The 57,671-nt window shown below is 70.1% G+C and carries 41 protein-coding genes (2 of these 41 only partly in view); 15 read left to right on the forward strand and 26 right to left on the reverse strand.

Translation table 11 applies throughout. The features are described from left to right. The 4 genes from leuA to ACWEOI_RS04060 form a co-directional block, all read right to left on the reverse strand. Positions 1–539, reverse strand: partial view of a 2-isopropylmalate synthase gene (leuA, locus tag ACWEOI_RS04045; RefSeq protein ID WP_452358887.1) — the 5' end (the start) only. It extends 1,264 nt beyond the left edge of the window; the window shows 539 of its 1,803 coding nt (coding positions 1–539); the start codon lies at positions 537–539; its stop codon lies beyond the left edge, outside the window. Positions 540–738: 199 nt separating this feature from the next. Further along, on the reverse strand, positions 739–1,677 hold the full coding sequence (locus ACWEOI_RS04050) for a transglutaminase family protein (protein WP_433669924.1): 939 nt from the start codon (positions 1,675–1,677) through the stop codon (positions 739–741). Continuing rightward, positions 1,677–4,571: a circularly permuted type 2 ATP-grasp protein gene (locus tag ACWEOI_RS04055; RefSeq protein WP_452358888.1), complete on the reverse strand. Its 2,895-nt coding sequence runs from the start codon at positions 4,569–4,571 to the stop codon at positions 1,677–1,679. The genes ACWEOI_RS04050 and ACWEOI_RS04055 overlap by 1 nt, the downstream gene beginning before the upstream one ends. Before the next feature lie 23 nt (positions 4,572–4,594). Then, positions 4,595–7,978 carry a transglutaminase family protein gene (locus tag ACWEOI_RS04060; protein WP_452358889.1) on the reverse strand — a complete coding sequence of 1,128 codons (3,384 nt, stop codon included), beginning with the start codon at positions 7,976–7,978 and terminating at the stop codon, positions 4,595–4,597. Positions 7,979–8,107: 129 nt separating this feature from the next. Between ACWEOI_RS04060 and ACWEOI_RS04065 the strand changes: the two genes are divergently transcribed. The 3 genes from ACWEOI_RS04065 (at position 8,108) to ACWEOI_RS04075 (ending at position 9,303) form a co-directional block, all read left to right on the forward strand. After that, positions 8,108–8,314: a hypothetical protein gene (locus ACWEOI_RS04065; protein ID WP_357275413.1), complete on the forward strand. Its 207-nt coding sequence runs from the start codon at positions 8,108–8,110 to the stop codon at positions 8,312–8,314. 16 nt (positions 8,315–8,330) lie between these two features. Beyond that, positions 8,331–8,972, forward strand: a complete 642-nt coding sequence (locus ACWEOI_RS04070; protein ID WP_433669918.1) for a hypothetical protein — start codon at positions 8,331–8,333, stop codon at positions 8,970–8,972. Between the two features lie 139 nt (positions 8,973–9,111). Then, positions 9,112–9,303 (forward strand): hypothetical protein, encoded by a 192-nt coding sequence (locus ACWEOI_RS04075; RefSeq protein WP_433669916.1) that lies wholly within the window; start codon positions 9,112–9,114, stop codon positions 9,301–9,303. A 38-nt stretch (positions 9,304–9,341) separates the two neighbouring features. Here the strand turns inward: ACWEOI_RS04075 and recR are convergent, their stop codons facing one another. Continuing rightward, positions 9,342–9,950 carry a recombination mediator RecR gene (recR, locus tag ACWEOI_RS04080; RefSeq protein ID WP_357087859.1) on the reverse strand — a complete coding sequence of 203 codons (609 nt, stop codon included), beginning with the start codon at positions 9,948–9,950 and terminating at the stop codon, positions 9,342–9,344. A 14-nt stretch (positions 9,951–9,964) separates the two neighbouring features. Beyond that, positions 9,965–10,294: a YbaB/EbfC family nucleoid-associated protein gene (locus ACWEOI_RS04085; protein ID WP_379273467.1), complete on the reverse strand. Its 330-nt coding sequence runs from the start codon at positions 10,292–10,294 to the stop codon at positions 9,965–9,967. A gap of 101 nt (positions 10,295–10,395) precedes the next feature. On the opposite strand from ACWEOI_RS04085, the gene ACWEOI_RS04090 reads away from it, so the two are divergent. Together ACWEOI_RS04090 and ACWEOI_RS04095 are read left to right on the forward strand one after the other, a co-directional pair. Beyond that, positions 10,396–11,205 carry a MerR family transcriptional regulator gene (locus ACWEOI_RS04090; RefSeq protein ID WP_452358890.1) on the forward strand — a complete coding sequence of 270 codons (810 nt, stop codon included), beginning with the start codon at positions 10,396–10,398 and terminating at the stop codon, positions 11,203–11,205. A 14-nt stretch (positions 11,206–11,219) separates the two neighbouring features. Next, complete coding sequence (locus tag ACWEOI_RS04095) at positions 11,220–11,567, forward strand: VOC family protein (protein WP_452358891.1); 348 nt, start codon at positions 11,220–11,222, stop codon at positions 11,565–11,567. Positions 11,568–11,572: 5 nt separating this feature from the next. Here ACWEOI_RS04095 and ACWEOI_RS04100 read toward each other — a convergent pair whose 3' ends face one another. Beyond that, on the reverse strand, positions 11,573–12,007 hold the full coding sequence (locus ACWEOI_RS04100) for an SRPBCC family protein (RefSeq protein WP_357087866.1): 435 nt from the start codon (positions 12,005–12,007) through the stop codon (positions 11,573–11,575). A 109-nt stretch (positions 12,008–12,116) separates the two neighbouring features. On the opposite strand from ACWEOI_RS04100, the gene ACWEOI_RS04105 reads away from it, so the two are divergent. After that, positions 12,117–13,010, forward strand: a complete 894-nt coding sequence (locus tag ACWEOI_RS04105) for a hypothetical protein (protein WP_433669910.1) — start codon at positions 12,117–12,119, stop codon at positions 13,008–13,010. Here the strand turns inward: ACWEOI_RS04105 and ACWEOI_RS04110 are convergent. After that, positions 13,007–14,245, reverse strand: coding sequence for an SLC13 family permease (locus tag ACWEOI_RS04110; protein WP_452358892.1), 1,239 nt, complete (start codon positions 14,243–14,245; stop codon positions 13,007–13,009). The two genes, ACWEOI_RS04105 and ACWEOI_RS04110, sit on opposite strands and share 4 nt — an antisense overlap. 104 nt (positions 14,246–14,349) lie before the next feature. On the opposite strand from ACWEOI_RS04110, the gene ACWEOI_RS04115 reads away from it, so the two are divergent. The 3 genes from ACWEOI_RS04115 (at position 14,350) to ACWEOI_RS04125 (ending at position 23,114) form a co-directional block, all read left to right on the forward strand. Continuing rightward, entirely contained in the window at positions 14,350–20,181 is a 5,832-nt protein-coding gene (locus ACWEOI_RS04115; protein WP_452358893.1) for a WD40 domain-containing protein, read from the forward strand. 189 nt (positions 20,182–20,370) lie between these two features. Then, positions 20,371–21,801, forward strand: a complete 1,431-nt coding sequence (locus tag ACWEOI_RS04120; protein WP_452359192.1) for an FAD-binding oxidoreductase — start codon at positions 20,371–20,373, stop codon at positions 21,799–21,801. Then, positions 21,798–23,114: a class I SAM-dependent methyltransferase gene (locus tag ACWEOI_RS04125; RefSeq protein ID WP_433669905.1), complete on the forward strand. Its 1,317-nt coding sequence runs from the start codon at positions 21,798–21,800 to the stop codon at positions 23,112–23,114. The genes ACWEOI_RS04120 and ACWEOI_RS04125 overlap by 4 nt, the downstream gene beginning before the upstream one ends. 78 nt (positions 23,115–23,192) lie before the next feature. Here the strand turns inward: ACWEOI_RS04125 and ACWEOI_RS04130 are convergent, their stop codons facing one another. From ACWEOI_RS04130 to ACWEOI_RS04150, 5 genes are all read right to left on the reverse strand, one after another. Next, a complete protein-coding gene (locus ACWEOI_RS04130) occupies positions 23,193–24,698 on the reverse strand; it encodes an alpha/beta hydrolase (RefSeq protein ID WP_452358894.1) in 1,506 nt (501 codons plus the stop codon). Between the two features lie 36 nt (positions 24,699–24,734). Then, the gene (locus ACWEOI_RS04135) at positions 24,735–28,316 is read right to left on the reverse strand and encodes a protein kinase domain-containing protein (RefSeq protein WP_452358895.1); all 3,582 of its coding nucleotides are present in this window, start codon (positions 28,314–28,316) and stop codon (positions 24,735–24,737) included. Positions 28,317–28,524: 208 nt separating this feature from the next. Further along, a complete protein-coding gene (locus ACWEOI_RS04140) occupies positions 28,525–30,678 on the reverse strand; it encodes a 3-hydroxyacyl-CoA dehydrogenase NAD-binding domain-containing protein (RefSeq protein ID WP_433669901.1) in 2,154 nt (717 codons plus the stop codon). A gap of 37 nt (positions 30,679–30,715) precedes the next feature. Then, a complete protein-coding gene (locus ACWEOI_RS04145) occupies positions 30,716–31,927 on the reverse strand; it encodes an acetyl-CoA C-acetyltransferase (protein WP_433669900.1) in 1,212 nt (403 codons plus the stop codon). A gap of 257 nt (positions 31,928–32,184) precedes the next feature. Then, the gene (locus ACWEOI_RS04150) at positions 32,185–34,674 is read right to left on the reverse strand and encodes a DNA polymerase III subunit gamma and tau (RefSeq protein WP_452358896.1); all 2,490 of its coding nucleotides are present in this window, start codon (positions 34,672–34,674) and stop codon (positions 32,185–32,187) included. Positions 34,675–35,074: 400 nt separating this feature from the next. On the opposite strand from ACWEOI_RS04150, the gene ACWEOI_RS04155 reads away from it, so the two are divergent. Further along, positions 35,075–35,908 (forward strand): hypothetical protein, encoded by an 834-nt coding sequence (locus ACWEOI_RS04155; RefSeq protein WP_433669897.1) that lies wholly within the window; start codon positions 35,075–35,077, stop codon positions 35,906–35,908. Positions 35,909–36,013: 105 nt separating this feature from the next. Beyond that, positions 36,014–37,309 (forward strand): ammonium transporter, encoded by a 1,296-nt coding sequence (locus ACWEOI_RS04160; protein ID WP_433669895.1) that lies wholly within the window; start codon positions 36,014–36,016, stop codon positions 37,307–37,309. Positions 37,310–37,367: 58 nt separating this feature from the next. Here ACWEOI_RS04160 and ACWEOI_RS04165 read toward each other — a convergent pair whose 3' ends face one another. Further along, a complete protein-coding gene (locus tag ACWEOI_RS04165; protein WP_452358897.1) occupies positions 37,368–38,297 on the reverse strand; it encodes a neutral zinc metallopeptidase in 930 nt (309 codons plus the stop codon). A gap of 529 nt (positions 38,298–38,826) precedes the next feature. Here ACWEOI_RS04165 and ACWEOI_RS04170 point away from each other — a divergent pair. Together ACWEOI_RS04170 and ACWEOI_RS04175 are read left to right on the forward strand one after the other, a co-directional pair. Continuing rightward, positions 38,827–40,428, forward strand: coding sequence for a DUF2207 family protein (locus ACWEOI_RS04170; RefSeq protein ID WP_452358898.1), 1,602 nt, complete (start codon positions 38,827–38,829; stop codon positions 40,426–40,428). A gap of 117 nt (positions 40,429–40,545) precedes the next feature. Next, positions 40,546–41,439, forward strand: a complete 894-nt coding sequence (locus ACWEOI_RS04175; RefSeq protein ID WP_452358899.1) for an immunity 49 family protein — start codon at positions 40,546–40,548, stop codon at positions 41,437–41,439. 21 nt (positions 41,440–41,460) lie between these two features. Here ACWEOI_RS04175 and ACWEOI_RS04180 read toward each other — a convergent pair whose 3' ends face one another. From ACWEOI_RS04180 to ACWEOI_RS04205, 6 genes are read right to left on the reverse strand one after another with little or no spacing between them, the layout of a single operon-like run. Beyond that, on the reverse strand, positions 41,461–44,157 hold the full coding sequence (locus ACWEOI_RS04180) for a fumarate reductase/succinate dehydrogenase flavoprotein subunit (protein WP_452358900.1): 2,697 nt from the start codon (positions 44,155–44,157) through the stop codon (positions 41,461–41,463). Beyond that, the gene (locus ACWEOI_RS04185; RefSeq protein WP_452358901.1) at positions 44,157–44,918 is read right to left on the reverse strand and encodes an ABC transporter ATP-binding protein; all 762 of its coding nucleotides are present in this window, start codon (positions 44,916–44,918) and stop codon (positions 44,157–44,159) included. Before ACWEOI_RS04185 ends, ACWEOI_RS04180 begins: the two co-directional genes overlap by 1 nt. Further along, a complete protein-coding gene (locus ACWEOI_RS04190) occupies positions 44,915–45,781 on the reverse strand; it encodes an ABC transporter permease (RefSeq protein WP_452358902.1) in 867 nt (288 codons plus the stop codon). The genes ACWEOI_RS04185 and ACWEOI_RS04190 overlap by 4 nt, the downstream gene beginning before the upstream one ends. Further along, positions 45,778–47,166, reverse strand: coding sequence for an ABC transporter substrate-binding protein (locus tag ACWEOI_RS04195; RefSeq protein WP_452358903.1), 1,389 nt, complete (start codon positions 47,164–47,166; stop codon positions 45,778–45,780). The genes ACWEOI_RS04190 and ACWEOI_RS04195 overlap by 4 nt, the downstream gene beginning before the upstream one ends. Positions 47,167–47,188: 22 nt before the next feature. After that, the gene (locus tag ACWEOI_RS04200) at positions 47,189–47,416 is read right to left on the reverse strand and encodes a 4Fe-4S dicluster domain-containing protein (protein ID WP_357087910.1); all 228 of its coding nucleotides are present in this window, start codon (positions 47,414–47,416) and stop codon (positions 47,189–47,191) included. After that, a complete protein-coding gene (locus ACWEOI_RS04205) occupies positions 47,417–48,205 on the reverse strand; it encodes a GntR family transcriptional regulator (protein ID WP_452358904.1) in 789 nt (262 codons plus the stop codon). A 709-nt stretch (positions 48,206–48,914) separates the two neighbouring features. Between ACWEOI_RS04205 and ACWEOI_RS04210 the strand changes: the two genes are divergently transcribed. Continuing rightward, positions 48,915–50,189, forward strand: coding sequence for an ROK family protein (locus tag ACWEOI_RS04210; RefSeq protein WP_433669880.1), 1,275 nt, complete (start codon positions 48,915–48,917; stop codon positions 50,187–50,189). Between the two features lie 43 nt (positions 50,190–50,232). Here the strand turns inward: ACWEOI_RS04210 and ACWEOI_RS04215 are convergent, their stop codons facing one another. After that, positions 50,233–52,575, reverse strand: a complete 2,343-nt coding sequence (locus ACWEOI_RS04215; protein WP_452358905.1) for an ATP-binding protein — start codon at positions 52,573–52,575, stop codon at positions 50,233–50,235. 148 nt (positions 52,576–52,723) lie between these two features. On the opposite strand from ACWEOI_RS04215, the gene ACWEOI_RS04220 reads away from it, so the two are divergent. Beyond that, complete coding sequence (locus ACWEOI_RS04220; RefSeq protein ID WP_433669876.1) at positions 52,724–53,035, forward strand: hypothetical protein; 312 nt, start codon at positions 52,724–52,726, stop codon at positions 53,033–53,035. Between the two features lie 155 nt (positions 53,036–53,190). Here the strand turns inward: ACWEOI_RS04220 and ACWEOI_RS04225 are convergent, their stop codons facing one another. The 5 genes in view from ACWEOI_RS04225 to ACWEOI_RS04245 are tightly spaced (at most 12 nt apart) and all read right to left on the reverse strand, a layout consistent with a single transcriptional unit that may run on beyond the window. After that, positions 53,191–54,327 (reverse strand): LLM class flavin-dependent oxidoreductase, encoded by a 1,137-nt coding sequence (locus ACWEOI_RS04225; protein WP_433669874.1) that lies wholly within the window; start codon positions 54,325–54,327, stop codon positions 53,191–53,193. Further along, entirely contained in the window at positions 54,324–55,133 is an 810-nt protein-coding gene (locus ACWEOI_RS04230) for a DUF1684 domain-containing protein (RefSeq protein WP_452358906.1), read from the reverse strand. Before ACWEOI_RS04230 ends, ACWEOI_RS04225 begins: the two co-directional genes overlap by 4 nt. Further along, positions 55,130–56,494, reverse strand: a complete 1,365-nt coding sequence (locus tag ACWEOI_RS04235; RefSeq protein ID WP_452358907.1) for an NtaA/DmoA family FMN-dependent monooxygenase — start codon at positions 56,492–56,494, stop codon at positions 55,130–55,132. The genes ACWEOI_RS04230 and ACWEOI_RS04235 overlap by 4 nt, the downstream gene beginning before the upstream one ends. Before the next feature lie 12 nt (positions 56,495–56,506). After that, positions 56,507–57,583 (reverse strand): LLM class flavin-dependent oxidoreductase, encoded by a 1,077-nt coding sequence (locus ACWEOI_RS04240; RefSeq protein ID WP_452358908.1) that lies wholly within the window; start codon positions 57,581–57,583, stop codon positions 56,507–56,509. Continuing rightward, positions 57,583–57,671: the 3' portion of a dipeptide ABC transporter ATP-binding protein gene (locus ACWEOI_RS04245; RefSeq protein ID WP_452358909.1), read on the reverse strand. 1,534 nt of this gene lie beyond the right edge of the window; the window shows 89 of its 1,623 coding nt (coding positions 1,535–1,623); its start codon lies beyond the right edge, outside the window; its stop codon occupies positions 57,583–57,585. The genes ACWEOI_RS04240 and ACWEOI_RS04245 overlap by 1 nt, the downstream gene beginning before the upstream one ends.

Raw genomic sequence — 57,671 nt, forward strand, 5'->3', positions numbered from 1 at the left:
CGGTCCGCGCGGAAGACCACCCGGCGCTGCAGGATCGAGGTCGAGTTGTAGAAGTGGACGATCACGTTCGGGGCGCCGGCGCAGGCCTCGAAGGTGCGCTCGATCAGCTCCGGGCGGGACTGGGTCAGCACCTGGATGGTGACGTCGTCCGGTACCGCGCCGTCCTCGATGATCTCGCGGACGAAGTCGAAGTCGGTCTGCGAGGCGGACGGGAAGCCGACCTCGATCTCCTTGTAACCCATGCGCACCAGCAGGTCGAACATGCGACGCTTGCGGGCGGGGCTCATCGGGTCGATCAGGGCCTGGTTGCCGTCGCGCAGGTCGACGGCACACCAGCCCGGCGCGCGGTCGATGATCTTGTCCGGCCAGGTGCGGTCGGGCAGCTCGACGGGCTCGACCTCCTCGGCGAACGGCCGGTACCGGAATACCGGCATGGAGGAGTTCTTCTGCTTGTTCCAGGCCGGCTGGTCAGCGGGCGCGGGCTTGGACGGCGCGGTGATGATGCGCGTACCGGAAACGAAAGCATCAGCGGGTGACATGGCGATTTATCTCCGAGGTGTGGCTGGATCCCAGTTATTGGGTAGACCGGCACGGCAGATCCCCGCGGCGGGAGCCGGTCCGAATCAGACCCCGTCGCGGCGGCCGAGGAGAAGTGCCCGCTGCATGATGGTCACGAGTTTACAGGGGCGCGATAGACGCCTGGAAGTCGGGGAGGCGGGGGCCACATCGTCGAGTGTGTCACTCCGGGGCCGGGGCCGGGCCGACATCAGGAGAGATAGGGGCCGTGTCGGGCGCGATAGGGGCGGTATCGGGCGGGATGGGGGCGACGTCGACGGAGACGGTGATGGTCGATTCGCGGGCGTCGGTGTAGATGATGCCGCGCAGCGGGGGGACGTCGGCGTAGTCACGGCCCCAGGCGACGGTGACATAGCGGTCGTCGGCGAACTGGTCGTTGGTCGGGTCGAAGCCGATCCACCGGCCGGCACCGCCGGGCAGCCAGACGTCGGCCCAGGCGTGGGTGGCGTCCGCGCCGACCATCCGTTCCTTGCCCGGGGGCGGGTCGGTGGAGAGGTAGCCGGAGACGTAGCGGGCGGCCAGGCCCTGGGAGCGCAGGCAGGCGATGCCGAGGCGGGCGAAGTCCTGGCAGACGCCGTGACGTTCGGCGAAGACGTCGGCGACGCTGGTGCTGACCGTGGTGGAGCCGGATTCGTAGGCGAAGTCGGTGTGGATACGGGTGGTCAGTTCCCGGACCGCTTCCAGCAGGGGGCGGCCGGGCGGGAAGGATTCGGCGGCGTAGGCGGCGATCTCGGGGGTGATCTCGGGTGGGGTCAGGTCGAGGGTGAATTCGACCGCGAGCGGGCCGTTCCCGGCGCCGGGGCGGGCCTGCTCCCAGGGCGGTTGCGCGGCGGGGACGGCGGGCGGGGCGACCTCGACCAGGGATTCGCCGGTGACCTCGAGGCGGCGGTGGCCGGCGGTGACATGGAAATAGAGGGTGGTGTTGCCGTACACGTCCGCGCCGACCGACCGGTCCGACGGCACCGGGTCCACGCGCGTGTCATGGGCGAGCAGGCGCTGACCCGGGAACTCGCGCGGGGTGAGATACGCGCGGCCATAGGAACTGCTGACCACGTCGGAGTACTCGTAGACGGTGCGGTGCAGCACCCGGTAGCGGCGCATCAGCCCACCACCCGGGCGGTGCCCCAGAGCGGCTGGATCTCCGAGGGCACCGATAGCCGGGTCGCCTCGAAGGACTCGGAGAGCTTGCGCAGCCGCAGGTGGACGCCGTCGAGCAGGTCGGCCAGCTCGGCGCGGCGGCCCTCGGCGTCGACCGCCTCCAGGCCGGCCGGATCGACGCGGCGCAGCATGCGCTGAGCGTCGGCCAGCAGTCGTTGCGGGCGGGCGGATCCGGAGGCGCCGGGCAGCGCCTGGAAGTCGTCGTCCAGGCGTTGCAGCTGGTAGGCCAGCGACCGCGGATTGTGCTCGTCGAACAGCAGCAGGCCCGCCACGGCGGCGATGCGCACCGAATCGCGGTGGCGGCGGCGGTAACTCACCGCGGAGACGGTGGCCTGGAGGACGGCGTCGGTGATCACTCGCCCGGCCTCGGGCGGATGGTCGCCGGTGAGCGCGGAACTCATGAGCGCCGCCAGCGCGAGGGCGCGTTCCAGGCGGCGGCCGATGTCCATGACGTGCCAGCCGGTGTCGCGCACCGTGGACTCGGCGTCGATGCCGGTCAGCGACAGCAGCGCGGACAGGGCGCGCGAGTGCACGGCGGACAGGGCCGCGCCCCGATCGCCCAGTGCGTCACGGTATTCCGACAGGGCGCGGTCCAGGGAGCCGAGCACCATCCAGGTGTCGGGCGAGAGTTGATCACGGACGGCGCGGGCGGCCTTGGCGTAGCGCTCCACGGAGAAGGCGACCGAACCGGTGACATCGCGGTCGACGGTGAGCGAGACCAGGTAGTCGTGATCGCGGCGGGAGGCGCCGGGCAGAGCGATCGGGACGGTCGGTTCGTCGGAGTACTCGCGGCGACGGGAGATCTGCGCGGCACCCACGGGCTCGGGCAGGGACTGCGACTGTCCGGGATAAGCCGGTCCGGGCTGCGCGGCGGATCTCGATGACGTCCCCGGGCGCGCTCGCGACGGCGACACCCCGGGACGCCGCCTGCCGGAGCGGTCGGTCGAATCCTCGTGCACCGGTACCGGTTTGACGCCGACCCGGGTCGGCGCGGGCAGCGCGGTTCCGGTCATGCGGGCCAGCGCGTCCATCAGGATCGGCATGGCTTCCGCCCCCTCCATCCAGGGCCGATAGCGGTAGTCCTGGTGCCGGTCGTGGATGGCGGCGAGCAGGCGCACGGTGACCTCCGCGCGTTCGCCGTAGCGGCCCAGCCAGAACAGATCGTCGAGGACGCGCGGCGAGCTGACCACATCGACGGGGGCGACGGCCACCACCAGGCGTTCGCGCTCCTCCGGCACGTCGACCGCGGGCACGGCCGGAACCTCGGCCGGCGTGGCGCGCACCCAGACGTCCTTGGCGGCGGCCTCCCCCACCATGCCGTCGGGACCCCCGCGCTGATGCAGTTGCCCCAATCCGCCCTGCATGACGCGGTATCCGACCCGACCGGCCAGCGAGAACAGCCGGACCGCGACGGGTGCGGCGACCAGTCCGCCCGAGCCGTCCACCGCCGGCGCGACGGAGAAACGGGCGGGTTCCTGCCCCACCCATTTCCAGCCCTCGGCCTCCACCCGGGCCCGCCACCGCGCACGCTGGGCGGCGGTGAGGACCGGTCCGAAGACGGTGGAGCCGTCGACGGTGGAGCGCAGGACCAGCCGGTGCAGATTGGCGGTCAGGTGGGAGCGTTCGGAATCATCTCCGCCCCAATAGGATTCGACGCTGGGCAGGGTGAGTTCCTCGTCCAGCAGTCGCCGGGACAGCCGGGGCAGGAACGGGGCCAGCCCCGGATTCTCCAGCAGCCCGCTACCCAGGGTGTTGACGACCGTGACCGCGCCGCGACGCAGCACCTCCACCAGCCCGACCACGCCCAGCCGCGAATCCGCGCGCAGGTCCAGCGGATCGGAGAATTCGGCGTCCACCCGGCGCAGCACCACGTCGACCCGTTTCAGGGTGCCCAGCGATCGCATCCACAGGCGGCCCTCCCGGACCACCAGGTCGGCGCTCTCGACCAGCGGGAAGCCCAGCACCGACGCCAGATACGCCTGATCGAAGGCGGTTTCGGAGTGCACGCCGGGGCTCAGCACCACGACCACGGGGTCCTCGTCGGCGGCGCGGGGCGCGGCCTCGATGAGCATCAGCCGCATGGCCCGCACGAACGGGGTGAGCGGGCGCGGGCTGGCCAGTTCGAACGCCTCGGGGATGGCGGCGGACACGACGCGGCGGTCGGCCAGCGCGTAGCCCGCGCCGGACGGGGCCTGCGCCCAGTCGGCCAGCACCCGGAAGCCGCCGTCGCTCCAGCGGCTCACATCGCAGGCGTGCAGGAACAGCTGATGCCGTCCCGGCAGCGAGATGCCGTGCGCGGCACGGACATACCCCCGGTTGGCGAAGACCAGCTGCGGCGGCAGCAGGCCCTCGGTGAGGGTGCGGCGCGGGCCGTAGACGTCGGCGAGCACGGCGTCGAGCAGCCGGGAGCGTTGCACCACACCGGATTCCAGGGCCACCCATTCGGTGTCGGAGAGCAGCAGCGGGATCGGGTCCAGCCGCCACGGCGAGGGGGCGGCGGGTTCCGCGGACGGGGTCAGTTCGGTGTAGGTGATGCCGTCGTCCTCGACCAGCCGCCGGACCCGGGTGTCGATGCGCCGCAGCCCTTCCCGGCCCTGGTCCAGGACGTCGGCGGACAGGTCGGCCCACATGCCGCGCAGGCGGCCGTCCCGGTCGGCGAGTTCGTCGTAGTAGCCGCCGGTGGCGAGGCCGCAGGCGTCGCGCGCGCCGGTGTCGGCCGCGGCGGCGCGGTAGTTCGCGAATTCCTCGAGCACCTCCCGGCGCGCGGCCAGGGCGGTCCACCGGTCGGGTTCTCCCGGCGTGGCGTCTCCGGGCGGCACCGCGTCGAGCACTGTCACCGCAACCACTTCCCCGGGTATGCCTATCGATCGCCGACGTTCGGGTGGGCCCGCGGACCGCCGGCCGTGCCCCACACGGTCCGCGCCCGGCGCAGATCGAGTATTCCGGGCGCGCCCACGTCCGTCGCCTGTATGGCCATTTTGGCACGCACATCGGCGAGATCGACCGGACCCGGAGTGTGCCCGGTGGATTCGAAGCGCCGGTTGCGCCGCGATTGCGCCACCATCGCGTTCACCGGCGGCCCGGCGTAGAACATGCCGCCGGGATGACTCACGTGATAGGTGCAGCCGCCGCGCGACAGTCCGGTCTCCAGGTCGATCACGTCGAAGACCAGGGGCGCGTCCACGGTGATGGTGGGGTGCAGGGATTCCGGCGGCTGCCAGGCGCGATACCGCACACCCGCCACCTGTACGTCCGCGCGCCCGGCCGGGACCAGCGGCAGCGGGAAGCCGTTGCAGGTCACCACGTATCGGTCCCGGTCGGCGCCGGTGACCCGCACCTGCAGCCGCTCCACCGACGAGTCCACGTACCGGGCGGTCCCGGACGCGGTGGTCTGTTCGCCCAGGGTGTTCCACGGTTCGATCGCGCCGCGCAGTTCCACTTCCATATCCCCGAGTACCACCGTGCCGAAGCGGGGAAAACGAAACTCCGAGAACGGATCGAGCCAGCTGGTCTCGAATTCGATACCGTGCGCGCGCAGATCGGCCGCGACATCGGCGATATCGGCCTGCAGGAAACGCGGCAGCAGATAGCGGCCGTGCAGATTCGCGCCGTGCCGGATGAGCGGGGCCGTGTACGGATGCTCCCAGAACCGCAGCACCAGCGCCCGCACCAGCAGCGACTGCACCATGGCCATCCGGAAATGCGGCGGCATCTCGAAGCCGCGCAACTCCACCAGTCCCAGTCGGCCGCGCGCCGAATCCGGACTGTAGAGCTTGTCCACACAGAACTCGGCGCGATGGGTATTGCCGGTGAGATCGGTGAGCAGATGCCGCAGAGCCCGGTCCACCGCCCACGGCGGCGCGACGGACTCCTCGGAATCGTCGCCCGCCGCGGCCCGGCTCAACCGCGCGATCTCGGCGAACGCGATCTCCAACTCGTAGAGCGTGTCCTCGCGCCCCTCGTCCACCCGCGGCGCCTGCGACGTCGGCCCGATGAACCGGCCGGAGAACAGATACGACAGCGCCGGATGCCGCTGCCAATAGGTGAGCATCGACACCAGCAGATCCGGTCTGCGCAGCAAGGGCGACCGTGCGGGTGTCCGCCCACCCAGCGTGATGTGATTGCCGCCCCCGGTTCCCCGATCGGTGCCGTCCACATCGAACGCCTCGGTGCTCAACCGTGCCAGCCGCGCCTGCTCGTACAGGTTCTCCAGCAGCCGCGACTGCTCACCGAACCCGGTGGTGGGCTGCACATTCACCTCGAGCACGCCCGGATCCGGAGCCAGCGACAGCGTGTGCAGCCGGTCGTCCACCGGCGGCGGATACCCCTCGAGCACGATCGGCACGCCCACCGCCACCGCCGCGTCCTCGACCCGGCGGACGAGATCGCAGAACGCCCCGAATTCCGCGATCGGCGGCAGGAAGACGTACAACTGTCCGTCGCGGATCTCGGCGACCAGCGCGGAGATGGGCGCCCGCTCGGCGGACTCGACCACGGCCGCGGGCTCGCCGGGCGCGAAGGGCTTGCGGGGCGCGAACGGATCCGCCTCCGCGCGCGGCGGCGGCGCGTTCCAGGTGACCGATCCCAGGGGCAGCCGCAATCCGGCCGGAGAATCGCCCTCGGTCAACATGATCCGGCCGCGCCGCAGCCGCCAGTCCGCGCTCGCCCAGCCCGCCTCGTCGGCGCGGCGGTACAGCGACAGCACGCAGGCCACGGGCTCGCCGACCGCGGTGTCGAGGCGTTCCATCAGCTCGCGGCGGGCCCGCGCCGAATCCCGGCTCGGCACGAGATCCTCCTCCGCACCGACCGGATCCCCGGACGGCGCGGCGACTTTCGCCGCCATCCGGCGCAGCGGGTCCTCGAAAGCGGGGCGGACCTGACTGTCCGGCAGTCCCAGACCCCGGGCGATGTGGCTGATCAGCGCACGTGCGTCCCGGGCGTCGGTAGGGCCCGGCGCTTCGGCGTCCGCCGGGGAAGGGTGCGTCAGGAGGTCGAGGTGGCTCCAGAGGGGTTCATCGTCGTCACGCCAGGTGAGGGCGATTTCCCAGCGCGGCAAGGGTTCTCCGGGATACCACTTGCCCTGGCGGTACTGGATCAGGCCGGTGGGGGCGTAGATGCGGCGGAGGCGGTCGGCGAGATCGGTGGCGCGTTCGCGTTTGGCGGGGCCGTCGGCCTCGGTGGTCCATTCGGGGGCGGTCTGGTCGTCGACGGAGACGAAGGTGGGTTCGCCGCCGATGGTGAGATCGATTCCGGCGGCGGCGGTGCGGGCGTCGACCGCGGCGCCCGCGGCGCGGATGCGCTGCCATTGGGAATCGGTGTAGGGCAGGGTGACCCGTGGGTCCTCGTGGATGCGGCGGACCGTGTTGGAGAAGTCGAGGGTGGCGGTGACCGGGTCGGTGGCGCCGGTGATGGGGGCCGAGGACACCGGGTGCGGGGTGGCCGCCAAGGGGATGTGGCCCTCTCCGGCGAAGAGTCCGGAGGTGGGGTCCAGGCCGACCCAGCCCGCGCCGGGGATGTACACCTCGGTCCAGGCGTGCAGGTCGGTGAAGTCGGCGGGCGGGCCGGAGGGGCCGTCCAGAGATGGGACGTCCTGGGCCAATTGGATGAGGTAGCCGGAGACGAACCGGGCGGCCAGGCCGAATTCGCGCAGGATGGAGACCAGCAGCCAGGCCGAGTCGCGGCAGGAGCCCAGGCCGGCGCGCAGGGTGTGGCCGGGCGTCTGCACACCCGGCTCCATGCGGATCGTGTACGCGACGTCCTGGCGCAGCGCCTGATTCACGGCGATCAGGAATTCGATGGTGCGGGGCCGGTCGCGCGGGGCGTGGCGGCGCACCCAGTCGCGTACGAGACCGCCTGGCCCCGTGTCATTTTCACCATCGGCGACCGGCCGCAGGTATGCCTCCAGGTCGGCGGCCAGTTGCGGGGAGTACTCGAACGGGAAGTGCTCGGACCGGTCCTCGACGAAGAAGTCGAACGGATTGATGGCGTCCATGTCGGCGATCAGCCCGACCACGATGGACAGTTCCGGCGTCGGTTCGTGGAAGACCAAGCGCGCCAGGAAGTTCCCGAACGCGTCCTGTTGCCAGTTCACCCAGTGGTTTCCCGGCGTCACCCGCATCGAGTACGCCTCGATGGCGGTGCGGGTGTGCGGGGCGGGGCGTAGCCGGACCACGTGCGGGTGGACGCGCACGGGGCGGTCGAAGGAATAGGTGGTGCGGTGTTCGAGGGAAACCTTGATCCCCATCCGTCCAGTTCACCACGGCGGACCCCCGGCACGCGCAAGTTTTTCCGACAGTTCGGACGACACGCGGTGTCCTCCCGCGCTTGTCGGTGGCGAGTGTTATCACCATAGGAACGGCTGAAGGAGGTTGCGGTGCATCCTGCGGGTTGCTCACTTTGCGAATCGGCCCTCGATCACTGTCACGGGACGCTGATCGTGCACGCCGCGGGTCCGGTGGAATGCACCGAATCCGAATGCTTCGACACCGACCGGGCCCGGCACCTGTTCGTGGCCGACTGCGGCGACGCGGCGGGCGGCTGCGCCTGCGCGGAGACCGGGCGGCGGACCCGCGCGGGCTAGCCACTAGCCTGGCCGGGTGAGCTACGACCTCGTTCTGCTGCCCTCCGGCGTCGCGTCCTCCCCCGCCGAGGTGGACGACCACCTGACCGGGCAGGAGGGCCGCCCGGCCGGTGCGGCGATCACCGAGATCGCGGCCGAGCTGGACAAACGCAATGCGGAGCTGCCCGAGGTCGACAGCTTCCTGGGCACGCCCGCCGCCGACGGCGTGCTCGGTGACGCGCTGTTCGTGTCCACCCAGTACGACGCCATCGGGCACACCCGCTCACTGCTGTTCGAGCTGGGCACGCCGCGCGGGTACGCGGTGTGGGATCCGCAGCTGTCGTGGCTGGCGGATCCGGCCGGATCGGTGGCCGCCGCGGTCACCCACGGCGGGGCCGGCGAATTTCCTTACCTGACAAAACAACTGGTGGACCTGTGGATTCCGGAACTGGGTCAGCCCGGTCCGTATCTGATCGCGGAAACCGCCGATCAGATCTATATCCAGACCTATCGCCACCCGGACGGGCATTACGACGTCGAATACCGGGACGGGTCGCCGGACAAGCATTTCGCCGCCACCGCGAACGATCCGCGAATTGTCGCCGACCTCATCTGGGGCTGGGCGACCGGAGATCGTTCGGGATTCGATGCCCTGGACTGGCAGCGTCTAACGTTCTGACCGGAAATAACGGGAAGATTTCAATTTCCGGTTCCGACCCCCCACAATGTGCGGCGGGGGCGGGACGGAAAGCTAGCATTTCGCTAATTGCACGCGGTGTTCCAGGTCGACGCATTATCACCGAGGCGAGGAGCGAAAGATGAAGCTACGCCCGTCCCTGAAAACCGGGACCTTGCGTAAGGGCCTGGCAGTTGTGGCGGGTTTGGCAGCCACCTTCGCCATTGCCGTGGCTTTACACGCCAGTGGCGCCGGCGCCGATATCCCCCGCAACGTGCAGCACATTCCGTGCCCGCAGCCGGCGGCGCTGCCCGCACCGCCGACCTGGACCTGATCGGCTCTCGGGGGTTCCCCCCGAAACCCCCGGACCGGCTATAGCGCGCGACGGCCGGAAAGGGCGCGACCCAGGGTCAATTCATCGGCGAATTCGAGATCGCCGCCCATGGGCAGACCCGAGGCCAGACGCGTCACGCTCAGGCCCGGGAAGTCGCGCAGCATACGGACCAGATAGGTGGCCGTCGCCTCACCCTCGGTATTCGGGTCGGTGGCGATGATGACCTCCGACACGTCCACCCCGTCATCCTGATTTCCGATGCGGGTCAGCAATTCCCGGATACGCAACTGATCCGGGCCGACGCCCGAGAGCGGATCGAGTGCGCCGCCGAGCACGTGATAGCGGCCCCGGAATTCGCGGGTGCGCTCGATGGCCTGCACATCCTTGGGTTCCTCGACCACGCAGATCATGGTGCGATCGCGGCGCGGATCGGCGCAGATACGGCACAGTTCGCCATCGGAGACGGTGCCGCAGACATTGCAGAACCGCACCCCGTCGCGCACCTTCTGCAGGGCGGATTGCAGCCGGTCGATCTCCGGCGGCTCCACCGACAGCAGATGGAAGGCGATGCGCTGTGCGCTCTTCGGGCCGACACCGGGCAGTTTGCCCAGTTCGTCGATGAGATCCTGAACCGGACCCTCGTACACCTACCCAGCCCCGCTCAGAGTCCGGGCAGCGCGCCGCCGAGGCCGCCCGCGAGCGGACCCAGCCGCTCGGCGGCCAGGTTCTGCGCGGTGTCCATGGCGTTGTTGAGCGCGCCGATGATCAGGTCCTGGAGGGTCTCCACATCCGAGGGGTCGACCACCTGGGGATCGATGGTCAGCGACAGCACCTCGCCGGTGGCGCGGATCTTGGCGCGCACCAGGCCGCCGCCGGCCTCGCCCTCGACCTCGGACTCCGCGATCTCCTGCTGCGCGGCCATCACCGCCTGCTGCATCTGCTGGGCCTGTGCCATCAACTGCTGGAAATCGAAACCTTCACCGGGCTGCACGGCGCGTCCTTCCTGGGGGATGGTGATCGCATCCCAGCCTAGTCGCCGACACGCGACGGTTCGCTTGACTCTCCCCTCGCTGGAGGGTGTTCGCTGAAAGCATGACGGCAACGGTTCCGATCGGTGAGTTCTCCCGGCTCACCTACCTGACCATCAAGACGCTGCGGTACTACCACGAGATCGAGCTGCTGGAGCCGGTCGCGGTGGACCCCGGCTCGGGCTACCGCTTCTACTCGACCGCCCAGGTGGATCAGGCGCACCTGATCAAGCGGCTGCGCGAACTGAACATGCCGCTGCCGGAGATCAAGGCGGTGATGGCCGCCCCGGATCAGCCGGCGCGGGACGCGGCGATCCGCGCGCATCTCGAGCGGATGGAGGCCGAGCTGGTGCGCACCCGCGACGTGGTGGCCTCGCTCAAGGCGCTGCTGCTGCCGTCGGACCGGATCAGCGTCGAATACCGTTCCATCACAAGCCATCCCGTGATCGCCATGTCCGCCGAGGTGGCGCGCGAGGACTGCGACCAGTGGTGCGACCACAGTTTCGAGACGCTCTACGGCAGCCTGGGCGCAGCCGATCTCGCACCCGCCGGGCCGGGCGGCGCCACCTACGCGCCCGCCTTCTTCGAGCAGGACCGCGGCGAGGTGGTCACCTTCGTGCCGATCGACCCCCGGCACCGGGACCGCTTCGACCCCGGAACCGTCCTGGACCTGCCGGCCCGCCGCTTCGCCATCGCGGTGCACGCGGGCCCGTTCACCGAATTCGACCGCACCTACGGCGCGCTGGGCAGCCACGTGGCCGAACACGACACCGCGCTCGCCGAACCCGTGCGCGAGCTCTACCTGGTGGGTCCCGGCGACGCCGAACCCGCCGACTACCGCACCGAAGTCTGCTGGCCGATCGGCCGGCTCTGAAAAGGAGAGAACACATGGCACTGTCCCTCGGGAACATCACCTTCGACTGCGACAACGCCGCCGAGCTGGCGGGGTTCTACGCGCAGCTGTTCGAGCGTCCCGTCGACGACGGCGCGACCGAATTCTTCGCCACCATCGACAACGGGGCCGCCACGCCGACGCTCATGTTCATCAAGGTGCCCGACAAGAACCCGGGCAAGAACGTGGTGCACCTGGACCTGCACTCACCCGACCAGCAGGCCGAGATCGCGAAGGCGGTCGCGCTCGGGGCCAAGCATCTCGCCGACTTCGACGAATACGGCGTCAAGTGGGCGACGCTGTCCGACCCCGAGGGCAACCTCTTCGATATCGCGCAGGACTAGCGAACCTAGGCCAGTTCCCGCTTCAGGTTCTCGAGCACCTCGGCCTGGATCTTCTTCAGGCCGAGGGGCGCGAAGATACCCTCGAAGATGCCGCCGATGCCGCCCGCGCCCTTCCAGGTGGTGCGCACGGTGACCAGCGAGCCGGAGCCCGAGGGGGTGACGGTCCAGGCGGTGACCATGGACGAGTTCGAATCCCGTTCGGTCACCATGGAATCGGAGACCGAGATGGCCGCGCGCACATTGCGGGACCGCTTCTCGGTGGCCTGCAGCGTCCACTCCGCGACGGTGCCCGCGCCCTGGCCGCCCTCGACCACCTTGTAGTCGCGGTAGTGCGAGGAGAGGATCTTCGGCCGGACCGTTTCGTAGTCGGCGATCGCGTCGAGGGTGCGCTTCGGATCCGCCGCGACGACGATCGAACTGGAGGCGCTGACCTGTCCCACCATGTGCTCCTTAGTGATTGCGGGCTGACCGGCACTCTGCCCTGTTACCGCTCGGTCATGCTACGCGGCACCTATCCTGGGTGACATCTCTCGGGGGAGGACGCCGCCCATGACCCGCTTCGCTACCTGGCTCCGGCTCAATATCGACGCGGTGGTCGCCATCGTGATCGCGATCACCGCGGTGATCGTCGAGTTCATCGACAAGAACACCAAGCTCGATCCGGTGAGCAATGCCATCCTGCTGGTGCTGAGCCTGCTCGCGGTGACGCTGCTGCGGGACCGCAATCGGATCGCCCGGCTGGTCGGCGAGACCGCGGCGGTGCGCCTGCTCTACGGCGCGGAGGTGGATCAGGCGCACGCGCTGGCCCGCCGCGACACCGACAACTGGATCTACAAGGGCGGCACCGGAACCTATCTGCGGGCCACCACCCTGCCGTTCTTCCTGGGCCGGGTGCGCGCCGAACAGCACCTGCTGAATCTGCGGGTCGAGATCCTCGACCCCGGCGACGAGCAGCTGTGCGAGGTCGAGGCGCAGCACCGCAACTCGCTGCAGCCGGGCGGCGACGCGACCGGACGGCCGTGGACAACCGACCGGATTCGCAAGCAGTCCTTCGCCACCGTGGTGGCCTGCTCCTGGTACCGGGCCCAGTCCGAGCTGCTGACCATCGAGCTGGCGCTGTCCTCGGTGGTGTCGACCTACCGCTGGGACATGTCCGACAGCGTGGTCATCACCAATCAGCGCGGCTCGAACACCCCGGCGCTGCTCTTCGAACGCGGCAAGACCCAATACTCCGATCTCACCCGCGAATTGGCCTCGAGTTTCAAGCAGGCCCGCCACGTTCCGATGGGCCGCGACAGCGAGCTGCGACCGCCCGCCGAACCGAGCATCGCGCAGGTGCGGCGGCTGCTGGAGCGGCTGGCGTTGCCGCTGCCCGCCGTGTACACCGACGACGACGTCACCGAGATCGTGGAATACGCACTGCGACCGTCCAATACGTTCTAGCCGGTGAGCAGCAGGCCCGCGGTCGCGGCGGTGGTCGCGGCCACGGCCAGCACCAGGCCGGTCAGCACGAAGCGGCGCATGGGGACCCGCACCTCGTGGGTGCGGCAGAACTCCAGGCAGAGCAGGGTGGCCAGCGAGGCCCACGGCGTCACCACCGGACCCACATTGGTGCCGATCAGCAAGGCCAGCAACTGATCCCGGCCGCCGTGCACGACCGCCTCCCCCGCGGTGTAGGCGGGCAGATTGTTCACGATATTGGACAGCGCGGCCCCCGCCCCGGCGGCCCGGAACACCCCCGGCCCGCTGGTGTCCTCCCCGATCAGGTGCTCCATCAACGTCGAGAGCCCGTACCGCGACAGCGTCGGCACCACCAGGAACAGGCCGGCCACGAAAACCAGCAGCTGCCACGGCAACAGCGACGGCCGCAGCGCCGACCGGTCGTATATCGCGAAGGCCAGCACCGCGATGGCCGCCGCCACCGTGGCCGCGATCCCGATCCGGTCCCCCACGAAGGGAATCGCCAGCACGAACAGCGCGCACGCGCCCCCGGACGCGTACAGCAGCACCCGTTCCCGCAGATCCGCGGGCCGGATCGGATCCGGCACCACATAGCGGTCGGCCCCGCGCTGCGACCGCCGCCAGTACCACCACCACAGGCACACCATGGTCACCGCGATCGACAGCAGCTGCGGCAGCCACATGCGCGCCGCGAACCCGGTGGCGTCCAAGGCCACCCGATCCGCGGCCAGCAGATTGGTCAGATTCGACACCGGCAGCAGCAGACTCGCCGTGTTCGCCAGCCACAGGGTGGTCATGGCCAGCGGCAGCGGCGGAATCCGCGCGGGCACCGCCAGCGCGATCATCACCGGCGTCAGCAGCACCGCGGTCGTGTCCAGGTTCAGCACCGTCGTCGTCACCGCCGCGAACAGCACGCACAGCAGGAACAACCCGGCATAGTTCCCGCCCGCGATGATCGCCAGCCGGTGCGCGATCACATCGAACACCTTGGCCCGCCGCGCCAGATTCGCCAGCACGATCACGCTGCCCAGGAACAACAGCAGCGGCGCGATCCGCCGCATATTGTCCGCGGCCTCGGCCCGCGGCAGCAGCCCGGTCGCGACGCACAGCAGTCCGGCCAGCAGCAACCCGATCCGCACGGAATCCAGGACGCCGGGCCGCCGGCGCACGGCCGAGCCTGCCCGGGCGGGCGGTGAACCGGAGTCAACTTCGGCCATCGGTCAATTCTCGCAGGGCGACGCGGATCGCATGATCTGAGAATTGGGAAAGAGGTCAATTCGATTGGCGGCGGGTTGGTTTGGGGGGCGGGATACTGGGCGGTGTGACGGCGTGGGGTGGGCGGTTACTTTTCGCGAGTTATTCGGCGGCCGACGAGCGGTGGGCCATCTGGCTGGGATGGCTGCTCGAACATGCCGAGGGGCGGTATCGAACCCTGGTGTCGTCGTGGGACTTCGATCCGGCGGCGAACTACGGGGAGTTCGTGCAGCGGGGAGTGCGCGAGGCGGATCTGGTGATCGCGGTGCTGACCCGCGACTACGTGTCCTCCCGGCACGCGAACCGGGAGTGGCAGGCCGCGCTGGACGTGGACCCGGGGAAGCTGCTGGCCATCCGGGTCAGCGACTGCTCGCTGGAATGGCTGCCGACCGGGGTCGCCTGCCTGGACCTGTTCGGGGTGACCGACGAGGCCGAGATGCGGCGGGAAGTGCTGGACCGGGTCGAGCGGATGCTGTCGGAGCGGTGGACGCCGCGGCGGCGTGCGGACCCGCGTTCGGACGACTTGTGGTCCACGGCACCGGAACCCAGGCCGCCGGGCCGCCGCCCGCTGTCGCCGCCGGCGTTCCCGGGGGACATCGCCGCGGCCCGCACCCATGCGGGACTGTCCATCCTGCATATCGGCGGTCCGCGGTTCGGGCGGGCGTCGGCCGATCTCCCCACCGATCCGGAGGGTTTGCAGTCCCACATCTGGGGCGCGGTCACCGAACTGGTGGATCGGCAGGCCCCGCCGCCGGATCTCATCGTGGTCAGCGGTGATCTCACCGAATCCGCGCATCCGACCGAATTCCGCAAGGCCACCGCGTTTCTCACCGGCCTGCGGGTGCTGCTCAAACTGGAACCCGACCGGCTGATCGTGGTCCCCGGCAACCACGACATCTCGAAACTGGCCTGCCGCGCCCACTTCCTGGACTGCGAGGCCAACGACCGCCTGCCCCGCGCGCCCTACTTCGCGAAACTGCGCCTGTTCGAGCAGATGTTCAACACCCTCTACCGCGGGCTCGACCATCTGGTCTTCGATGTCGGCCAGCCCTGGACGCTGTTCCCGATCCCCGGATTGCGCCTGGTCGTGGCCGGTTTGAACTCGACCATGGCCGCCACCCACCGCCCCGAGGACGACTACGGCGCCATCGGTGACGAACAGAAGGACTGGTTCGCCGAGCAGCTGCGCGCCCAGGAGGCGCAGGGCTGGTTCCGGCTGGGCGTGCTGCGCCACGATCCGGCCCCCGGTCCGAACACCTCGCCCTACGACGCGGGCGTGCTGCGCGACGCCGAACGCGCCTTCCGCCGCCTGGGCCCGCGCCTGAACCTGTTGCTGCGCGGCCCCGGCCGGGCGGGACGCTCGCTCGCGCACCCGGGCGGCACGCTGCCCGTCCTGGCCGCGCCCGCACCGGGTCAGGCCGAACTGGTCCACATCACCGATGCCGGACTCACCCGCTACCGCTACGACGAACCGCTGGAGACTCCGGTCCCGCAGGCCCTCACCTGGACGAATGCCGTTGTGGCGCTGGAGCGCCGGGGCGCCCGCGAACTGCCCGCTCCCCCGACCGCGCCCCGCCGCCCGGAATTGCGGGCGAGCGAGACCGCCCGACCGCACGACATGCTGCTGGAGCAGGTCGCCGAGGTGTGCGAGGTGCGCTATCCGGGCGCGCGGATCCGCCGCATCACCGCCGACCCGCACTATCTGCTGGTCACCGTGAATTCCGAGCCGGTCATCGAGCAGCTCATCATCGGCGCGCACGTGGGCGAGGTGACCGGCCAGGTCCTCGACGCCTTCCTCGGGCCCGAACCGCGACCCGGCTCCCAGCTCATCTACCTGGGTCCCGCCCCGAGCCGCGAACTCTCCGACCGGGCGGCCGCCGAGGGCGTGCGGATCCGCAGCTTCACCGACTTCCAGGGCATGGTCGAACTCGGCGACTACCTGCGCAAACAGTCGGCCCGACTGCGCGACGACCCGGCCTATCCGCCGGAACTGTATGTGCCGCAGCGCTTCCGCATGCTCGCTCCGCGCGGCCGCGAGGTGCAGCACGATCTGGTCGCCGAACTCATGAACCTGGTGACCGCCGCGGACGGCCGATTCGTGCTGCTGCTCGGCGATTTCGGACTCGGCAAGACCTTCGCGCTGCGCGAGCTGACCCGCCGGATCGCCGAGACCACCACCGGGCTGGTGCCCATCCACATCGAGCTGCGCGAACTGGATCGCACCAGCTCCCTGGACACCCTGCTGGCCGCGCACCTGGCCAACAACGGCGAATCCCGCATCGACCTGCGCGCCCTGCGGTACATGCTGGAACAGGGCCGGGTGGTGCTGCTCTTCGACGGCTTCGACGAACTGCTCACCCGCCTCAACTACGACAGCGCCGCCGAGCACATGGCCACACTGTTGCAAGCCGCGGTGGGCCGGGCCAAGGTCGTGGTGGCCGGGCGCACACAGCATTTCAAGTCCTACGACCAGATCGCGGCGGCCCTCGACACCCGCGAGGACCCGCACCCGGACCGCTACATCCTGAGCGTGGAGAACTTCACCGACGAGCAGGTGCACGCCTTCCTGGTCAACCGCTACGGCCCGAGCGGGCCCTCGGCCGACGCCCGGATGCGGCTGCTGCGCGGGATTCCCGGCCTGCTGAAACTGGCCTGCAATCCGCGCATGCTGAGCTTCATCGCCGACCTCGACGAACAGCGGCTGCGCACCGCGGCCGGGGCCCGCCGCATCATCGGCCCCACCCGGCTCTACGAGGAGATCCTGACCAGCTGGCTCACCTACGAGATCGAGCGCTCCCCCGAACGCGCCAGCTCCCAGCCCACCCTGGGCCTCACCGAACTGTGGCTCGCCGTCACGTATTTCGCGCTGCGGGTGTGGGAGAACGGGCGGCCCTACCTGAATCTCACCGAGCTGACCGAGGTCGCGCAGGCCGCCGCACAGGAGATCGACGCGAGCCGGCTCAATGTGGCGCAGTTCGTGCACGCCCTCGGCTCCCGCAGCCTCATCGTGCGCACCGACGACAATCGCTTCGGCTTCATCCACTCCTCGGTGCGGGACTGGCTGGTGGCCAAGGCCATCGCCACCCAGCTGGGTGCGGGGGTCGCCGAACCCGCGCCGCCGGCGCAGGCGCAGCTGGAACCCCTCGCCGTCGAATTCCTCTGTGATCTGGCCGAAGTCGAGCTGCTGCAGGCCTGGGTCGAACGCATCCAGGACGATCCGGACGAGCACGAGATCACCCGCACCAATGCCGCCCGCGTCGCGGCCCGGCTGCGCATCGGCCCCGACAAGGACCTGCGCGGCCTCGACCTGTCGCGCGAGGACCTGTCCTTCCGCAATCTGCGGCAGCTCGATTTCACCGGCGCGAACATGACCGCCACCCGGCTCACCGGCGCGGTGCTGGACCAGGCGGTCCTGCGCGGCGTCCGACTGGTGGGCGCGCAACTCGACCAGGCCTCCCTGGTCGGCACCGACCTCCGCGGAGCGGATATGACCGAAGTCCAGCTGACCAGCGCCAATCTCCAGAACGCCGACCTGCGCGGGGCCCGCCTGCACCGGGCGCACCTGGATCAGGCCTCGCTGGTGCGCGCCGATCTGGGCCGCGCCGACCTGACCGGGGCCCGCCTGGCCCGCACCGACCTCACCGGCGTGCGCGGCGAGGGCAGCCGCTGGACCCGGGCCGCGCTGCTCGACGTGATCGGCCGTCCCGCCGGGACCGATCTGGCCGGGTCCGGCCGCGTCCCCGGCACCCCGCCGCTGACCGAATTCGCGCCCGCCGCCATCGGGGTCAAGCACGGCGTGGACGCGCAGAGCGGACGACTGCCGCGACCGCTGGCCTACAGTCCGGACGGCGGCACCATCGCGGTGGGCTGCGACTCCGGCAGCGTGGTCGTCTACGGCGCGGACACCGGGCGCACCCTGCGCACCCTGCACGGGCACCGCGACCGCACCTTCGCCCTCGCCTACACCGAACAGGTGCTGGTCACCGGCTCGGCCGACGGGACCGTGCGGATCTGGGACGCCGCCAGCGGCGCGATCAAGGCGGTCCTGACCGGACACCAGAACTGGCCCTGGCCACTGGAAACCGATACCGCCGGAACCCTGCTCGCCACCGGCGACGCGGCCGGGACGCTACGCGTCCGGCGACTCCCCGACGGTGAACTGCTGCACGAACTCCCACCGCCGGACGGCCGCCCGCAACGCATCTACAGCCTCGCCTTCCACCGGGACCGGCTCGCCGCCGCCTATCACGATGGGACCGTGCGGGTCTGGCACCTGGGCACCGGGGCCGAGCTGGGCGGCTTCCGGGCCGCGCCGGGACCGGTCCGCCGCGTCTGCTGGGATCCGCTGGGCACGCTGCTGGCCGCCGGGGGCGCGGACGGCGTACTCGGACTGTGGGATCCGGCCACCGGGACCCTGGTCCACGATCTGTCCGGGCACGAGCACATCGTCTACACGATCGCCTTCCATCCGACCGAACCCATCCTGGCCAGCGGCGATCTCGCGGGCGGAATCCGGCTGTGGGACACCGGCGCCGGCGCGCAGCGGCACCACCGCACCGAGCACGGCAACGCCCGCATCCACTGGCTCGGCTTCGATCCGGGCGGTGACATGCTGGCGTCCGGCGACACGGCGGGCGCGGTCTACGTGCGCGACGGCCGCACCGGCGCGCCGCTGCACAAGCTGACCGGGCACACCGGATCCATCTGGCCGTTCGCGTTCCGGCCCGACGGCACCCAGCTCGCCATCGCCGACGACCAGTTCGCGCTGCGGGTCTGGGATCCCGCTACCGGCGAACGCCTGCACACCCTCAACGGGCACGGGCGGCACGTGCGCGCGGTGTCCTTCAGCGCGGACGGCACGGTGCTCGCCGGTTTCGGCAACGACGGCAGCGTCCGGCTCTGGGACGCCGCCACCGGGCGGCTCACCCGCCGGCTGCAGGGCAGCGCGGACGGGCTGGTCACGGTGGAATCGGGGGTGTTCAGCCCGGCCCGGGCCACCCAGCTGGTGACGGTCGGCAATGCCGGGCGGCTGCGGGTGTCCGATATCGGCACCGGCGAGGCCGAACGGGAGATCACCGTCGACTCCGCGCCGGTGTGGGCCATCGCCTACGACCCGACCGCCCGCTTCATCGCCACCGCCAACGACGACGACACGGTGACGCTGTGGACCCGCGAGACCGGCGGTGAGCACGCGGTCTGCGCCGACCATCGCGGCCGGGTGCGCTCGATCGCCTTCGACGCCACCGGCGCGACCATGGCCACCGGCTGCGACGACGGGCAGATCCGGCTCTGGGCGGTGGAGTCCGGGGAACTGCTGGGCACGCTGTCGGATCCGATGCCGAGCGGCGCGGGCGGACATCGCGTCTACGGGGTGGTCCTGCACGACGACCTGGTCGCGGGCATCTCCTGGGACGGCACGGTCCGGATCTGGAGCCGGGCCGGAGGTCCCCCGCTGCACCGGCTGGACCTGCATCGGGGGCGGTTGTGGTGCGTGGCGGTGGACGCGCGGTCGGGCCTGCTGGCCACGGCGGGCGACGATCTGGTGATCCACCTGTGGGACATCGCCACGGGCGAGCACCGGCACACCCTGCACGGCCATCGGAACCGGGTGCGGTCCTTGGCCTTCGATCCGTCGGGGCGGCTGCTGGCCAGCGGCGGCAATGACGGCTCGATCATGGTGTGGGCGCTGGACGAGTCCGGCGCCCCGCCGGAACCGCGGGCCACCCTGCTGGGCCTGCCGGAGGGCTGGGTGGCGTTCACCCCGGACGGCCGCTACAAGACCGAAGGTCTGACGGCGGGCCAGTTCTGGCACGTGATCGGCATGTGCCGCTTCGAAGCGGGCGAATTGGACCCGTATCTGCCGCAGATCCGGCAGATGGAATTGGACGACCCGCTGTAAACCGCTCCGGCACACCGTAAGCCAAATGTTAGCCAAAGTAAGAATCATCACGGTGTGACGGGGAATACTCTGACTACAGGGCAGGTCACGCCTGTCCGCACACAGGGAAACTATGTGTGAAAACCCGCCCCGCCGGTGCTTTCTTGCTGGCCGTACCGGTCGGTGCACGCTAGGTTTTCGAGGGTGGCAGTGAGTCTGTTGGGTAAGGCCGGCCGCGCACCGGCCGCACAGGAATCAGGTTTCGCCGCGCATCGGGCTGGGGTCGATCGCCTCCTGGCCTCCTACCGCGCCATACCGCCGGATGCCAATGTCCGGCTGGCCAAGAAGACGTCCAATCTCTTCCGGGCCCGCGCCCGCAGCACCGCACCCGGACTGGACGTGTCCGGATTGACGCAGGTCATCGCGGTCGACCCGGAAGCCCGCACGGCCGACGTGGCCGGGATGACCACCTACGAGGACCTGGTCGCCACCACGCTGCGCTACGGACTGGCCCCGCTGGTGGTGCCGCAGCTCAAGACCATCACCCTCGGCGGCGCGGTCACCGGGCTCGGCATCGAATCCACTTCGTTCCGCAGCGGGCTACCGCACGAATCCGTGCTGGAGATGGACGTGCTCACCGGGACGGGCGAGATCATCACCGCGACCCGCGACGGGGAGCACGCGGAGTTGTACCGCGGCTTCCCCAATTCATATGGAACGCTGGGTTATTCGACGCGGTTGAAAATCGAATTGGAAACCGTCGAACCGTATGTCGAGCTACGGCACGTCCGTTTCCATCAGCTGCGCGAACTCGAGGCCGCCATGGCGCGGATCATCGCCGACCGCGCCTGGGACGGCGAACCGGTCGACTACCTCGACGGCGTGGTCTTCACCGCCGACGAGAGCTACCTGATCCTGGGCCGCCAGACCGACGAACCCGGCCCGGTCAGCGACTACACCGGCATGGACATCTACTACCGGTCCATCCAGCACGATTCCCCGCGGCCCAAACGCGACCGGCTCACCATCCACGACTACCTGTGGCGCTGGGACACCGACTGGTTCTGGTGCTCGCGGGCCTTCGGCGCGCAGAACCCGCGCATCCGGCGCTGCTGGCCGCAGCGGTACCGGCGCTCCAGCTTCTACTGGAAACTCATCGCCCTCGACCACAAGTACGCCATCGGCGACAAGATCGAGGCACGGCACGGGAATCCGCCCCGCGAGCGGGTGGTGCAGGACATCGAGGTGCCGCTCGAGCACACCGCGGACTTCGTGGAATGGTTCCTGCGCGAGATCCCGATCGAGCCGATCTGGCTGTGCCCGTTGCGATTGCGCGACACCGACGGCGAACGGCCCTGGCCCCTCTACCCGCTGGAACCCGAGCGCACCTATGTGAACGTCGGCTTCTGGTCGGCCGTGCCGACCGTGCCCGGACAGCCCGAGGGCGCGGCCAACCGCGCCATCGAACGCAAAGTGTCCGAACTGGACGGTCACAAATCGCTGTATTCGGACTCCTACTACGACCAGGATGAATTCGCCGGCCTCTATTACGGCGGCGGTGCCTACTCCTCCCTCAAGAAGCGCTACGACCCGGATTCTCGTCTACTGGATCTGTATTCGAAGGCGGTGCAACGCAAGTGACCACGTACAAGGACCGTTCCGACGTATTCGCCGAGCTCGGAACCAAACTGAGTATTGCCGAGATCTTCGCGACCCTGCTCGACGGCCCGGTGCCTATCCACCTGACCTGTTACGACGGCAGCACCGCCGGACCCGAGGACTCCGAATTCGGCCTCGAGATCCTCACGCCGCGCGGCGTCAACTACATCGCCACCGCGCCGGGCGATCTCGGCATGGCGCGCGCCTACATCGCCGGGGATCTGATCGCCCACGGCGTCGAACCCGGCGACCCGTACGAACTGCTGAAGGCCATGGCGGGCATGAAGTTCCGCCGCCCCACCGCGCTGCAACTGGTGGTCATCGCGCGCTCGCTGGGCTGGGAACTGCTCAAGCCGGTACCCCCGCCGCCGCAGGAGGCCATGCCGCGCTGGCGGCGCATCGCGCTGGAGGGACTGCGGCACAGCAAGACTCGCGACGCCGAGGCCATCCACCACCATTACGACGTCTCCAACACGTTCTACGAATACGTGCTGGGCCCGTCCATGACCTACACCTGCGCCACCTACGAGGACCCGGCCTGGACGCTGGAACAGGCGCAGGAGAACAAGTACCGCCTGGTCTTCGACAAGCTGAACCTGAAGCCCGGCGACCGGCTGCTCGACATCGGCTGCGGCTGGGGCGGCATGGTGCGCTACGCCGCCAAGCAGGGCGTCCACGTCATCGGCGCGACCCTGTCCGCCGAACAGGCCGAATGGGCGCGGGCGAAGATCGCCGAGGAAGGCCTGTCGGACCTCGCCGAGGTGCGGCACTCCGACTACCGCGACGTGCGCGAAGGCAATTTCGACGCGGTGTCCTCCATCGGCCTCACCGAACACATCGGCGTGCACAACTACCCGGCCTACTTCGACTACATCAAGTCCAAGCTGAAGGTCGGCGGCCTGTTCCTCAACCACTCCATCACCCGGCCCGACAACACCCGAATCACCAAGGCGGGCGACTTCATCGACCGCTACGTCTTCCCCGACGGCGAACTCGCGGGCTCCGGCCGCATCATCTCCGAGATCCAGAACTCGGGCCTCGAGGTGCTGCACGAGGAAAACCTGCGCAAGCACTACGCCCTCACCCTCGCCGAATGGTGCGACAACCTGGTGAAGAACTGGGACGACGCGGTCGCCGAGGTCGGCGAGGGCACCGCCAAGGTGTGGGGCCTGTACATGGCGGGCTGCCAGCTCGGGTTCGAACGCAATGTGGTGCAGCTGCACCAGATCCTGGGCGTCAAACTCGCCGCGGACCAGTCCTGGACGGTGCCCCTCCGCCCCTGGTGGAAGGCGTGACTCTCATGGGCTCTCAGGGGTAATCCCCGGAAACCCCGGAGAACGGGCGTGCGGCCAGGGCCGCACGCCCGTTCCCTTTCACGACGACAGGCCGGGTACCGGAATCCCCAAACGGGCTGTCAGCCAAGGGAATGACGAGGTGAAGGCCGAGGCGGCGAACTGCCAGGTGTGACCGCCGACGGTGGTGTGCACCGTGCAGTCGATGCCGACCTTGCGGCCCGCGTCGCACAGCTGCTCGGCCGCGCCCTCCTCGTTGGCGTCCTGGACGCCGTCGCGGCCGCCCTTGCCGATCTGCTCCTCGTTCACCTTGGGCATGCCGGGGAAGTTCCGAGGCTGGCCGTTGGGCGCACCGTTCGCGCCCGGGTTGTTGGTGCGCTTGGGCGCGGTCAGGTCGTCGAACAGGCCGACCACGCCCGAGTAGGGACCGTGCTGCTCCATGACCGTCAGTGGATCGAATTGCGCCCAGGCGTCGGCGTTCCCGCCGTAGAGGCGTTTGATGGTCTGCTCCTTGGAGCCCGCGGTCGGGCCCAGGTCACCGGCGATGTCGACGAAGGTGCCGAACAGGTCCGGATGCATGACGGCCAGGTCGACCGCGCAGGTGCCGCCCATGGACCAGCCCACCACCGCCCACTGCGCCGGATCCTTGGAGACGCCGAACTCCGACTCCACGTAGCCGGGCACGTCCTTGGTGAGGTGGTCGGCCGCGTTGCCGCGCGGGCCGTTCACGCATTCGGTGTCGTTGTTGAAGCTGCCGCCGGAATCGACGAACACCAGCACCGGCGTCTGCCCGTTGTTCTTGGCCGCGAAAGCGTCGACGGCGGGCATGATCTGGCCGCTGCGCACCCAGTCGGCCGGGGTGTTGAACTCGCCGCCGATCATCATCACGGCGGGCAGGGTGGGCGGTTTGTCACCGGCGAACCAGGCGGGCGGCAGATACACGTACTCGCGCCGATGCCGGAAGTCGCTGCCCGCCTCCGGAATATCCACCTCCACGATGCGCCCGGTCCCCACATCGGTATTGCGCAATGCGGCCAGCTCGTCCGGATCCACCTGGTGCGGCAGCGGATCCGCGTTGAGCGCGTCCCACGCCGCCTGCACCGTCGGGTAGTAGCCGACCCACTGGTTCAGCACCACGCCCGTGTACAGCAGCGCCGCCGGGACGGCCAGCACCGCCGCGATCCGCTGCCACCAGCCGCCGGTGCGCAGGCCGACGATCGCGGCCACCAGTCCGGCGGCGGTCAACCCCACCGACGCCCACAACAATGCCGGGGCCGGATCCGAGGCCAGGCCCTGATCGTCCACGAAATCCCAGGCCGCCCACGCCGCCGCGACGCCGCCCACCGCGCACACCGGCATCCACAACACCCACCAGCGCCGCGTCGCCCGCGCGAACGCGATCACCAGCAGCAGCACCGCCACGAACGCCACCACCTGCGGCACCCACCCGTGCAGTAGCGAAACCCCGTGGTGGAAGCCCCCGTAGCCGTTACGGGCGGCGGGCGGGTGCGGCGCGGGCGGCGGCCCGAGCGGCGGTGACTGCGACGGCGCATGCGGCGAGAACACGACGGCGATTGTGTCCGCCATTCCTCGAGAAACGCTGTGAATACCCTGCGACCCGACCTACAGCAGCGAATCCAGGAAGCGACGCGGCGCCTCCCGACCGTCGGTGTCCAGCGGCATCTCGTGCCGCATCGTCCGCAGGATGGTGAGCACGCCCGGCCCGGCATCCAGCAGCGGACGCGACCAGCCCAGGTCGGCGCACCGCAGCACCACCGGCGTGAGCGTCGCGATCGACTCCCCGAGCCAGCCCGCCGTGGACAGGCACTCGGCCAGCAGCAGCGCCGAATCGAGTTCGGCCCGGGGCCGGTGCTGCTCCTGGATCCGGGCGTGCAGAACGCGGGCCCGCTTCACCACGGTGTCATCGGTGCCGAGCGGGGCCAGGTCGTCGGTGGCGCGGTCGTCGCCGCGATAGTGGCGGGCCAGCAGCGCCCGGATGGTGGCGATCTCCTCGGCCTCGGCGGTCAGCACCGCCGCGCCGGTGGCATGCCGCGGCGTGCGCGCCATCGGATCGGTGACCAGGCCCGCGCTCAGCGAGTCGGCGGGCAGGCCCAGGCGCAGGCGCTCGGCCCGGACCTGTGCGGCCAGCCGGGTGAGCTTGCGGTCGGCGGCGATCCGCGCGCCCTCGTCCAGGCGGGCCGCTGCCGTCTTCAGGTCGCCGCGCACCGCCTTCACGCGCGCGCCGCTCACGAAGATGGTGACCAGGAAGTCGACCGGGCCGACACGGGTGGTCAATTCGTGGCTCTGATCCAGCAGCCGCTCGGCGCTGTCCAGGTCGCCGCGACGGTAGGCCACCTCGCCCAGCAGCGCCGCCGCCACCCGCACCGCGTCCGACCGGGACCCGGCGCGATCGCGGGCGGTCTGCCAGGCCTGTTCGAAACACCGTGTGGCGGTGGCGACATCGAGCTGCTCGTAGGCGGCGTCACCCCGCGCGCACAGGCCGAACACCTCACCCAGCGGATCGGCCGACCGCGCGTGGAACGGGGCGGCCCAGTCCTGCATGCTGCGCGCGCCCTCGAAGTCGAAACCGCACAGCCGCACGAACGAGGCCAGATTCGCGGCCGTGGACACCGTCCACGCCGGGAGATCGTCGGCCAGCTTCAGACATTCGGTGATCTTGTCGAGCACGCCTTCGGTACGGTCCCGCGCCACCTGGTCGGCCGCCGCCAGCACCGCCGCCTGACAGCGCTGGGTCACCGCCTCGGCATCGTCGGTGCCGCTGCGCGCCAGCATGTTCGACAACCGGCCCAGCGCGGTCCGCGCCGCCCCGGACTGCTGCAGATTCACATTCGCGCGGGCCAGCGCCATCAACAGCTTTGACCGCGAAGTCACCTGCTGGACCGGAAGTTTCGACACCGTGCCGAACAGGGTGGCCAGCCGGGAACTGTCGATCAGATCCATGCCGCCCTTCTCCACCAGGTCCAGCGCGTACTTCAGATCGGTGGCGGCCAGCGCGTGATCCACCGACTGCTTGATCAGATTGTGTTCGGCGAACCAGCGAGACGCCTTGCCGTGCAACTTCTTCAACTGTCCCGGCTGCGCCCGTTCCAACCGGGCCCGCAGATGCTCGGCCACCATCGGCTGCATCCGATACCAGCTCGGATCGTCGGGAATCCGGTGCACGAACAGCTCCCGCTGCTCGGCCTCGTCGAGCAGATCCGCGGCGTCCTTCGCACCCGACAGCGCCTCGGCCAGCGAGGCGTGCACCCGCTCGGGAATCGCTATGGCACTGAGGAATTCGAGCATGCGCGGCTCGATGGCGCCCAGCACGTTCTCGGCCAGATACTCCCGGATCGCCTTGTTGTCGCCCGACAGCCCGATGATCAGCCGGTCGACATCGTGATCCGCCGCGCGCAATGACAGCCCCGCCAGCTGGATCGCGGCCGGCCAGCCGTCGGTCGCGGTGTGGATCTGCTCGACCTGCCGGTCGCTCAACTCCAATCCCAGCCGGTCGACCAGGATTTCCCTGGTCTCCGACTCGGTCAGCCGCAACTGCGGGGATCCGAGCTCGATCAGCTCGTCGGCCACCTGCATACGGCTCAGCGGCAGTCCCGCCCGCTCCCGGCTGGTGATGACGAAACGCAGTTCGTGCGAACAATTGTCGAGCAGCGACGCCATCACCCGCTGCGCCCCGGCGTCGGTGATCCGATGCCAGTCGTCCACCACCACGACCACCGGGGTCCCGCCCGCCCGCACCTCGTCGATGAGCGCCGACACCGCGTACGGCACCGCCTCGGCGGGCCGCTCCTCCAGCAGCTGCTCCAGCCCGACGCCGATCTCCGGCCGAACCTTGCGAATGGCCGCGATGATGTGGGCCAGCAGCCACACCTCGTTGTCGTCGTCGCGGTCGATGCCGATCCAGGCCACCGGCACCCCGCGATCGGTGAGCTCGGCACACCACTGCGCGGCCAGCGTGCTCTTGCCGAATCCGGCCGGGCCGTGGATCACCGCCAGCCGGCGGCGGCCACCGGACCGCAGCGGCTCCAGCAGCCGGGGCCGGGCGATCGGTTCCCGCGCCGGGATCGGCGGCAGGAATTTCGTTGTGGCCGTGGGCGGCAGCGTATTGCCGGTGCTGAACACGGCGCTCGGATTGCCGGTCGGGCGCAGCGTCAGCGAGCGGTTGCGCGGTGCCGTCACCACCGTGTGCCGGCGCTGGGTCGAATGGGTCGGCGCCGACGGATCGTGGCCGTCCGCACCGAGTTCCGCGCCGTCGATCAACGCCATCTCGTCCGGCACCTGACCGTGGTCGCCCTGTACCCCGCGCAGCAGCTCACCGAACTCCACCGCGCTGACCGGCCGATCCCGCGGCTCCGGCGACATGGCCGCCTCGATGGCCGCGGCCACGTCCGGCGGGATCTCCAGTTCCCGCAGGTCCGGCACCGGCTGACTGGTGATGCGCAGGAACTGCGCCACCACCTTCTCCCCGGCCTGCCGCTCGAAGGCGGCGTGCCCGGTCAGCAGCGCGAACAGGGTGGAACCGAGCCCGTACACATCCGAGCGCACGGTCGGCTCGTCACCCTTGAGCACCTCGGGCGCGGTGAACGCGGGCGACCCGGTGATCAAACTCGTGGACGTGCGGAAACCGCCCGGGATGCGCGCGATTCCGAAGTCGGTGAGCTGCGGTTCCCCGTATCGGCTCAACAGCACGTTGGCGGGCTTCACGTCCCGGTGCAGCACCTCGGCGCGGTGCGCGGTCTCGATGGCCCCCGCCAGCTTCACCCCGACCCGCAGCGAATCCGCCCAGGACAGCGGCCCGTTGTTCTGCACCACCTGCTCGAGGGAACCGCGGGTCGCGTACGGCATCACGATGTAGGGCCGTCCGGTCGGCGTCACGTCCACCTGGAGGATGTCCACGATGTTCGGATGCCCCGACAACCGGCCCATGGCGTGTTCCTCGCGCAGGAACCGCTCGCGGCTCTCGTCGTCGATCTCCGCGGAGAGCACCTTCACCGCGACCACCCGGTCCAGGGCACGCTGGCTACAGCGGTACACCACCCCGAACCCGCCCCGGCCGATCTCCTCCGCGTCGAACAGGCCCATGGCCTCGAGTTCGTCGTCGATGTTCACGGGAACGTATGCCTGCGTGGAGTTTTCGGGAGACGTCTGCTCACGCCGCGAACCGTCCCGGCGCGCCTGTGAGTTCATCTCCACCACCTCGACCTGGAACGAGTAACCGTGTCCACCCGCGCATATTCAACGTAGCGCGGACCGCTCGGGCGTGTAGACCCTTTCGGTCTCGCGCCCACCGCTGTACTCATACCCGTACAACACTCGGCCCGGGCCGCGTATTCGCGACCCGGGCCGGGTATTTCACATGCTCGAGCGCCGGTGGTTCAGCGCTCGCGCACGGTTACTACTTGCGCAGCGAGGCCGGAACCTCGAAGCGGCTGCCGAACTTGGCGGCCAGCTCGTCGGCGCGGGCCACGAAGGCTTCCTGTCCACCCGGGTAGCCGACGATGAACTGGTGGGTACCACCGGTCCAGGCCGGGAAACCGATGCCGAAGATCGAGCCGATGTTGGCGTCGGCGGTCGAGGTCAGCACGTTCTCGTCGAAGCACTTCTGGGTCTCGATGGCCTCCGCGAACAGCATGCGGTCCTTGAGATCCTGCAGGGTGACGCCCTCGGGGAGGGTGGTCGAGGTGCCGAAGGTGGAACGCAGCTCCGACCAGATGCCGGTGGCCTTGCCATCGGTGTAGTCGTAGAAGCCCGCGCCGCCGGCCTTACCCTTGCGGTCGAACTCGTCCACCATCTTGTTCAGGATCTTCGCGGTCGCGCCCGAGGCGGCGTCGATCTCGCCACCGGCGGCCACGACGGCCTCGGCGGTCTCCTTGTAGATCTTCTGCATGGTGGTGAAGTTCAGCTCGTCCGACAGCTTCAGCGGCGCCGCCGGGTAGCCCGCCTGCAGACCGGCCTGCTCGATGCTCTGCGGGTCGACGCCCTCACCGAGCATCATGATGGCCTCGTTGATGAACTTGCCGATCACGCGCGAGGTGTAGAAGCCGCGCGAGTCGTTCACCACGATCGGGGTCTTGCGGATCGCGAGGGTGTAGTCGTACACCCGGGCCAGCGCCTCGTCGGAGGTCTTCTCACCCTTGATGATCTCGACCAGCGGCATCTTGTCGACCGGCGAGAAGAAGTGGATGCCGATGAAGTCCTCGGCCCGCTTCACGCCGTCGGCCAGCAGGGTGATCGGCAGGGTCGAGGTGTTGGAGCCGAGCAGCGCGTCGGCGTCCACGATGTCCTCGATCTCGCCGAAGACCTTCGCCTTGAGCTCCGGGTTCTCGAACACGGCCTCGATCACGAAGTCCACGCCCGCGAAGTCGGCCGGGTCGGCGGTCGGCTTGATGCGGTCGAGCAGGGTCTTGGACTTCTCCTCGGTGGTCTTGCCACGCGAGAGCGCCTTCTCCTCGAGCTTGACCGAGTAGTCCTTGCCCTTGTTCGCGGCCTCGATGGTGACGTCCTTGAGGACGACGTCGATGCCGGCCTTGGCGGTGACGTACGCGATGCCCGCGCCCATCATGCCCGCGCCGATGACGCCGACCTTCTTGATCTCACGCTTCGGCACGTCCTTGGGACGCGAACCGCCGTTGTTGATGTGCGACAGGTCGAAGAAGAACGCCTGGATCATGTTCTTGGCGACCGGGCCGGTCAGCAGGGACACGAAGTAGCGGGACTCGATGATCGACGCGGTGTCGAAATCGACCTGCGCGCCCTCGACCGCGGCGGCCATGATGGCCTGCGGGGCCGGCATGTTCTGGCCCTTGAGCTGCTTGCGCAGGTTGGCCGGGAACGCCGGGAGGTTGGCGGCCAGCGCCGGGGTGGACGGGGTGCCGCCCGGGATCTTGTGGCCCTTGACGTCCCAGGGCTGCACGCCCTTGTCCGGGTTGGCCTTGATCCACGCCTTGGCGGCCGGGACCAGCTCCTCGATCGAGCCGACGACCTCGTTGATCAGGCCGGTGGCCTTGGCCTTGGCCGGGGTGAACTTCTGGCCCTGCAGCAGCACGCCCATCAGGCCGTTGGCGATGCCCAGCATGCGGGTGATGCGGGTGACGCCGCCACCGGCGGGGAGCAGGCCGAGGGAGACCTCGGGCAGACCCAGCTGCACGCCCTTCACGTCGGCCGCGATGCGGTAGTGGGTGGCCAGGGTGATCTCCAGGCCGCCGCCCAGGGCAGCGCCGTTGATCGCGGAGACGACCGGCTTGCCCAGCTTCTCCAGGCGACGCAGGTCGCCCTTGATGGTGGTGAGCTCTTCCATGATGGAGGCCGCGTCCTCGGGCGTGGTCTTCATCATGTTCTTCAGGTCGCCGCCGGCGAAGAAGGTCTTCTTCGCGGAGGTGATGACGACACCGGTGATGTCGTCCTTCTCGGCCTCGAGGCGATCGACGGTCGCCTTCATGGAGTCCTTGTACAGCTGGTTCATGGTGTTGGCGCCCTGGTTGGGGTCGTCCATGGTCAGCACGACGATGCCGTCGGCGTCCTTTTCCCAGCCGATCATGTTCTCGGTCATAGTGTTTCGTGTCTCCCTAGAGAAAAGTCGGTGGGCGTCAGACGCGCTCGATGATGGTGGCGACACCCATGCCGCCGCCGATGCACAGGGTGATCAGGCCGTAGCGGGCGTTGCGACGGTGCAGCTCGTCGACCACGGTGCCCGTGATCATCGCGCCGGTCGCGCCCAGCGGGTGGCCCATGGCGATCGCGCCGCCGTTGACGTTCAGCTTCTCGTCCGGGATCTGCAGGTCCTTCTGGAACTTCAGGACGACGGAGGCGAAGGCCTCGTTGATCTCGTAGAGGTCGATGTCCTCACGCTTCAGACCGGCCTTGGCCAGCGCCTTCTCGGCGGCCGGGGTCGGACCGGTGAGCATGATGGTGGCATCGGCGCCGGAGGTGCCGGTGGCCACGATGCGGGCGCGCGGGGTCAGGCCCGACGCGGCGCCGGCCTCTTCGGAACCGACCAGCACCAGGGCGGCGCCGTCGACGATGCCCGAGGAGTTACCACCGTGGTGCACGTGGTTGATGGACTCGACGAAGTGGTAGCGCTGCATGGCCACCGCGTCGAAGCCGCCCATCTCGCCGATGCCGGCGAAGGCCGGGTTCAGCTTGCCGAGGTCGGCGGCGGTGGTGCCGGGACGCATGTGCTCGTCGTTGTCCAGCACGGTCAGGCCGTTGATGTCCTTGACCGGGACGACGGAGTTGGTGAAGTAGCCGTTCTTCCAGGCGTTGACGGCCAGCTCCTGCGAGCGCACGGCGTAGGCGTCCACGTCGTCGCGGGTGAAGCCCTCGATGGTGGCGATCAGGTCGGCCGAAATGCCCTGCGGGACAATGTAGCTGTCGTAGCTGGTCTTCGGGTCCATGAACATGGCGCCGCCGTCGGAGCCCATCGGCACGCGGGACATGGACTCGACGCCACCGGCGATGACCAGGTCGTCGAAGCCCGAGCGCACCTTCTGGGCGGCCAGGTTGACGGCCTCGAGGCCCGAGGCGCAGAAGCGGTTGATCTGGAAGCCGCCGACGGTGTCGGGCAGGCCGGCGGTCAGCACGGTGGTGCGGGCGATGTCCGCGCCCTGGTCACCGACCGGCGAGACGACACCCAGGATGATGTCCGAGATCCGAGCCTCGTCCAGGTTCGGGAAGCGCTTCCGCAGCTCCTGGACCAGACCGGTGGTCAGGTCGATCGGCTTGACCGAGTGCAGCGACCCCCCACGGTTCTTGCCGCGCGGGGTGCGGATGGCCTCGTAAATGTAGGCCTCTGTGGTCATATCGGAGTTTTCCTCTCTTGGGTGCGCCGTCACCGCGTTGTGCGGGCCGTGCCGTAGCCATACCTCGCCGACCGGCCCCACGACCGATCGCCTTTGACGCTGTACAAACAACGTCCCGAGCCGGTTTGTTGACGCTCCGGTAACCCGTACGCCTGGGCATACCTTAGAACCTCGCGAAACCGATACTCACGGCCACCCGATCATAGTACCGAACTATGCGAACTCCGGTTAACTTAAGTTGGCACCCGAGGGAACTGTCAACCCTCCAGAGGTGTGGCGCCCAACTCCTGCACCAACAACGCTAGGGCCACCTCATCCGGGTCGCGGCGCTCTTCCGGAGGCACCGGCTTGGCCGACTCCTCCAGCATCTCGCGCTCCTCCTCCGGCGTAGTAGCAGGTGGGACGCCGTCATAACCTACCGGTGAGTAGTCCCCCGGCCCCGGATCGTCCGGAAGGTCCGGCCCGTCGGGCAGCGGAATATCGTCCTCCGGCGGTGCGAAACGGGCGCTCTCCCGCTCGAAGGAATCCCCGCCCGCAGGCCCCGGATCCGCGGGCGCGGGAGCCGCCGGAGCGGACGCGGGGGCGCTCCCCCACCCGGTCGCCGGAGCCGGTTCGGCGACCGGCGCCGCGGCCGCCTTGGCCTGACTCGGCCGCGAGAACTTCTGCGCCGCCTTCTTCGGCTCCGCGGGCGCGCTGGCGGGCGCTCGTCCCGCCGGGGCCTTGGTGGCCGCGCCGCCCGACCCGGCTCCGCCGACTTCCCACTTCACCCCGTGGTCCCGCCCCAGCACCGCCTTGACCGCCGACTGCACGGCCTCCAGGTACTGCGGCTGCGACAACCGCTGCGCCAGCGGTGCGTGCTGATGCGCCAGCACGATCGTCTCGCCCTCGACCCGGGCCACGCTCGCCCCGGACAACAGCGCGTGCACCGCGGCTCCGAACTCGCGCACCTTGGCCCGGATATCCGCCCAGGCCTCCTCGACCTGCTGCAGTACGTCGTCACCGGCGGGCCCGGCAGCCGCCGGAGCCGCAACCGGGGCCACTTCGGGGGCGGGCGCCGGCTCGGCCACGACGACAGGTTCCGGCGCGGGAACGGGCTCCGGCTCGACGACCGGCGCGGGAACCGGCACCGGCGCAGCCGCTGCCACCGGTTCGGCCTCCGCGGCAGGCTCAGGAGCCGCCGGCGCGGCAGGCTCGGCGACCGGCGCCACGGGTTCGACCGCCGCCGGATCAGGCTGCGGCTCAGGGGGCGTCGCCTCCGCGGCGGCCTGAACAGGCTGCGCCGCAGGACTTTCCGCTACCGGAGTCGCCGGAGCCTGGGGTACCGCATTGACCGGACCGAGCTCGGGCGGACGCACCGCGGTGGCGCCGGACGGGACGGGCACCGCCTGATTCGGCGCGACCTCGGCCACCGGAGCAGGTGTGGGCGGAGTGGGGACGGAAGGCTCTGGGGTGCCGGACTTCTCGGCACGCATGGCGGCCAGGGCGGCGGCTCCGCGGCGGCCGGCGGGAGCGGCGGGCGGAGCCGCGGCCGGGGCCGACGCGGCTGCGGGCGCGGCGCCCTGGGGCTGCTGCGACGCGGCGGGGATTGCGCCGCTTGCCATTCGGCGCTCGAGGAGTTCGAGGCGCTGGAGGGTGGCGGTCTCGGCATCGGAGGCCCCGGGCAGGAGCATGCGGGCCGCGATGACCTCGAGCAGGAGGCGGGGGTTGGTGGCGCCGCGCATGTCGCCGAGGCCCTCGTGCAGGAGTTCGGCGTGGCGGGCCAGGGTGGCCGCGCCGAGGCGGTCGGCCTGGGCGCGCATCCGGTCGATGACGTCGCCGGGGCCGGTGACCAGGTTGCGGTCGGTGGCGTCGGGGACGGCGCGCAGCAGGATCAGGTCGCGCAGGCGCTCGAGCAGGTCGGTGGCGAAGCGGCGGGGGTCGTGGCCCGCCTCCACCACCCGGTCGATGGTGCCGAAGAGGGCCGCGCCGTCCGAATCGGCGAGGGCGTCGACGGCGTCGTCGATCAGGGCGACGTCGGTGACGCCGAGCAGGGACACCGCGCGGGGGTAGGTGACGCCTTCGGTGCCCGCGCCCGCCAGCAGCTGGTCCAGCACGCTGAGGCTGTCACGCGGGGAGCCGCCGCCCGCGCGAATGACCAAGGGGTACACCGACTCCTCGACCTGCACGCCTTCCTGGTCGCAGATCTTGCCGAGCAGTCCGCGCATGGTGGCGGGCGGGAGCAGCCGGAACGGGTAGTGGTGGGTGCGCGAGCGGATGGTGGGCAGCACCTTGTCCGGCTCGGTGGTGGCGAAGACGAAGATCAGGTGGGCGGGCGGCTCCTCCACGATCTTCAGCAGCGCGTTGAAGCCGGCCGTGGTGACCATGTGCGCCTCGTCCACGATGAAGACGCGGTACCGGGATTCGGCGGGGGCGTAGAAGGCGCGGTCGCGCAGTTCGCGGGTGTCGTCCACACCGCCGTGGCTGGCGGCGTCGAGCTCGATGACGTCGAGGTTGCCCGCGCCGCCCGGACCCAGCGCCACGCACGACGAGCACACGCCGCAGGGGGTGGAGGTCGGTCCCTGCTCGCAGTTCAGCGAGCGGGCGAGGATGCGCGCCGAGGAGGTCTTGCCGCACCCGCGCGGTCCCGAGAACAGATATGCATGACTGATCCGTCCGGTGTCGAGCGCCGTACTCAGCGGATCGGTGACGTGCTCCTGACCCACCACTTCAGCGAACGTTGCCGGTCGGTACTTCCGGTACAGAGCCACGGGGAGAGGTTACCGGTGCGCCCCGACAGGTGGTGACATGCGGCCGAACCACCAGCCGTCCCATGATGTGATGCAGATCACATTCCATTCGGAGCTCCGGTCAAAACCGACCGACCCGAACTGATACCCCGTCAAATCGGATAGCAAATTCTCCGCGTTGTTTTGAAACGGTAATTGTCGAACCCGCATTTCTTGCAACGACGCCAGATACAGACCTGCGTCCTGTTTCAACTCCACAGAGCGGACATAACGATCCTGTGAAACGGTGGGGCAAGATCGCAATCCCTTGGCTACCGTGGACATCGGCAACTTCGGTAGCCAAACCTTCATCAGGTTGGTTGCCCCGGCCGGTCCCTCATCCCGACCGGGGCACAACCAAATCCTCCGGAGGACATGCCCCGTGCCTTCGCACGACGACATCGCCACCGCCTGGCTCTCCAGCACCGAATTCGCGGACGACAGCGCCGCCGTCGGACTGCTCAGCCGGGCCATCAGCCCGCACGATTTCGACATCAAGCGCGATTCGCTACCGGTGTCGGCGGCTGCCGATCCGGCCACCGCGGGCGCGATCCTCGAACTGCTGCAGCGCCGCCAGGTGCCGACCCTGGCCGCCATCCGCACCCACATGGTGCAGAACGACATGCGGACCGAGGCCGAGCGCATCGAGCGGCTGGGCCGCCGGGCGCAGCGCAGCATCGACGACTTCGGGCGGGTCCTGGCCAAGTTGACCGACGAATACTGGACCGCGCACGGCACCGGTCCGACCCGGCGCGACATCCTGCTCACCGAACCGGTGATCGCGCTGATCCGGGACCGGGTCGGTGACATCCCGCCGACCGCCATCAAGCACCTGTGGCTCATCGAGCGCGCGCAGCGGTCGGGCTGGATCGCCTACAGCGCCGAGCCCCGATCCCTGTGCGCCGGAAGGCGTTTCTTCGGCGCCCGCTACGGCAACCGGGTCTCGCTGCGGCCGGTGAACATGATCGGCACCCTGGTGGCGGCCTATCTGCGCGACCAGGTGGCCGAGAACGGGCGCCCGCCGCGCTGGTCGGTCATGGCCTATGAGCTGCGCGACGACCGCGGCCGGCGGGTGTTCAACGACACAGCCGACGCCCGCGCCCAGCAGCAGTGGCTCGTCACCGCGGAATGGATGGCGCTGGAGGACGGAAATCCGGTGCCCGGCCCGCGCGGATTGCGCGCTCTCGCCAAAAAAGCGAGGGAACAGCGCAGCTGACGCTGTTACGGGGAGGTATCGGACTCCTCATTTTTGTAACAGCGCCTTAACGTGAGTTTTCGGTAACTTCCACGCAACGCGATCACGCGCAGAAGGAGTTACCGCATGACACCCCACATCGACGCGGCGTCGACCGCCTGGCTGCTGGCGGCCACGGCGCTCGTGCTGTTGATGACACCCGGCCTCGCGATCTTCTACGGCGGCATGGTGCGGTCCAGCGGCGTGCTCAACATGCTGATGATGAGCTTCATCTCGATCCCGCTGGTGACGGTGGCCTGGCTGCTCGGCGGGTACAGCCTGGCCTTCGGCGATGACGCGGGCGGCGGAATCATCGGCGACCTGGAGCATTTCGGGCTCGCCGGCATCAACCCGGACACCGTGCACGTGGTGGACAAGACCACCGGCGCGGGTGTTCCCGAACTGTTGTTCGTCACCTTCCAGCTGACCTTCGCGATTCTGACCGTGGCCCTGATCAGCGGCGCGATCGCCGACCGGACCAAGTTCTCGGCGTGGATGATCTTCGTGCCGGTGTGGGCGCTGATCGTGTACGCGCCGATCGCGCACTGGGTGTGGACCTCGGACGGCTGGCTGAGCAAGATGGGCGCGCTGGATTACGCGGGCGGCATGGTGGTCGAGATCGCCTCGGGCGCTTCGGCTCTGGCGATGGTGCTGGTGCTGGGCCCGCGGCAGGGCTTCAAGGTGGACGCGATGCGCCCGCACAATCTGCCGTTCGTGGTGCTGGGCGCGGGCCTGCTGTGGTTCGGCTGGTTCGGCTTCAACGCGGGTTCGGCGCTGACCGCCGACGGCACCGCCGCGGCGGTGTTCCTGAACACGCTGGTGGCGGGCTGTCTCGGCATGCTGGGCTGGCTGGTGGTCGAGGCGCGCCGCGACGGCAAGCCGACCACGTTCGGCGCGGCGTCGGGTGCGGTGGCCGGTCTGGTGGCCATCACCCCGTCCTGCGGTGAGGTGAACACCATCGGCGCGATGGTCGTGGGCCTGGTCGCGGGCGTGGTGTGTTCGTTCGCGGTGGGCTGGAAGTTCAAGGGCAACTACGACGATTCGCTCGACGTGGTGGGCGTGCACTTCATGGGCGGCATCGTCGGCACGCTGCTGATCGGCTTCCTGGCCTCGGCCGTCATGACCAAGGGCCCGGCGGGCCTGTTCTACGGCGGCGGGCTGGGTCAGCTCGGCAAGCAGGCATTGGGCGTGGTGACGGTGGCGGCCTTCGCCTTCGGGGTGACGTTCGCGCTGGGCAAGGTGCTGGACAAGGTGGTCGGCTTCCGGGTCACCAAGGAGGACGAGCTGGGCGGCGTCGACTTCGCGCTGCACGCGGAGACCGCGTACGCCGAGGGCGTGCACGGACATTCGCCGAACCGGATCGGCAAGCCGCTGGGGCACTGAGCCCGAAGCTGTTTCGAGCCCCGTCGCGTACCGCGGCGGGGCTCGAGTGTTTCGGCGGTCAGTTCACCTTGCTCACAGCGGCGGTGAAGGTGTTGCACTGCATGGCGCGGTCCTTGTCGTAACCGATCTCGAACCAGCCGCCCATGCTCTGAGCGGTGCCGTGATCGCGCATGTCGCCGGGTGCGTCGCCGCGGTGGTAGGCGTCGTTGCGGGCCACCCCGATCTGGGCGCTGGTCAGCGAGCCGCCGTTACCGGAGGACGACAGGTACATGCCGTCGAAGCACTGGGCCTGGAGTTCGGTGCGGCGCGACAGTTCCAGCCCGGTGTCGCTGCGCGATCCGGCGTCGCGGCGCTGCTGGTGCACCTTGCCGAGGATGCCCGACTGCGCCTGCACGTGGTGGCCGTACTCGTGGGCGAACACCGAGAGGTAGACGACCCAGCTGTTGCCGAAGATGTCGGTCTGCAGCTGGCTGATCGGCATGTAGATGGTCATGTCCGCCGAGCAGTAGAAGGCCGCGAAGTTACTGCTGTTGCCCGTGCACAGGGTGGTGATGCCCGCGGTGTCCGCGGACACGTTCAGCTTGGGCGCGGGGAACGGCAGATTGATCTTGTCGAACAATGGTTTCCACGCCGTGTGCAGGCAGTCGGCCGCTGTCTCGAAGAACTTGCGCGCCACCTCGACCTGGGTGCCCCACGGCGAGTACGCGCATTTGGCGGGCAGCAGCGTGTAATCGGGGTTGGTCAGCAGCGGGTTGTCGCCGGTGGCGGCGACACCGTGGTTCTCCCCGGCATCGTTGGAATAGCCGGTCTTGACGTTCGAGCCGGAGCCCAAGGGGTTCAGACCGGTGGTGACGGCGGTGCGCAGCAGCACACCGGACACCAGCAGCACCAGGATCACGACGAGCGTCCCCACCCGGCCGCGTCTCGGCGGCGCGGGCCGGGCCACCGGAATCGCGCCGGTCGGCGGCGCGGCGGTGGGCGGCGGCATGGGCGCGCGATACGCGGGCCGGCCCTGACCGGTGGACGGATATCCGGGTTGCCCGTATCCGGGTGGTGGCGGAAAGCCCTGCTGCGGTGGGTAACCCGGCCGGGCGGGGCCCTTGCCCGGCTGGACCGGATAGCCCGGGCGGGGTACGCCGGGTTGCTGCGGGTGACCGGAGTACGGCGGCGGCTGATGGCCCGGCTGGGGCGAATATCCGGGTGGCCGTTGATATCCGGGCGGCGGCGGATACCCGGGCTGGGGCTGGTACCCGGGTGGCGGCGCGCCTCCGGGCTGACCCGCCGGGCGGCGCGGGACCGCCGGGAATCCGGGTTGCTGGACGGGCTGCTGCGGATTGCCGTGCGGCTGTGGGTTTCCAGGAGGCGGCGTGGGCCGGCGACCCGGGGGCGTCGGTCCGTGCTCGGACGGTGGGCGAGTCAACCCCCGCACCCCCTCGTTCCTCAGAGATAGCCTGCCGGCTCCATAGACCTGCGACTTGCCGCTGAGGAAGGATAGCAAGCTGGCTAGAGTGCCAGTCATGCAGATTTTTCGGGGGGCCGCCCTCGTCGCGCTGCTGCTCGCGATGGCGGGTGTGGCGGCGCCGGCCGCGTGGGCGCAGCCGGCCGGTGTGGATATCACCGCGGAGGTGAATCTGGGCGACGACGGTCTGCTGCGGGTCACCGAAACCGTGAAAGTCCCCGAGGGCGGGGAGTTTCGGCAGGTGCTGCCGCTGCGCGTGCAGGTGAGCCCGAGTGTGCTGCGTACGTTCGAGGTGACCGAGGTGTCCGCCGAGGGGGACGGCGAGGCGCATGTCGCGGACGATCTGTTCACCATCTCCGCGCGACCGGGCGCGGCCACCTTCAAATACACGGTGCACAACACCGTCAGTGACGCTACGGGCGCGCAGGTGTTCCAGTGGACCGGCGTGCTGAACACCGATGTGGCGTCGATCAATGCGACGGTGTCGAGCCCGAGCTTCCGGATGGGCGTCACCAAGTGCACGGTCGGCCCGCCCGGAAATCCGCAGAACTGCGGCGATATCCGGGTCGAGCCGGACGGTTTCGCGCATCTGGAGAAGACCGACCTGCGCAAGGGCGACATTCTCGATGTGACCTTGCAGTTGCCGCCGAATACGGTGCGGGCCAATGCCGATGTGCGCGACGACAACGCGCCCAACGCGTTCTCGCCGACCGGTCCAGTGTGGGCCGCCTTCGGCGCGCTGCTCGCGGCGGTGGCCGCGGCGGCCGGATACGTGCTGTGGTCGCGGCGTTCGGCGCCGGTCGCCGCCGAGACCCTGGATCCGCTGGTGCGCACCGGCAATCACGTGCAGTTCACCTCGCCGGACGGTGTGCTGCCGAGTACGGCGGGCCTGCTGCTCGACGGCCACGCCGATGTGCCGGACATGGCGTCGACCGTGGTGGATCTGGCCGTCCGCAACTATCTGTGGGTGACGGTCGCCGGTGACGCGGATTGGCGCTTCTCCCGGGTGAATCCGCCCGACGCGCAGCTGACCGCCTATGAGCGCGCGGTGTATTCGGCGCTGATTCCCGACGGCACGGACGCGGTGCTGCTGTCCGAGCGCCGCGGGCAGGTGAACGCGAAGGCGGTGCGCGCCGCGCTGATCGACGACGCGGTGACGGCCGGGGTGTTCATCGACCGCACCCGCCGCGGTTTCGAGTTCTGGCTCGGGATCGCGCTGATCGTGGGCGGCCTCGCCGCGACCGTGGCGCTGGCCCTCGGTCCGCAGCGGCACGCCCTGATCGGTATCGCGCTCGCGCTGGGCGGCGTGGCAGCGCTGCTGCTCCCCCGCTATCTGCCGTCCCGCACCGCGATGGGCCGGGAGTTGACCGGCCGGGTGCAGGCCATGCAGCGCGGGCTGGACGCGCTTGCGCCGCAGCGCATTCCGGCGGCGGATCAGGAGCTGGCGTTCTCCCGGGCGCTGCCGTTCCTGGTGGCCGCGCGCCGGGGCGATCAGTGGGTGCGCACGTTCCGGGACCTGGATCCGACGGCGGACGGGAGTCCGGGGCTGTACTGGTTCGGCGGGTTCGAGGGCGATCGCAGTCTGCAGCGTTTCGGCGCGCACTTCCCGTACTTCATCACCGCGGTCGAGGGGTTGTTCCGGCCCGGCAATCAGCGGTGACACACCCCCGGCGACCGATATACCAACCGATGTAGCAGGGTTGCCCATTCGCTATTGTCACGGCGTGAGCAATCGATTGGCAAAATTGGTGGGCACACCGATCATCATCGAAGTCCGATGATCGATCGCCATATCGCACGAACAGCCCAGGAACTTAGTTATCCGACAGCTATTCGACCGACCGATGCGGGTTTCGGCCGCGCCTTCCGGGTGCGGACCACGGCGCTGCAGGCCGAATTCCTGGCCGCGCAACCGCAGGCGGTGCTCGCCGACGTGGCCTGGAGTTCCCGGGCCATCGCCGGCTATCTGAGCCTGGACGATCCGCGCGGCGAGTCGGTCCGGTTGCGCCAGGCCGTCGCGGACACCGCCGCGGCCTACACGGCGCGGCTGCGCTCGGCCGCGCGGCCCGCCGGGCAGGAGCCCGTCACGGTGACGATCGCGCGGACGCCGTGGTCGGTGCCCGCGTGCGGCGGCGTGGCGCCGCCCCCGCCGGTGGCGGATCTGCTGAACGGCCTGTGGGCCGCCGTGATCGACCGCGATCGCGAGCTGCTGGCCTACCTGCTGGGCGCGCCGGGCAGCCCCGGTCACCCGCTGGCGGTGACCACGCGCACCGGGCAGCCCGGGGAGCAGTGTCTCTATCTATGGGCCGATGCCTGGCAGCGGGCCTGGACCGGCGATCCGGCGGCGGAGACCATCATCGTGGACGGGATCGAGGCCGCGGTGGACGCGCAGCAGTCCGGCGGTGACGACTACCCGCTCACCATCGCCTATTCGGCGTTGTGCCTGCTGGACGCGGTGCTGCGCGGCGACCCGGCCGAATTCGAGACCGCCCTCGTCGAGGGCCTCGAATTCCACCGGCGCTTCTGGGACACCCCGCAGCGCGGCCTGGATCCGGAGGGATTCATCGCGTGGCCGCTGCTGGCGGTGGTGTGCCTGGCGGTCGATCGCGGGTTGAGCCCCGGGGTCTCCACCGGGTATCTGCCGACCGGGTTGATGTACCGCACCGCGTAACCGGTTCGCCCGCAACCGCTCTCACCGTTCGGCGTGCACCGCCAGGGCCCGCCGGGCGTAGGCGCGCACGTCCGCGTCGCTGTCGGCGTGGGCGGTTTCGAGCGCGACGCGGGCCGCTTCGGACTCCGGCCAGACGCTGAGCGTCAGCACCGCGGCCTTGCGGATGTCCGGGTGGATGTCGGTGAGCGCCGCGTTCAAGGCCGTCACGGCGTGCTCCGGGCCGACCCCGGCCAGCCCGCGCGCCGCGCCCTCCCGGATCTGCCAGGCCGAATCACCCAGTGCGGCGGTCAGGATCGCGGTATCGGCATCCCCGCCGAGCCGGGCGAGCGCGGTGAACGCGGCCGCGCGCACCAGCGGATCGCGGTCCAGGGCGAGGGCGCGCACGGTGTCGGCACCGCCCTGACCGATGGTGGCCAGGCCGCGGGCGGCGGCGATGCGGACCTCACGGTTGTCGTCGTGCGCGGCCGCGGTCAGCGCGGGCCAGTCGTCCAGCGACACCAGCGCGTGCACGGCCTGGATGCGGACGCGGTGGTCCGCGTCGACCGAGGCCTTGCCGAACAGTTCGGCCGTCCCGGCGCGCAGTGAGCGCAGCAGATCCACGACGGCCGCGCGCACGAACGGGTCGGCGGAATCGGCGTGCTCCGCGAGCCCCGTTGCGGTGGGCAGGATTTCGGCGAGTTCGCGCAGGCCCGCCACGGCGGCGGCGCGCACCTCGGCGTCCTCGTCACCGAGTGCCGCGACCAGTTCGCCGGCGAATCCGTCGGGCGTGTTCTCGGTGAGTACCGCGAGGGCGTTCGCCCGCACCCGCGGGTCCGAATCGGACAGGAAGGGGCGCAGTTCCGCGACGCCGGGCGCGTCCAGGCTCAGCAGCAGCGCGATCCGGGGCGCGACAACGTCTTTCGCCGTCCGCCCCGCCGGGGCGTGTGAGCGCACCTGGGCCCCGAGGTTGGGCGGGGTGCCGATCAGCGCGGGCTGCTCGACCGGGATGACCGCCGTGTCGGCGCCGGGCAGGTCGTCCAGTCCCGGCACGGGCACGAAATACGGTGCGACGGGCCGCTTCAGGAACTCCATGTCCCCGTCGGCGGTCTTGCGCAGGTTCAGGTGGTACCGCCATTCGACGTCGTCGCGGGCGGGCAGGTCGGCGCGCTCGTGGTAGAGCCCCCACCGGGATTCGGTGCGGGTGAGCGAGGAGCGGGCGGCCATCTCCGCGCAGTCGCGGATGAAGCTGACCTCGGCGCAGCGCATGAGTTCGTGCGGGGTGCGCGCGCCCATGGCGGTGAGATCGCCGCGCATGCGGTCGAAGGTCTCGATGGCGAGGGAGAGTTTGGCGGCCGTCTTGGGCGGGGCCACATAGTCGTTCACGAAGCGGCGCAGCTTGTATTCGACCTGCTGCTGCGGCGGCCCGTCGGGTTGGCGCAGCGGCCGGTAGACGAGTTCGTGGGCGGCGGCCAACTGGTCGGCGGGCAGTGCGCCGGGTTCGGGCAGCTCACCGAGGGTGGAGGCGGCGTGCGCTCCGGCGAGGTCGCCGTAGACGAACGCGCCGATCATGTAGTTGTGCGGCACGCAGGCCAGGTCACCGGCGGCGTAGAGACCGGGCACGGTGGTGCGGGCGTTCTCGTCGACCCAGACGCCGGACGCGGAATGCCCACTGCACAAACCGATCTCTGAGATGTGCATCTCGATGTCGTGGGTGCGGTAGTCGTGGCCGCGATTGGCGTGGAAGGTGCCGCGGGTGGGGCGTTCGGTGGTGTGCAGGATGTCCTCGAGCGCCTCGAGGGTTTCGTCGGGCAGGTGCGAGACCTTCAGATAGATGGGCCCGCGGGCGGATTCGATCTCCCGTTTGACCTCGGCCATCATCTGGCCGGACCAGTAGTCGGAGTCGACGAACCGCTCGCCGAGCGCGTTGACCTGGTATCCGCCGAACGGATTGGCGACGTACGCGCAGGCCGGGCCGTTGTAATCCTTGATCAGCGGGTTGATCTGGAAGCATTCGATCCCGGACAGCTCGGCCCCGGCGTGATAGGCCATGGCGTACCCGTCGCCCGCGTTGGTGGGGTTCTCGTAGGTGCCGTACAGGTATCCGGAGGCGGGCAGCCCGAGCCGCCCGCACGGCCCGGTGGCCAGGATGACGGCCTTGGCCCCGACCGCCACGAATTCCCCGGTGCGCGTGTTCAGGGCGGCTGCGCCGACCGCCCGCCCGTTCTCGGTGAGCACCCGCACCGGCATCAGCCGGTTCTCGATGCGGATGCGCTCGCGCATGGTGCGCTGCCGCAGCACCCGGTACAGGGCCTTCTTGACGTCCTTGCCCTCCGGCATGGGCAGCACGTAGGACCCGGACCGGTGGACCCGCCGCACGGCGTATTCGCCGTAGGCGTCCTTCTCGAATTTCACGCCGTAGCGCTCCAGCCGCTGCACCATGGCGAAGCCGCGGGTGGCGGTCTGATAGATGGTGCGCTGGTTGACGATGCCGTCGTTGGCGCGGGTGATCTCGGCGACGTAGTCCTCGGGTTCGGCCTTGCCGGGGATGACGGCGTTGTTGACGCCGTCCATGCCCATGGCCAGCGCCCCGGAGTGGCGGACGTGCGCCTTCTCCAGCAGCAGCACGTTCGCGCCGGCTTCGGCGGCGGTGAGGGCGGCCATGGTGCCGGCGGTGCCGCCGCCGATGACCAGCACGTCGCAGTCGAGACGGAGGGTGTCGTCGAGATCGGGGATTTCCATTACTTCGTCGCCTCCGTGAGCTCGCCCGAATGGTTCAGGGCGGCAATGATTTCGGACCGTAGGGTGGTGCGGTCGACGCCGTTCTCACGCGGCCGGGGGACCTCCAGCAGGGCGCGCAGGGGTTCGCCGGCGCGGCCGAGGACGGCGATGCGGTCGCCGAGCAGCAGGGCCTCGTCCACGTCGTGGGTGACGAAGACGACGGTGGTGGGGTGGCTGTCCCAGGTGTCGACGAGCAGCCGCTGCATGGTGTCGCGGGTCTGGGTGTCGAGGGCGCCGAAGGGTTCGTCCATCATGACCGCGCGTGGCGCGCCCGCCAGGCCGCGGGCCAGCTGCACGCGCTGGCGCATGCCGCCGGACAGCGATTTGGGCAGGAAGTCGGCGAAGCCGGTGAGCCCGATCTCGGCGATCCAGCGGTCGGCCAGTTCCCGGCGTCCGGCGCGCGGCGCGCCCCGCAACCGCAGTGCCAGTTCGATATTGGCGCGCACGGTCTTCCAGGGCAGCAGCGCGTTGTCCTGGAAGACGACGGCGCGGTCGCGGTCGGTGCCGGTGACCTCGGCGCCGTCGGCGAGCACCCGGCCCGCGCCGGGGCGCAGCAGTCCGGCCAGGGCGCGCAGCACCGTGGACTTCCCGCAGCCCGAGGGTCCGGTGAGGACGAGGATCTCGCCGGGCCGCACGGTGATCGACAGGTCGTCGATGATCGGGGCTCCGGTGTAGGAGAGCCGTACCCGGTCCAGGGTCAATCCGATTCCGGCCGTGCTCATTTCTCCTCCTCGTCGCCGCGCGGCAGCCAGTGGGTGACGCGCCGCCCGAGCAGTTCCACCGCGGCGGAGGTGGTGTAGCCGAGCACGCCGATGGTGATGATGCCGACGAATACGCCCGGGTAGTCGACGATGGTGTACGCCTGCCAGGTGCGGTAGCCGACACCCAGTCGCCCCGAGATCATCTCGGCCGACACCACGCAGATCCAGGCCACGCCGAGGCCGACGGAGAGCCCGCCGAACACGCCGGGCAGGCTGCCCGGCAGCACCACCCGCCACAGCACGTCCCAGCGGTTGCCGCCCTGGGTGCGGACGGATTCCTCCCAGATGGTGGGCAGCGCCCGCACCGCGTGCCGGGTGGCGACCAGGATCGGGAAGAACGCGGCCAGGAAGGTGATGAACACGATTCCGGCCTCGTCGTCGGGGAACAGCAGGATGGCGACCGGCACGATGGCGATGGCCGGAATGGGCCGCGCCAGTTCGGTGAGCGGTCCCACCGTGTCGGCGAACCAGCGGGAACGACCCAGTGCCACACCGGCGCTCACGCCGATCACGGCGGCCAGGCCGAAGCCGCTGAGGATCCGGATCAGCGACTGCCCGAGGTCCAGGTAGTAGGCGTCGGCGCCGAGCTGATGCCGGAAGGCCCGCACGATCTGGGTGACGGTCGGCAGCGTGTCGAACCGCACCCAGAGCCGAATGTGGTTGGCGGTCAGGAACTCCCAGGCCCCGATGGCGGCCAGTACGGACAGCGCCCGCACGATCCGCGACCGCCACACCGTCCGGCCGGCCCGCGGGCGCGTCACCCGCGGTGCGGCCGGGGTGAGGACCGGGGCCGCCGCCGGCGCGGCGACCGCCGGGGCGCTCATACCCGGACCTCGTTCACGGCCTGGTCGAAGCCGACGATCGCGCCCGCGGCGTGCTTGGCGAGGTACCGCTGCGCGGCCGCCGGCGTGGTGAAGGGCAGGTAGTTGTCGCCGTCGCGCACCCAGATCGCCTTGTCCGCGAACCAGCGGGTGCCGAGCTCGGCGTCCGGCACGTAGGCGGCGCGCACCGTCTTACCCTGTGCCCGGGCCTGTTTCACGGCCCGCAGCAGGGCGGTCGGGTCGGCGAGGGACTGCGTCGTGTCCTGCCCGGTGAGCCAGAGCTCACCGCCGGATCCGGGCAGCGGGTTGGCGTTGATCGCCAGTTCGGCGTCGTAGTTCAGCCCGCGTTCCTGGTACGCCTGCTTCAGCGCGGCCGGGTCGACGAACTTGTCGATGTCGAGTTCGGCGAAGTCGCCGATCGACTTCAGGTACGGCACATCGCCTTTGAAGGCGGCCAGCAGCGACGGCTTCAGCGTGGTGTCGAAGGAGGTTCCGCCCGGCCCGTTGTAGAGGTACACGACCTCCGGGGCCAGCCCGGCGTTGTCCGCGACGGTCTGCGCCGCCTCCAGGGGGTGCTGGTGGATGAAGTCGGTGGCATCGAGCTGGGCTTGCAGGAAGGCATCGAGCACCTCCGGGTGCTGCTTGGCGTAGTCGCGGCGGGCGACCACGCCGTGGAAGGTCGGGACGTTCAGTTCCGCACCGTCGTAGAGCAGCTTGGCCTTGTTCTGGAACACCAGCAGGCCGGGCCACGCCACGAACTGCGACAGCGCCGCCACCTGTCCGGATTCCAGTGCGGAGGAACCGATCTGGGGTTGCTGGTTGAGCACCTCCACCCCGGACTTGGGGTCGATGCCCGCCCGGGTGAGCGCCTGGACCAGGGTGCCGTGCCCGGCCGAGCCGACGCTCGCCGAGATCTTCTGCCCGGCCAGGTCATTGATGGACTGCGCCTTGGAGTCGGGCGCGACGACCACCATGTTCAGCGCGCCCTTGGGGTTGTAGCCGGTGATGGACACCAGCTCGGTGCGGGAACGCTCATTGGCCTGGGTACGGGAGCCGTTGATGAGCAGCGGGTAGTCGCCCATGGAGCCGATGTCGATCTTCTCGGCCACCATCTGCGCGGTGATCGGCGCGCCGGTGTCGTAGTCCTGCCACTCCACCTGGTACTTCGCGCCGCCCTTGGCGCTCAGCGCGTTCAGGCGTTGCTCCAGGAAGCCCTTGGCCTTCAACAGGGTTCCGGCGGTGACGGTATTGATGGTCTTGGACTGGTAGCCGATGACGACCTTGATGGTGTCGCCGTTGCCGGCGTTCTCGAGCGAGCAGCCGGACACGGTCAGGGCGAGGGCGGAGGCGAGGGCCGCGGCGATGACGCGGGCGGGGCGGTACTTCATGGGTTTCCTCAGCGGGTTGGGCTCAACGCAGCAGGTAGGGCATGTTGACGGTGACGGCGCCGGTGGGACAGCGGGCCGCGCAGGGGCCGCAGTACCAGCACTCGTCGACGTGCATGTACGCCTTGCCGTTGTCGGGGTTGATCGCCAGCGAGTCCAGCGGGCAGATCTCCACGCAGAGCGTGCAACCCTGGATGCACAGCGATTCGTCGATGGTCACCGGGACATCCGCCCGGTTCTCGGCCAAAGCCATCTAGGTCAACCTCCAGTCGGTGCCCGGGTCGGCATCGGGTGAGCGTTCCGGCGGCCGGATCAGGCTGCCGCGCATGGTGATCCGGTCGCCGCGCATGCGGATGTACTCGAGGTCGACCGGGCGGCCGTCCTCCAGCGAGGTGAGGCGCTCGAGCAGCAACAGCGCGCCGCCCTCGGGCATCTGCAGGGTCATGGCCGAGTGCGCGTCCGCGGTGATGGCCTCCAGGGCCAGTTCCGCCGAACCGAGCGGGCCACCGCTGATCTGCTCGATGAGCGCGAACACGTCATTGGTCTCGAGGTCGCGGGTGACGACCTCGTCGCCGATGCCGGGGACCAGGTAGGTGAGGTCCAGGCTGAGCGGCAGGTCACCGAACCAGCGCAGCCGCTCGATGTAGACGGCCTGCTCGCCGGGTTCGAGCCGCAGCTTGCGGGCGACCGCGGGCGGCGGGGTGACCCGGCGGGCGGCGCGCACCTCGTTGCGGACCTCGCCGTGGCCGCGCAGCGTCTCCTTCAAACCGAGCAGGGCATCGAGGCCGTGGTCGTATTTGCGGCGCGCGACATGCGTTCCGATCTTCGGGGCGCGCTCGATCAGACCTTCGTCCTTGAGCAGCGCGAGCGCGTCGCGAACGGTGTTGCGGGACACGCCGAATTCCGCGGACAGCGCCGCCTCGGCGGGCAGCGCGTTGTCGAAGGCGCTCGCGTGGATCTGCTGACGCAGCACATCCGCCACGTGACGGGCGCGATCCGCCCGGCGTTCGGGGGCGCGCAGCGGTACCGGTTCCGGCGACACCTCGACTCCTTTCTACGCCGTTGACCTGCGGTTTCAGAACTGTAGCGGCGAAAATGGGGCCGTCCGGACCGCTCACCGCGCCCCTGCGCCGGCGATGCGGTTCTGCGCCGCCCGCCCGAGCGCGCGGCCTGCCGGAATGCGGTCGAATCGGGGTATTGCGCCACCCGAGCCGGGAGTGCGCGCCTTGGAATCACACTGAGCGGAATGCGTGTGCGCGACAGCGGACTCGAGTGGGGTGGGGATTCGGGCCGCCGCTCGAGATGTGAGAAGAGAATGTGGCGTGCGCCACTCGTCCCGCGCGGCTCGATCCGTGCCGCGGATGGCTTGAAATATCAACCGGCGCAAAAGATTCGGTGACTCAGGAGGTTGCCCGGAGGGTTTCGCGCCGACGCGCCGCGACAGGCCCGGGACTGCCGGGAGGATCGCGCTTACCTTCCGTTCCTCGTGATCGGAATGATACTTTGATCCTATGTCTGCCAGCCGCCCCTCTTCCGCGCCGCGGGTCACCTACGTGACCGTCGCGCTGGGCGTTCGGCTGCCGCGGCAACGGGAACTGTGTTGTCCCTGCCGTCGCGCAGTCGAGTTCTGACCGGATCGTCCAGGCATTTCCGCCGGGTCGTAATCCGGGTTCCTCGCTGCACCGCTGAAACCTTCATGTAGGCATTCGTCCACCCGTCGACCGGGTGGACCGCAGCAAGGATTCGACACAGTGTCCAGCCCCACGCTCGACCGCACCCATACCGCCGTCTCCACCGCGACCACGCGGCCCGCTCCGGCGCGCCCGGCCGTGCCCCCGGAGTTGCGGATCACCGACAACCCGGCGGCCGCCGTGCTGCGCGCCGCCACTCGCGGCCCGATCTTCCGCGATGTCGCCGCGCAGACCACGGGTCTGAGCATCGCCACCGTGAATCGCCAAGTGTCCGCGCTGCTTACGGCCGGACTGCTGCGTGAGCGCGCCGATCTGACCGCGTCCGGCGCGGTGGGCCGCCCCCGGGTGCCGTTCGAGGTCGACACCGACTCGTATGTGACGCTGGGTGTGCACATCGGCTTCACCGTGACCCGCATCGTGGCCGCGGACCTGTCCGGCCGCATCCTCGGCGGGCTCGAAATCGCCACGCCCCAAACGGGTCAGGACGCGGCGCTGACCATAGTGGCCCGCAGCGCCAAGGCCTTCCTGGACCGGTTGCCGCGGCGGCGGCCGCTGTGGACCGGCGTCGCGCTGGCCGGTCGGGTGGATCCGGCGGCCGGGGTCGTGGACCATCCCCGCCTGGGCTGGCAGGCCGCGCCGGTGGCGGCGGTCTTCAGCAGCGTGCTGGACCTGCCGGTCTCGGTGTCCGCGCACGTCGAGGCGATGGCCGCGGCGGAGCTGCTGCTCACCCCGCGCGACCCGGCCGAGGAGAACCGGCCCGGCAGCAGCCTGTTCGTGTACGCCCGCGAAACCGCCGGTGTCGCGGTCACTCTGCACGATCGCGTGCACACCCCCACCAACGGCCCGGGCTCCATCGCGCATCTCCCGACCGGCTCGGACGCCGATTGCACCTGCGGCCGGCGCGGTTGCTTGGAGGCCACCATCGGTGAGCGCGCCCTGTTGGAGCGTGCCGTGCGCAAGGGCATCCTGCCCAAGCCGGAGGCCCCGCGCCGCCCGGCCGTCACCGATCTGTACCGGGCCGCCGACGCGGGCCATGCCGACGCCCGCGACCTGCTCATCGAGCGGGCCGAAATCCTCGGCCGCACAGCGGCTCTGGTGCGTGACATGTTCAACCCGGACCGGGTGGTGCTGGGCGGTCAGGCGTTCACCGGCTGGCGGCCGGGCATGGAGCGGGTCGCCAAGGCCTTCGCGGAGTCGACCACGCTGCCCGCGGCGGATCTGCGGATCAGCCGATTCGGCGGCCGGGTACAGGAATTCGCGGCGGCGGTCACCTCGGTGAGCGCGTTCTACGCCGACCCGCTCTCGGCCATGCGCCGGGCGACGCGGACCCGCTGACCCACCGCACACGAAGTCCCCGCCGGGTGATTCCGGCGGGGACCTACGCCGTATCCCCGCCCCGGAGAGCGTGATCGGTGGCGAACCACACGGCCACCTCGGCCCGGCCACTCGCTCCGAGCTTGCCCGCGATGTTGTGCACGTGCACCTCGGCCGTCCGCTCGGAAATCCCCAGCGCCCGGGCTATCTGACGGTTCGTCCGGCCGCGCGCCACCAGCGCCGCCACCTCACGCTCGCGCCTGGTGAGCAGCGGCTTCCCGGCTCGGTGCGGAAGCGAGACGTCGAGATCGTCGAGGACCTCGGCGAGGTATCCGGCGGTGTCGGAGCGCACCCGGTCCGCACCGATCCGGCGGTGTTCCTCGAAGGCCGCCGGGCCGAGCGTGGCGACCGCGTTGCCGAATGTCTCTGTCAGCCAGCGCATCCCGAACGGCACCGTCATGGCGCCGATCGCGGCGGCGAGGGCCTCGGCGGCGCCGAGCAATTCGGCCATGCGCGTGAGTCTGGAACCGCTCAACGCGACCGCGGACGCCACCATCAGACCGACGCTCGCCCCGTACAACCCGCCGGCATCGAGGAAGGCGACCAGGCAAGCTCGTGCCTCGGTCCTGGCCTCGTCGATCCGATCGGTGCGCCACGCCGCGACCGCGCGGATCAGGGCCGCCCAGCCCAAGGCCTCACGATCCCCGATCACCCGCATGATCCGGTCGGCCGCCTCGGCATCGCGGGCGGCCGCGACATAGTCTTCCTTCCCGAGTTCGACGCCCGCCAGCATGATCAGGCCCCAACCGTGGGCCAGCCCCCCGGTTTCGCCGGCCGCGGTGATGAGCGCCAGGGACTCGTGGATCAGGCTCTCGGCGGGGGCCAGCTCGTCGTCGAATGCCGCTGTGAGCCCTCGATATTGCAGTGCGCGGGCCAGGCCGCGATCGTCGTAGAGCCCCCGGAATGTCGCCGCCGCGACCTCGAGCGCCGCCGCGGCGGCCGCCCGGTCGCCATGGATCATCGCCAGGTCACCGACCCCGACGTGGGCCCAGGCGGTGAACCACTCATCGACCTCACCGGACATCGCGAGGACGGTCGCGAGCCACCGCAATCCCTCCCGGAAATGACCGTGCAGCTGCCAGAAGTGCGGCAGCGCCCCGGCGAGCCGGATCGCGGTGCCGGCATCACCGGATTCGATGCTGTGCGACAGCGCGGCGCGCAGGTCGGGGTGCTGGGCCTCCAACCGGTTCGCCCACGCGTGCTCCGCATAGGTCCGGAAGGCGGCGCCGGCGCGCTCGGCGAGATCGCGGAAGTAGGACGCGTGGACATTCCGCAGTTCGCCCAGGTCCCCCGATTCGCGCAGATGCGCGCGGCCGTAGCTTTTCACGGTCTCCAGCAGGCGATAGGGCGCGGGTCCCGCGGCGGGGTCGAACGAGACCAACGATTTGGCGACGAGACCGGCGAGGAGTCCCGCGCTGTCCCCGTCGGACCGTGCGCAGCCGACTCCGTCCACCTCCTCGATTCCGAAGCTGCCCGCGAAGATCGCGAGTCGGTCGAACAGTGTCTGCTCGGCCGGACTCAGCAGTCGGTAACTCCAGTCCATGGTGGCGACGAGCGTGCGATGATGCCGGATGGCGGCCCTGTTTCCACTGGTCAGCAACCCGAACTGGTCGTCCATGAGGGTCGCGATCCGCTCGACGTCGAGCGCTGCGGCTCTCGACGCGGCCAGCTCGATCGCCAGCGGGAGGCCGTCGAGATAGCGGCAGATCCGCGCGGCTCCGGCAGCGGTCGCCGCGGTCATCGTCAGGTTCGGCTGCACCGCCCGAGCCCGCTCGAAGAACAGCGCGACGCTCTCCGCGCCGGTCACGACCGCGAGATCCTGATCGCCGGTCGCGGACGGCAGCGCGAGTCCTCCGACGCGCAGGACGCCCTCACCCGGTATCTCGACCAGTTCCCGGCTCGTGGCCAGAATCCGCAACAGGCCGCAGCGCTCGAGCAGCTCGGTCACCACGGTCGCCACGGACTCGACGACGTGTTCGCAATTGTCGAGCACGATCAGCGCGGCCGACGCTTCGAGACGGACCGCCAGGGAATCGGTCAGGGAACGCCGGCGATGCTCGGGAACCCCTACGGCCCCGGCGATGGCGTGCGGTACGAGCGCGGGGTCCGTGATCGAGGCGAGTTCGACCAACCAGCAGCCGTCCACGAAATCATCGCTGTGCGCCAGCGCGACCTCGAGCGCGAGCCGACTCTTGCCGGCGCCGCCCGGCCCCGTGATGGTGACGACTCGATAGGTCTGGAAAAGCTCCTGGATCCTCGCGAGATCGGCATGACGTCCGACGAAGCTCGACAGCGGCGTCGGGAGATTGTTCAGCGGAGGAGCGAGCTCCCAATCGCTGGGCGTCACTGTCGGAGCCTACGCGTACCCCACCGGTGCCCGGAAGTACGTGATTCCCCCAATAGCGGTCCGATGCGGCCCGGACCGATTCTGATCTGGAGAGCCGGTCACAGCCCGGCGATCGTGACGGCATCGACAATCGATCGAGGTGAGAGCAATGAGTTGGGACAGCACACACGAATGGTGGCGGGCACTGCACGACGTGGCCGCGGAGATCGAGAACCGACGAGACGGCGAGCTGCCCTGGCGCGCCGAACACGCCGCGGTGTTCGGCGACCCGGGCGGACTGATCGCGGCGCTTCGCTACCGCTGGAATCTGATGGTGCGAGCGCACGAGGACGAGCTCGCCGGCGCGGACGGTGAGGCGCGCGAGCGCGAGCTGATCGAGGCCAATCAGGGTGTATTGCAGGTCTTGCGGGCGGCCGGGCATCACGAACCCGCCGCCGTGCCCGCGTTCGCCGCGGCCTGAATCCGTCGAACCTCGGTTCGTACCCGGGAGGCCGGGCCGGATGGTCCACGATCCGGCCCGGCCCCGGGTCCCGCCCCACGCGCGAGGCCCATTGCGCGTGGTGCGGGGTACCGCCACCCGCCCCGGAGTCCCCTTCCAGCCGGGCGGCGGTGGTCTCAGGCGGCCCGCGCCTGCGGGGTCAGCCCCCACTCGCGCGCCAGCAGGCGGTGCGACCGCACCCGGTCCTCGTGGTCGAAAGCCACACTGGTGACCAGGATTTCGTCCGCGCCGGTCAGCTTGCGCAGGGCGTCGAGGCGTTCGGCGACGGTGGCCGGGGAGCCCACCAACTGGGTGGTCACCCGATCGTCGACCAGCCTTTGCTGCGGACCCGACAGCGCGGGCGCGGTATCGGGGTCGAGGTAGTCGGCCGCACCCGCGCCGCTGCGGATGGAGTACACCCAGTGCCCGTAGCTGGAGGCCAGGTGCCGGGCGGTGGCGTCGTCCTCGGCGACCAGCACATCGGCGGACACCACCACGTACGGCCGCGGGAAGCGGGCCGAGGGCCGGAACGCCGCCCGGTACGCCTCCACGGTCTCGACGATGGTGCCGGGCGACACGTGGTAGTTCGCCGCGAACGGCAGCCCGAATCGCCCTGCCAGTTGCGCGCTTTCGCCGCCGCTGCTGCCGAACAGCCAGGGCTGCACGTCCGCGCCCTCGCCCGGGACGGCGTGCAGTTCCACGCCGTCGGTGGTCACGAAGCTGCCGTCGAGCAGCGCGAGGATCTCCTCGACCTGCTCGGTGTACGGCAGTGGCCGCGACCCCGGGAGGTGCAGGGTCTCCAAAGCCGCCTTCACCCTGGTGAAGTCGAGCAGCTGGCCGGGGTAGAACGGCGGCGGGAGCACCACGCCGTCGCGGACCTCGGTGGGCCGCGGCGGGGCGGGCACCGGCGGCACGCCCGCCGATCGCAACTGTTCGCCGCGTTGTCCCGAGCGGCCCAGCCCCAGGTCCAGCCGGCCCGGGTAGAGGGCGTCGATGGTGCCGAACGCCTCCACCACGGAGATCGAGGTGTGGTGACCGAGCTGTACGGCCGCCGAGCCGACCCGGATGGTGTCGGTGGCGGCGGCGATCAGCCCGATGAGTGTGGTCGGCGCCGCGCTGGCCACCCGCACGAAGTGATGTTCGGCGACCCAGAACCGGTGGTAGCCCAGCTTTTCCGCGTGCCGGGCCAGGTCGACGGTATTGCGGAGGGCCTGCCGGGGCGTCGAGCCGGCGCTGATCGGCGACAGGTCCAGCACGGACAGCGGGATGGTCATAGCGACCGCCCCCGCCGCGGATCCTGTTCGCCCGCTTCGACGGCCAGCGGCAGCCGGTTCTCCGCCGGGGCGATCGGGCAGGTCGCGTAGTCGGTGAAGGCGCACGGCAGGTTGACCGCGCGATTGAAGTCGAGCAGCACGCTGCCGTCCGCCGCGGGCCGGGACAGATCCAGTCGCCGCGCGCCGCCGTAGGTGGTGACGCCGCTGGTGCCGTCGGTGAACAGCACGTGCAGGCCGAGGGCCTCGCTGCCGAACACCACAAGTTCGCGACGCTCACCGTCCAGGTCGAAAGTGACTGTGCCGGTTGCGGTGTGGTGATGCTCGAGACCGTCCACGACCGCGCCGGTGGTGACGACACGGGTCTGCGCGAAGGGCTCGAAATAGCCGGTCACGATCCACCGCTGCCGCGGTTCGTAGACGGGGATCTCGGTGAACGCCGCCAGGGTCGGCGCGGCGGGATCGTGCACGCGCAGCGCGAACTGCCCGGTCCGCCGGATCACCTCGATGATGCGGTCACCGGTGTGGACCTGGAGACCCGGCGCGCCCTCGCCGGGCGTGATCGCGGCCTCGCCGCTCAGCGCCACCCCGTCCAGCGACAGCTCCGGCTGTTCCGAATCGACCGTGACATAGACGTTCTCGCTGTCCGCGCGCCACCGGCCGGGCAGCCCGTCGACCGTCTCCGGGTCGGCCCCCAGCCAGTGCAGCCCGGTGAGGCTGAGCCAGCCCAGGGGTTGGCGCGCCCAGGCGGCGCGTTCGGTGCGGAAGGCTGCCCATTGCTGGTCGTAGGTGGTTTCGATGACGGTCATGAGGCGCGTACTCCTTCGGTGCCGTGATGGGGGTGGCGCAGGCCCAGGTGTTCGCGCAGGGTCGCGCCGGTGTACTCGGTGCGGAAGCTGCCCAGGGACTGCAACTCCGGGACGACCTTGTCGACGAATTCGTCGAGCCCGGTCGGGGTCAGATGCGGGACCAGGACGAAGCCGTCCGCGGCGTCGGATTGCACGTAGCGGTCGATCTCGGCGGCCACCTGCCGGGGCGTGCCGACGAACTGCTGGCGGGCGGTGGTGGCGATGATGAGGTCGCGGATGGAGAGCTGCTCGGCGGCGGCCTTGGCCCGCCAGGCCTCGGCGACGGCGAGCGGGTCGCGGGCGTGGCGCACCCGTCCGCGGGTGATGTTCGCGTCGTCCACGGGGTCGATGTCGGGCAGCGGTCCGTCCGGGTCGTAGGCGGAAAGGTCACGGCCCCAGACCTGTTCGAGGAAGGCGATGGCGGTCTGCGGCGTCACCTGCTGGCGCCGGATGTGCCGGGCGCGTTCGGCGGCGTCCTCGGCGGTGTCGCCGAGCACGAAGGCGGCGGCGGGCAGGATCTTCAGGTCGTCGCGCCCCCGGCCGTACTTGGCGAGCCGGTCCTTCACGTCGCGGTAGAAGCGCTGTCCGTCCTCGAGTTCGCCGTGCGCGCTGAAGATGACATCGGCCTTGGCGGCGGCGAATTCGCGGCCTTCGTCGGAGTCGCCCGCCTGGATCTGCACCGGGTAGCCCTGCGGGCCGCGGGGTAGCACGAACCGGCCTTCGATCTCGAACTGGTCGCTGCTGAACCGGGCCTGCGGGACGGGCTGGGCGAAAACGCCGCGCTCCCGGTCGATCACGAGGGTGTCGGCGGGCCAGCTGTCCCACAGCGCCCGGGTGGCCTCGACCACCTCGTGTGCGCGGGTGTAGCGCTTGGCGTGCTCCAGGTAGCCGCCGCGCCGGAAGTTCTCGCCGGTGAAGGCGTCCGAGGAGGTGACCGCGTTCCAGGCCGCGCGACCGCCGGACAGGTGGTCGAGCGAGGCGAATTGCTTTGCCAGTTCGAACGGTTCGTTGAAGGTCGTGTTGATGGTCCCCGCCAGCCCGAGGTGGGTGGTGACGGCCGCCAGCGCGTTGAGCACCGTGAAGGTGTCGGGCCGGCCGACCACGTCGAGGTCGTGGATGCGGTCACGGTGTTCGCGCAGCCGCAACCCCTCGGCGAGGAAGAAGAAGTCGAACAGGCCGCGTTCGGCGGTGCGGGCCAGGTGCACGAAGGAGTCGAAGTCGATCTGGCTGCCCGAGTCCGGGTCGGTCCAGACGGTGTGGTGGTTGACGCCCGGGAAGTGGGCGGCCAGGTGAATCTGCTTGCGTATCCGATGATCCGGCATGGCGGTGACTCCTCAGGCGTGGGCGTAGCGGCCGGCGGGCCGGGGCAGGCCCAGCCGCTCGCGCAGGGTCGGGGTGAGGGCGGGCAGCTGCGGCAGGGCGGCGGCGAGCGCCAGCGGGCGCAGCACCACACCGTCTGCGGCGCAGTCGGTTTCGATGCGGCGCAGGATGCCGCGCAGTTCCGCGGGGGTGCCGATGTGGAAGACGGTGGCCGGAGCGGGCGAGGCGGTCCAGTCCTCCAGCTCGGCGACCTCGAGGGCGGCGGCGTCCGCGGTGTCGGCGAGATGGATGTCCAGGTCGAGCAGCACCCGCACCCGGTTCGGATCGCGTCCGGCGGCGGCGATGGCGGACCGCAGTTCGGAGCGGGTGGCGGCGGCGGTCGCGAGATCCGGTGCGGCGATCCGGATCAGGTCGGCGCGGTGCACGGCGACGCGGGTGCTGTGCGGGTCGGCGGCGCGCACCGCCACCGGCGGCTGCCCCTGTGGCGGACGCGGGGTGATGGACGGTCCCTTCACCGAGAAGTGCTCGCCCGCGAAGTCGATGTAGTGCAGCCGGTCACGGTCGATGAACCGGCCGGTGACCTGGTCGCGGATCTCGGCGTCGTCGTCCCAGCTGTCCCACAGCCGGGCCACCACCTCGACCGCCTCGTCCGCCTCCGCCCAGCGGGAGCGTTCGTCCTGCTCGGGTTTGCGGCCGAACAGCCGCGCCTCCCCCGCCCCGACGGCCACCTCCCAGCCCGCCCGGCCCGCGGCCGCGAAGTCCAGGCTGGCAATGGCTTTGGAGAGATGGAAGGGCTCGGTGTGGGTGACCGAGGCCTGCGGGATCAGGCCGATGCGCCGGGTCTCGGCGGCGGCGCGCGCGGCCACCGCCACCGCGTCCAGGCGGCCGATGGCCCCGGCGGATTGCAGGGTGAAGGAGTCCGGCAGGAACGCCAGCTCGATGCCCGCGTCCTCGGCGGCGCGCAACGCGTCCACCCAGTACCGGGCGTCGAAGAGGTCCTCGGCGCGGGAGTCGGCGCGCCGCCAGGAGGCGGGGTGCGCGCCGGTGCCGGACAGTTCCAGGCCCAGCAGCAGCGGAGTCGGATGCGGCATCAGGCTGTCCTTTCTAGCGGTAGCGGGTGATCGGGGGTGGCAGCCCGGGGGACGGCCGCGAGCAGTTCACGGGTGTAGTCGTGTCGCG

It is taken from the genome of Nocardia sp. NPDC004340 (assembly GCF_053602575.1).

Excerpts from the sequence above, each read along its gene's own strand:
- ACWEOI_RS04050 (WP_433669924.1), bottom strand. The coding sequence starts at position 1,677 with ATGCGCCGCTACCGGGTGCTGCACCGCACCGTCTACGAGTACTCCGAC.
- ACWEOI_RS04060 (WP_452358889.1), bottom strand. The coding sequence starts at position 7,978 with ATGGGGATCAAGGTTTCCCTCGAACACCGCACCACCTATTCCTTCGAC.
- ACWEOI_RS04075 (WP_433669916.1), top strand. The coding sequence starts at position 9,112 with ATGAAGCTACGCCCGTCCCTGAAAACCGGGACCTTGCGTAAGGGCCTG.
- ACWEOI_RS04090 (WP_452358890.1), top strand. The coding sequence starts at position 10,396 with ATGACGGCAACGGTTCCGATCGGTGAGTTCTCCCGGCTCACCTACCTG.
- ACWEOI_RS04095 (WP_452358891.1), top strand. The coding sequence starts at position 11,220 with ATGGCACTGTCCCTCGGGAACATCACCTTCGACTGCGACAACGCCGCC.
- ACWEOI_RS04105 (WP_433669910.1), top strand. The coding sequence starts at position 12,117 with ATGACCCGCTTCGCTACCTGGCTCCGGCTCAATATCGACGCGGTGGTC.
- ACWEOI_RS04110 (WP_452358892.1), bottom strand. The coding sequence starts at position 14,245 with ATGGCCGAAGTTGACTCCGGTTCACCGCCCGCCCGGGCAGGCTCGGCC.
- ACWEOI_RS04130 (WP_452358894.1), bottom strand. The coding sequence starts at position 24,698 with ATGGCGGACACAATCGCCGTCGTGTTCTCGCCGCATGCGCCGTCGCAG.
- ACWEOI_RS04135 (WP_452358895.1), bottom strand. The coding sequence starts at position 28,316 with ATGAACTCACAGGCGCGCCGGGACGGTTCGCGGCGTGAGCAGACGTCT.
- ACWEOI_RS04140 (WP_433669901.1), bottom strand. The coding sequence starts at position 30,678 with ATGACCGAGAACATGATCGGCTGGGAAAAGGACGCCGACGGCATCGTC.
- ACWEOI_RS04145 (WP_433669900.1), bottom strand. The coding sequence starts at position 31,927 with ATGACCACAGAGGCCTACATTTACGAGGCCATCCGCACCCCGCGCGGC.
- ACWEOI_RS04160 (WP_433669895.1), top strand. The coding sequence starts at position 36,014 with ATGACACCCCACATCGACGCGGCGTCGACCGCCTGGCTGCTGGCGGCC.
- ACWEOI_RS04165 (WP_452358897.1), bottom strand. The coding sequence starts at position 38,297 with ATGCCGCCGCCCACCGCCGCGCCGCCGACCGGCGCGATTCCGGTGGCC.
- ACWEOI_RS04170 (WP_452358898.1), top strand. The coding sequence starts at position 38,827 with ATGCAGATTTTTCGGGGGGCCGCCCTCGTCGCGCTGCTGCTCGCGATG.
- ACWEOI_RS04175 (WP_452358899.1), top strand. The coding sequence starts at position 40,546 with ATGATCGATCGCCATATCGCACGAACAGCCCAGGAACTTAGTTATCCG.
- ACWEOI_RS04180 (WP_452358900.1), bottom strand. The coding sequence starts at position 44,157 with ATGGAAATCCCCGATCTCGACGACACCCTCCGTCTCGACTGCGACGTG.
- ACWEOI_RS04185 (WP_452358901.1), bottom strand. The coding sequence starts at position 44,918 with ATGAGCACGGCCGGAATCGGATTGACCCTGGACCGGGTACGGCTCTCC.
- ACWEOI_RS04190 (WP_452358902.1), bottom strand. The coding sequence starts at position 45,781 with ATGAGCGCCCCGGCGGTCGCCGCGCCGGCGGCGGCCCCGGTCCTCACC.
- ACWEOI_RS04195 (WP_452358903.1), bottom strand. The coding sequence starts at position 47,166 with ATGAAGTACCGCCCCGCCCGCGTCATCGCCGCGGCCCTCGCCTCCGCC.
- ACWEOI_RS04200 (WP_357087910.1), bottom strand. The coding sequence starts at position 47,416 with ATGGCTTTGGCCGAGAACCGGGCGGATGTCCCGGTGACCATCGACGAA.
- ACWEOI_RS04220 (WP_433669876.1), top strand. The coding sequence starts at position 52,724 with ATGAGTTGGGACAGCACACACGAATGGTGGCGGGCACTGCACGACGTG.
- ACWEOI_RS04225 (WP_433669874.1), bottom strand. The coding sequence starts at position 54,327 with ATGACCATCCCGCTGTCCGTGCTGGACCTGTCGCCGATCAGCGCCGGC.
- ACWEOI_RS04230 (WP_452358906.1), bottom strand. The coding sequence starts at position 55,133 with ATGACCGTCATCGAAACCACCTACGACCAGCAATGGGCAGCCTTCCGC.
- ACWEOI_RS04235 (WP_452358907.1), bottom strand. The coding sequence starts at position 56,494 with ATGCCGGATCATCGGATACGCAAGCAGATTCACCTGGCCGCCCACTTC.
- ACWEOI_RS04240 (WP_452358908.1), bottom strand. The coding sequence starts at position 57,583 with ATGCCGCATCCGACTCCGCTGCTGCTGGGCCTGGAACTGTCCGGCACC.